Origin of the sequence: Puia sp. (genome assembly GCF_036500295.1) — a bacterium.
Taxonomy (GTDB): domain Bacteria; phylum Bacteroidota; class Bacteroidia; order Chitinophagales; family Chitinophagaceae; genus Puia.
The window spans coordinates 1-46,484 of the sequence record NZ_DASYCH010000123.1; the positions used below are offsets into that span (position 1 = coordinate 1).

At 55.9% G+C, this 46,484-nt stretch carries 37 protein-coding genes and 1 tRNA gene; 24 read left to right on the forward strand and 14 right to left on the reverse strand.

What is annotated here, in order from left to right:
• Positions 1–20 precede the first annotated feature (20 nt).
• The 3 genes from tnpA to VGM48_RS22575 all read right to left on the reverse strand — a co-directional run bounded on the left by tnpA (position 21) and on the right by VGM48_RS22575 (position 3,056).
• Positions 21–317: an IS66 family insertion sequence element accessory protein TnpA gene (tnpA, locus tag VGM48_RS22565; RefSeq protein WP_331582761.1), complete on the reverse strand. Its 297-nt coding sequence runs from the start codon at positions 315–317 to the stop codon at positions 21–23.
• A 158-nt stretch (positions 318–475) separates the two neighbouring features.
• Entirely contained in the window at positions 476–1,111 is a 636-nt protein-coding gene (locus VGM48_RS22570) for a response regulator transcription factor (protein ID WP_331582763.1), read from the reverse strand.
• Positions 1,098–3,056: a sensor histidine kinase gene (locus VGM48_RS22575; protein ID WP_331582765.1), complete on the reverse strand. Its 1,959-nt coding sequence runs from the start codon at positions 3,054–3,056 to the stop codon at positions 1,098–1,100. The genes VGM48_RS22570 and VGM48_RS22575 overlap by 14 nt, the downstream gene beginning before the upstream one ends.
• Before the next feature lie 138 nt (positions 3,057–3,194).
• Between VGM48_RS22575 and VGM48_RS22580 the strand changes: the two genes are divergently transcribed.
• Positions 3,195–3,656, forward strand: a complete 462-nt coding sequence (locus VGM48_RS22580; protein WP_331582767.1) for a hypothetical protein — start codon at positions 3,195–3,197, stop codon at positions 3,654–3,656.
• 195 nt (positions 3,657–3,851) lie between these two features.
• On the opposite strand, the gene VGM48_RS22585 is transcribed toward VGM48_RS22580, so the two are convergent.
• From VGM48_RS22585 to VGM48_RS22595, 3 genes are read right to left on the reverse strand one after another with little or no spacing between them, the layout of a single operon-like run.
• Positions 3,852–5,576 carry a gliding motility-associated C-terminal domain-containing protein gene (locus VGM48_RS22585; RefSeq protein ID WP_331582770.1) on the reverse strand — a complete coding sequence of 575 codons (1,725 nt, stop codon included), beginning with the start codon at positions 5,574–5,576 and terminating at the stop codon, positions 3,852–3,854.
• Positions 5,577–5,585: 9 nt separating this feature from the next.
• Positions 5,586–7,148: a DUF1501 domain-containing protein gene (locus VGM48_RS22590; RefSeq protein ID WP_331582772.1), complete on the reverse strand. Its 1,563-nt coding sequence runs from the start codon at positions 7,146–7,148 to the stop codon at positions 5,586–5,588.
• Positions 7,149–7,188: 40 nt separating this feature from the next.
• Positions 7,189–8,796: a DUF1800 domain-containing protein gene (locus VGM48_RS22595; RefSeq protein WP_331582774.1), complete on the reverse strand. Its 1,608-nt coding sequence runs from the start codon at positions 8,794–8,796 to the stop codon at positions 7,189–7,191.
• Between the two features lie 350 nt (positions 8,797–9,146).
• On the opposite strand from VGM48_RS22595, the gene VGM48_RS22600 reads away from it, so the two are divergent.
• The 10 genes from VGM48_RS22600 (at position 9,147) to VGM48_RS22645 (ending at position 23,287) form a co-directional block, all read left to right on the forward strand.
• A complete protein-coding gene (locus VGM48_RS22600) occupies positions 9,147–14,789 on the forward strand; it encodes an alpha-2-macroglobulin family protein (RefSeq protein ID WP_331582776.1) in 5,643 nt (1,880 codons plus the stop codon).
• Positions 14,790–14,854: 65 nt separating this feature from the next.
• Complete coding sequence (locus tag VGM48_RS22605; protein ID WP_331582779.1) at positions 14,855–15,691, forward strand: DUF6159 family protein; 837 nt, start codon at positions 14,855–14,857, stop codon at positions 15,689–15,691.
• 71 nt (positions 15,692–15,762) lie between these two features.
• Positions 15,763–17,184 carry a tRNA (N6-isopentenyl adenosine(37)-C2)-methylthiotransferase MiaB gene (gene miaB, locus VGM48_RS22610; protein ID WP_331582781.1) on the forward strand — a complete coding sequence of 474 codons (1,422 nt, stop codon included), beginning with the start codon at positions 15,763–15,765 and terminating at the stop codon, positions 17,182–17,184.
• A 6-nt stretch (positions 17,185–17,190) separates the two neighbouring features.
• The gene (locus tag VGM48_RS22615) at positions 17,191–18,441 is read left to right on the forward strand and encodes a sigma-54 dependent transcriptional regulator (RefSeq protein ID WP_331582783.1); all 1,251 of its coding nucleotides are present in this window, start codon (positions 17,191–17,193) and stop codon (positions 18,439–18,441) included.
• On the forward strand, positions 18,434–18,961 hold the full coding sequence (locus VGM48_RS22620; protein WP_331582785.1) for an LptE family protein: 528 nt from the start codon (positions 18,434–18,436) through the stop codon (positions 18,959–18,961). Before VGM48_RS22615 ends, VGM48_RS22620 begins: the two co-directional genes overlap by 8 nt.
• A gap of 10 nt (positions 18,962–18,971) precedes the next feature.
• The gene (locus VGM48_RS22625; RefSeq protein WP_331582787.1) at positions 18,972–20,168 is read left to right on the forward strand and encodes a hypothetical protein; all 1,197 of its coding nucleotides are present in this window, start codon (positions 18,972–18,974) and stop codon (positions 20,166–20,168) included.
• A gap of 1 nt (position 20,169) precedes the next feature.
• Complete coding sequence (gene secG / locus VGM48_RS22630) at positions 20,170–20,484, forward strand: preprotein translocase subunit SecG (protein ID WP_331582788.1); 315 nt, start codon at positions 20,170–20,172, stop codon at positions 20,482–20,484.
• 160 nt (positions 20,485–20,644) lie between these two features.
• Positions 20,645–21,688 carry an endolytic transglycosylase MltG gene (mltG, locus tag VGM48_RS22635; RefSeq protein WP_331582790.1) on the forward strand — a complete coding sequence of 348 codons (1,044 nt, stop codon included), beginning with the start codon at positions 20,645–20,647 and terminating at the stop codon, positions 21,686–21,688.
• Between the two features lie 5 nt (positions 21,689–21,693).
• Positions 21,694–22,644, forward strand: coding sequence for a YihY/virulence factor BrkB family protein (locus tag VGM48_RS22640; RefSeq protein WP_331582793.1), 951 nt, complete (start codon positions 21,694–21,696; stop codon positions 22,642–22,644).
• A 25-nt stretch (positions 22,645–22,669) separates the two neighbouring features.
• The gene (locus tag VGM48_RS22645) at positions 22,670–23,287 is read left to right on the forward strand and encodes a thioredoxin family protein (RefSeq protein ID WP_331582796.1); all 618 of its coding nucleotides are present in this window, start codon (positions 22,670–22,672) and stop codon (positions 23,285–23,287) included.
• Here VGM48_RS22645 and VGM48_RS22650 read toward each other — a convergent pair.
• Positions 23,271–23,771 (reverse strand): TlpA family protein disulfide reductase, encoded by a 501-nt coding sequence (locus VGM48_RS22650; RefSeq protein WP_331582798.1) that lies wholly within the window; start codon positions 23,769–23,771, stop codon positions 23,271–23,273. The two genes, VGM48_RS22645 and VGM48_RS22650, sit on opposite strands and share 17 nt — an antisense overlap.
• A gap of 6 nt (positions 23,772–23,777) precedes the next feature.
• Entirely contained in the window at positions 23,778–24,389 is a 612-nt protein-coding gene (locus VGM48_RS22655; protein WP_331582800.1) for an RNA methyltransferase, read from the reverse strand.
• 106 nt (positions 24,390–24,495) lie between these two features.
• Here VGM48_RS22655 and VGM48_RS22660 point away from each other — a divergent pair, with 106 nt between their 5' ends.
• The 4 genes from VGM48_RS22660 to VGM48_RS22675 all read left to right on the forward strand — a co-directional run bounded on the left by VGM48_RS22660 (position 24,496) and on the right by VGM48_RS22675 (position 26,881).
• Positions 24,496–24,807, forward strand: coding sequence for an ATP-dependent Clp protease adaptor ClpS (locus tag VGM48_RS22660; protein ID WP_331582803.1), 312 nt, complete (start codon positions 24,496–24,498; stop codon positions 24,805–24,807).
• Positions 24,808–24,815: 8 nt separating this feature from the next.
• Positions 24,816–25,463, forward strand: coding sequence for a leucyl/phenylalanyl-tRNA--protein transferase (gene aat / locus VGM48_RS22665; protein WP_331582805.1), 648 nt, complete (start codon positions 24,816–24,818; stop codon positions 25,461–25,463).
• A 79-nt stretch (positions 25,464–25,542) separates the two neighbouring features.
• Positions 25,543–26,172, forward strand: coding sequence for a hypothetical protein (locus tag VGM48_RS22670; protein WP_331582807.1), 630 nt, complete (start codon positions 25,543–25,545; stop codon positions 26,170–26,172).
• 100 nt (positions 26,173–26,272) lie between these two features.
• A complete protein-coding gene (locus VGM48_RS22675; RefSeq protein ID WP_331582810.1) occupies positions 26,273–26,881 on the forward strand; it encodes a hypothetical protein in 609 nt (202 codons plus the stop codon).
• Positions 26,882–26,937: 56 nt separating this feature from the next.
• Here VGM48_RS22675 and VGM48_RS22680 read toward each other — a convergent pair whose 3' ends face one another.
• Entirely contained in the window at positions 26,938–28,308 is a 1,371-nt protein-coding gene (locus VGM48_RS22680) for an exonuclease domain-containing protein (protein ID WP_331582812.1), read from the reverse strand.
• 181 nt (positions 28,309–28,489) lie between these two features.
• On the opposite strand from VGM48_RS22680, the gene VGM48_RS22685 reads away from it, so the two are divergent.
• Positions 28,490–28,618: a hypothetical protein gene (locus VGM48_RS22685; protein WP_331582814.1), complete on the forward strand. Its 129-nt coding sequence runs from the start codon at positions 28,490–28,492 to the stop codon at positions 28,616–28,618.
• A 513-nt stretch (positions 28,619–29,131) separates the two neighbouring features.
• Positions 29,132–31,795: a valine--tRNA ligase gene (locus VGM48_RS22690; protein ID WP_331582816.1), complete on the forward strand. Its 2,664-nt coding sequence runs from the start codon at positions 29,132–29,134 to the stop codon at positions 31,793–31,795.
• 23 nt (positions 31,796–31,818) lie between these two features.
• Here the strand turns inward: VGM48_RS22690 and VGM48_RS22695 are convergent, their stop codons facing one another.
• Positions 31,819–34,686 carry a hypothetical protein gene (locus tag VGM48_RS22695; RefSeq protein WP_331582818.1) on the reverse strand — a complete coding sequence of 956 codons (2,868 nt, stop codon included), beginning with the start codon at positions 34,684–34,686 and terminating at the stop codon, positions 31,819–31,821.
• 60 nt (positions 34,687–34,746) lie between these two features.
• Between VGM48_RS22695 and VGM48_RS22700 the strand changes: the two genes are divergently transcribed.
• The 3 genes from VGM48_RS22700 (at position 34,747) to VGM48_RS22710 (ending at position 37,623) form a co-directional block, all read left to right on the forward strand.
• Positions 34,747–36,285: a hypothetical protein gene (locus tag VGM48_RS22700; protein WP_331582821.1), complete on the forward strand. Its 1,539-nt coding sequence runs from the start codon at positions 34,747–34,749 to the stop codon at positions 36,283–36,285.
• Between the two features lie 107 nt (positions 36,286–36,392).
• Positions 36,393–37,121: a PrsW family intramembrane metalloprotease gene (locus VGM48_RS22705; protein ID WP_331582823.1), complete on the forward strand. Its 729-nt coding sequence runs from the start codon at positions 36,393–36,395 to the stop codon at positions 37,119–37,121.
• On the forward strand, positions 37,111–37,623 hold the full coding sequence (locus VGM48_RS22710) for a GNAT family N-acetyltransferase (protein ID WP_331582825.1): 513 nt from the start codon (positions 37,111–37,113) through the stop codon (positions 37,621–37,623). Before VGM48_RS22705 ends, VGM48_RS22710 begins: the two co-directional genes overlap by 11 nt.
• Here VGM48_RS22710 and VGM48_RS22715 read toward each other — a convergent pair.
• Together VGM48_RS22715 and VGM48_RS22720 are read right to left on the reverse strand one after the other, a co-directional pair.
• Complete coding sequence (locus VGM48_RS22715) at positions 37,593–38,390, reverse strand: queuosine precursor transporter (RefSeq protein WP_331582827.1); 798 nt, start codon at positions 38,388–38,390, stop codon at positions 37,593–37,595. The two genes, VGM48_RS22710 and VGM48_RS22715, sit on opposite strands and share 31 nt — an antisense overlap.
• Entirely contained in the window at positions 38,387–38,683 is a 297-nt protein-coding gene (locus VGM48_RS22720; RefSeq protein ID WP_331582830.1) for a hypothetical protein, read from the reverse strand. Before VGM48_RS22720 ends, VGM48_RS22715 begins: the two co-directional genes overlap by 4 nt.
• Positions 38,684–38,763: 80 nt before the next feature.
• Between VGM48_RS22720 and VGM48_RS22725 the strand changes: the two genes are divergently transcribed.
• Together VGM48_RS22725 and VGM48_RS22730 are read left to right on the forward strand one after the other, a co-directional pair.
• Positions 38,764–41,313, forward strand: coding sequence for a YfhO family protein (locus VGM48_RS22725; protein ID WP_331582832.1), 2,550 nt, complete (start codon positions 38,764–38,766; stop codon positions 41,311–41,313).
• Positions 41,310–42,233, forward strand: a complete 924-nt coding sequence (locus tag VGM48_RS22730) for a glycosyltransferase family 2 protein (RefSeq protein WP_331582834.1) — start codon at positions 41,310–41,312, stop codon at positions 42,231–42,233. The genes VGM48_RS22725 and VGM48_RS22730 overlap by 4 nt, the downstream gene beginning before the upstream one ends.
• Before the next feature lie 62 nt (positions 42,234–42,295).
• Here the strand turns inward: VGM48_RS22730 and VGM48_RS22735 are convergent, their stop codons facing one another.
• Together VGM48_RS22735 and VGM48_RS22740 are read right to left on the reverse strand one after the other, a co-directional pair.
• The gene (locus tag VGM48_RS22735) at positions 42,296–42,760 is read right to left on the reverse strand and encodes a DUF3276 family protein (protein ID WP_331582835.1); all 465 of its coding nucleotides are present in this window, start codon (positions 42,758–42,760) and stop codon (positions 42,296–42,298) included.
• A 149-nt stretch (positions 42,761–42,909) separates the two neighbouring features.
• The gene (locus tag VGM48_RS22740; RefSeq protein WP_331582837.1) at positions 42,910–44,853 is read right to left on the reverse strand and encodes an ABC transporter ATP-binding protein; all 1,944 of its coding nucleotides are present in this window, start codon (positions 44,851–44,853) and stop codon (positions 42,910–42,912) included.
• 249 nt (positions 44,854–45,102) lie between these two features.
• Between VGM48_RS22740 and VGM48_RS22745 the strand changes: the two genes are divergently transcribed.
• Together VGM48_RS22745 and VGM48_RS22750 are read left to right on the forward strand one after the other, a co-directional pair.
• Positions 45,103–45,187: transfer RNA gene (locus VGM48_RS22745), tRNA-Ser, on the forward strand.
• 199 nt (positions 45,188–45,386) lie between these two features.
• On the forward strand, positions 45,387–46,484 hold a 1,098-nt coding region (locus VGM48_RS22750), incomplete at its 3' end, for a site-specific integrase (RefSeq protein WP_331582839.1).

Genomic DNA, 46,484 nt, shown 5'->3' on the forward strand with positions numbered 1-46,484 from the left:
GCCGAAAGGTGCAGCACAGCCTAGAATAACAGGCTTTTCAGGTATTGCACAGCTACCGGCTCTCGGAAAATGATCTTTGTTCCATCCGTAAAGATCACTTCGCAGCAGGCATCCGCCGGTGCCGTAACGGCAAGGCGGACAAAACCATTATCGCCGGCAGGCGCCGGATTCTGCTCCCGGTATCGGCGGTACCAGTAATGGAAAATATGATAGGGTATACCCTGCTGCCTGCACCATTCCTTTTGCGAAAGCTCACTGGCCTGCCAAGAGCCAATACTGGTAAACATTCTCTCCCGAACAGATTCATCTTTGCTCATAGTTTTTGCTGCAAACATATCCCAGGCCTACTTGCCAAACAAGAGGTGGTTCACCGTGGGCTTACTCGTAAGCGATGCCTAAATTTAATAAATAGCTGAGAAACAGTCAACCCCCAATTTTGGTCAAGGTTCCGGTCAAAAGCCGGAACCTTTTTATTTTACAGAAATCCCTGCAGCATCCCCGTCCGGATCAATTCCGCCGTATTCTTTACCCCAAACTTTTGCATCAGGTTGCGCCGGTGGGTCTCAACCGTGAGGACGCTGAGCGACAGATGGGCCGCGATGCCTGCACTCGTCTTGCCTTCCGCCACGAGCCGCAGGATCTCCTTTTCGCGGCGGGTCAGCTGAGGCGGCCCCGCCAGTTCATTCCGCGACGGCCGGCTGATAATCTCCTTGACCTCCCGGCTAAAGGCGATCTCCCCGTGGAGGGCGTCATGGATGCCATCCCGCAGCTCCTCGAGGGAAGCATTCTTCAGCAGGTAGCCGCTGGCGCCGTTCTGTATGGCCTGCATGATCATACTGCGTTCGGAGTGGTTGCTAAAGATCAGCACGTTGATATCCGGAACCTTTTGTTTGATCTTCTGACAGAGGGCGATGCCGTTGATATCGGGCAACGCGATATCGAGGAGGATGATATCCGGCGCCTCAGGCAACAGCGCCGCCAGCAGGCTCTCACCCGTCACAAAGCAGCCGGCAACCTCGAGGTCGATGTTGTTCTGCAAAAGCACTTTCAGCCCCTCCATCAGGACGGGATGGTCGTCGACAAGAAAAACCCGGGTCTTATTGGCCGCCATAAGTATTCAGTTCGATATTGATCGTAGTTCCCTCCCCGGGGGCGGAAAGGATCTCCATTTTTCCATTCATATAGCTGACCCGGTCATGAACCGTGGTCAGCCCCATTCCTTTCTTTCCTTGTTGCGCCGGGTCGAAGCCCCTGCCGTTGTCTTCCACCGTGACCAGGAAAACGGGGCCGTTCTGGCTGCACTGCAGGATGATGTTGGTCGCCCCGGCGTGACGAACGGCATTGGACAGCAGTTCCTGCGCGATGCGATAGATATTCATCTGCCAGGGCAGCGACAGCGACCGATGGATGTCAAAGGGCTGAAACTCGATATGAACGTCCTCACCCATATAGAACTCACACAGATCTTTCAACGCCGTCTCCAATCCAAACTTCAGCAGGGTCTCCGGCATCATGTTGCGGGCGATATGCCGCAGCTCGCCCACCGAGCGATCCAGCTGATCGATGATGCGATAGAGTTCCGCATCACGCGGCTGCTCCGGTTTTCCGGCGGCCCAGCCGCTGAGGTTGATCTTGACACCCGCCAGCATCCCGCCCAGTCCGTCATGAAGATCCTGCGCAATCCGCTTCCGTTCGCGTTCTTCGCCGTCGAGCATCGCCCGCGCCAGTTTCAGCTGCGAGACCTTGCGCTGCGAACGGATAAAAGTGATGGAAAAAACCGCAGTCAACGCCAGCAGGATACAAACCGTGCCCAACAGCCAGTTAAACAGCCGGCTATTGCGGGCGGCCAGCTCGGCGCGGGTCTTCTCCGCCGCAAGCAAACCGATCTGCTTCTGGTCTTCGGCATTTTGAAAGCGGGCCTCCAGGCCGACGATCTTTTCCTTCAGCTGTACCTTTTGCAGGCTGTCACCGAGACGGCTGTACTCGGTCGACCAGCGATAAGCTTCCGCCATGTCGCCAAGCCGCCGGTTGACCTCGGCCAACTGGAAATAGATAGTCCGCCGGTTGTTCGTCTCGGCCATCAGGCTGCCTTCCTTCACCACACCCATCAGGAAGGTCTTCGCCTTCCGGTAGTCCTTTTCGTCGAAGAAGACCAGGTATTTGCGGACGACCATCGTTTGCAAAAGGAGCGTCTGATGGAACTGCCCCGCCAGTGCAATGCCCTTGTCGAGGCTGACGAGAGCTTCGGCATACTGCCCGGCGCCCTCGTAATAAAGTCCTTCGTTATAATAGTACAACGGGTAATTGATCGAGTTCGGATAAGGGGCGATCAACTCGCGTGCCTGGTCAAGAGATGCTTTTGCCTGGGGCAGCTTGTCATCGAAGACAAAGGTGCTGGTCGCAGACAGGTAGGCAAAAAACAAGGTGGTGGCACTGGGTCCGCGGGATCGAAGCAGGTCGATCGCCTTTTGATTATAGAGCTCCGCTTTCGCGAACTGGGCGTTGTTCATCAGCAAGGTGGCCAGCTGAACGTAAAAATGCCCAACCTTGTCCATATCGCCGGCCTTTTCCGCCAGCGGGATCGCCTTATTGAGAACGTTGGCGATGACGAAGCTATCCCCTTTCTCGTTGCGCATCATCAGGGCATAGTTGAACCACGAGACCGCCGCATACTGGATGGCTGCCGGCGTATGCAACGGGAGCAGAGCGGTCTTTGCTTCGTCAAAGGCCTGCGCCGCCTTTTTCGTGTCCGTATTGAAATAATACTGGCCCTCGTAAAAGTGATAGATGGCGACGAGGTAGGGGTAATTTTTCGCCAGCTGCCGGCCCTGCAGCAGATAGCTCCGGCTCTTTGCCGTATCCTTCGATCGCCAGAAGTCGGAGAGCAGATAGGCAGCCAGGGCCTTGCTGCTGTCGGACACCCCGGAATGCAACATGCGCGCAAGGCTATCGCCATAGGTCTGTTCGGCCAGGGGCAGCGCCTGCTGCGCTCTAACGGTTGCGCTAACGGTTGCGGATAGGGAGAGTAAAAAGAGGATGCGCCAGGATCTTTTCATAATTCGGGATACAGGCGCAAAGAAAGAATATAAATGCGATATGCCGACTACCAATAATCCGGTAGAAAAAATCCCTGCATTCCCGGTATTGTTCTTATGCCCCTGTTCCGGCAATTTTGCCATCGAAAATTTCCCTTTATGAAACGTATCTCCTTTTTTGTAACGGCGGCCCTCGTGCTCGCCTGCGCTTTGTCCTGTAAGAAAAGTAACAGCAATCCCGGCAACACCGGCACCATGACCGACAGTTCCAAAAGCGTCCTGGTCAAGATCACGCTGAACCCCGTACCCGCCGCCAACACAGGCAGTTTCGACGGCGCCATCAGCGGCCTGTTGCCCAACCTGAAAGATGCCACCTGGAAAGTGAACGGCGTAACCCGCTCCAACGAACCTACCATCACCTTTAAGCAGGACGACTTTCAAAACGGGCTGCTAACCCTGGAGGCAACGTCCAATGTCAACTTTACCACGTTTTCCTTTGGCGCCACGACTCTCTCGAACTATCCTTATACGATACATATCGAGCCCACCATCAACGGCAAGATCACCGACTCCACGACGATCAGGGTTACGTCGACTCTCACCCGCACCTGGAATTGGTAACGGGCTGCTATCCCGACCCTCTCTACTAAAACAGAATCATCTGTAGAATAGAGATCGCTAACTTGATTATCATCAGAATTTCGATGACGAAGCCCAGTGTTGAAGCACTGGGCTTTTTTATTCTAATCATAAGTAAAAAACCCAGCGGGACCTCAGGCCCCGAATCATCACAAGTGCGAGGTAAAAGCAAGAAAATTAGCGTATCAAAATAACCGTTCCCTTCCGGAACACCGGCTGCTTGCTAACCGGGTTGAAATATCTCGCCATCCACACATACGTCCCCGCCTGGGCCTTCGCCCCGCGGAAGCTCCCATCCCAGGCCTCATCGGGGTTGAACCCGCGGAAAACGAGGTCCCCAACGCGGTTGTAGATGCTCATCTCGAAATTGGTCATCTCGCAGGCATGCAAAGCCCGGAAGGTATCGTTGTGGCCGTCGCCATCAGGCGTAAAAGCATTGGGCAGCAAGAGCTGGCAGCTGCAGCTGGTGAAGTTGATATTGGCAGTCAGCGTATCCTTCCCGCAACCGTTCTGCGCGACGACGGTATAGATGCCCGGCTGGCTCGGATGATAGACCTCCCCATAGCTGCTGTCCTGCCAGGCATAGCTGTCGCCGTTGCCTTTCACCCGCAGCATAAAATCCTCGCCATAACAGAGCGTGGTGTCGGTGATCATCGTCACCCGGAGGCTGTCGTCGAATCGCACCGTTAGCGTGTCTGTATACACGCAATTCCCCACCTGGGCAAGAACCGCATATTTCCCCGGTTCATAAACAAAATAAGTGGACTGGCCCGTCTGGTTCTGGTCATCGCGCTGGGGCGGGATGCTGGTCCATTTATACATCCCCTGCCCGAAATCGGCATTCAGCACCAGCGTACTGCCCTTGCAGATGGCGGTGTCGTGGAAGTCCAGCGGCCGGTCCCCCCGGTAACTGACCAGCACACTGTCGGTGACCTGGCACTGGTTCTGATAGGTGACGAATACAAAGTAGTTGCCGGGACTGCTGATCGCGATCGTGCTGTCGCGCGAACCCGTGCTCCAGTCATAGGCCGTCGCACCGGGGATCGAAGCGTTGAGCGTAAAGATCTGCTTGGGACAAAGCAAAGTGTCCGGTCCCAGGTCGAAGGGCGGCCCCAGCGGCTGCACATAGGTGATGGAGACGGTGTCTTTAAAGACCCCGCATCCCGGAACCGTGACAACGGCGATATACGTTCCCCCCGGATAATGCGTGATCACCTGGCTTCCCGTCTCGGGCAACGGGTTGCCGTCGAGCAGCCAGGTATAGGTCCCATTCTGCGCCGCGGCAGTAAGCTGAAGGTTGGCGCTGTCGCACATGACGTGATCGCGCCCCAGGTCTATTTTAGGCGTATCGCTGGCAAAGACGCCGATGCTGTCGGTTATCGCACAGCCGTTGACGGCGACAGTAAAGATACCCGACTCTTTGATCCGGATGGTGTCGGTGTGGGTCGTGTCGGCATCGTTCCAGGTATAGGTGGCGCCGGCAAGGACCGGACCCTGGATCAGGGTGTCGGGTGTCTTGCCGCACACATAGATATCCGGGCCAAGATAATAGTTCAACGGCGTCACGACGGTAAGGGTGTCCCTGATCTTTATCGTATCACTGCCCTTGTACCAGACATCCAGCTCTATCGGATAGTCCCCGGTCGCCGCAAAGACATGCCGGGGTCGGTCGGCGCCGGAACTGTCGTTGTAACCCGAGGCCGCATCGCCGAAATGCCAGCGGATATAGTCCGGACGGAAAAAGGTATCCAGTAAGGGCGAGGCAAAAACAATGATCGAGTTGACACAGGTCGAACTATAGCTGATCGTATCGGTCCCCCGCTGTTGAGCAGAGACAGCCGGCGACGCGAGGAGCGCCGACAGAAAAAGCAAAACGCCGATGATGATCGAACCTCTGAACATGAGCCGGGTTTAATGATGGACTTTTAACAGCGTGCGCACCTGCTGCACCGATTGATTCTGGAACCGGGCGTAATACACCCCATCCGCCATAAAGCTGGTGTCCACCGTCACCGACCAGGTTCCCTGTACATAGTCCTGGTCGACAGGAACCATGATCAGCCGGCCGACGGCATCGAATAGCTGCACCAGCGTGTGGCCGCCGTTGGTCTTGAAAGTGATGACCGTGCTGGTGGTAAAAGGATTGGGCGAATTGGAGATCAGCCGGTCCCCCAGATTATTAAGATCGGTATAAGTATTATTACAGGCCGTGTTCTTGATAAACGGCAGGTATTGATAGTTCTTCAGCAGCATGCTCGATACATCATCGGGGGAAACGCAGAACCAGTCGCGCAGGATCGAAGAGTAGACGGAACGGAAGTCGTACTGCATATACAGGTTACTCTGCGAATTGAGCCCCGACAGGTCCTGGTTGATCCCGAGAACGCCGGTCTGGGCGGAATCGCCAAAGACGAACACCGCCTGCGCCGCGCCATGGTCCGTCCCGACGCTGCCGTTGGAAGCGATCCTCCGGCCAAACTCGGAGAAGGTCATGCCCATTATCTGTTTGTTGATCCCCAGGAATTTACAGTCGTTCATAAAAGCCGAGATGGAGTCGCCAAGTGCTGCCAGCAGTTTCGCGTGACCACCCGAGGCCGTATCGCCCGGGTTCACCTGGCCGCCATGCGTATCGAAGAACCCGTCCGCGGTGACGAAATACACTTTTGTCTTTAGTCCCCCTGCGACAAGCCGGGCCACGGTCTTTAGCTGCGCACCGAGACTGGTATCGGGATACGGTTGCTGCTGAGTGATCTTCGAAGCCGCATTCTCGATAGCCGCGGCATATTTATTCGTCTGCCGCGCGATCGCCCGCAGATAGGTAAGCTCGTTACCCATGGGCGTGTCGGGTGCGGGGGTGGTAATGCCGTTGATCAGGTCGTAAAACGCCGTATCGGCCGGCACGGCCATCCCGGTGGACCCTACCGTGGCCTGGAATGCGGTCGAGACCACCGAGCCTATCTGGATACCCAGCGGGTCCGGCATGTCCGCATTGGGATAGCCCGCCGGGAAATTGGAATAGGAAGTGGACAGGAAACGGCCGACCCAGCCTGTCGTGAGGTATTGATCCTGATCGGCGCCCTCGAGCCATACGTCCGTCGCCCGGAAATGCGAGCCGTCGGCATCGGGATAGCCCACCGACTGGAGAATGGCCAGCTGATCGTTGTTATACATGCCCTGCAAGCCCTTCAGCGCGGGATGCAGGCCGGTCTTCAGGTTGTTGGTGAGCGGAAGCACCTTGCCTTGCGGGATCGCGATATTGGCCCGCGCGGCCGCATAATCGCCATAGTGCTCCAGCGGGATCACCGTGTTGAGGCTGTCGTTGCCGCCGATCAACTGCACCAGGACGAGCACATGGTCGTTGTCGATGGCGCCCTGCAACGCCCCCATAAACGGTAGTTGGGCCAGAGCGTCGATCCTGAACCCGCCCAGCATCGTCACCGGCGCCACTGCTTTTAAAAAATCTCTTCTGCGCATATCGGGATATTGTTAATGTTTTTAACCGGTCTCGGTCCGGTTAGGATAGTTGATATTCGGGCAGATCCATCAGGTATTTGAACAGCGCCCGCAGCCGGCTGTCGATCGTCGCAAAAGCCGCCATGTCCGTGGGCGCGGCCTGATAGGCGATCCAGGCATTTGTCCAGTAGATATCGGTCGTTCCCCCACCCAGCAGGATCGTCTGTTTCAGCAGGGTGACATCACTGTCGGCCAGCGGTGGCCGGAGCAGAACGGTCAGCGCATCGGCGATGAGCCGGTTGGGGTCCTGCGGCGCGGGCAGGAGGTTGGCAAACGCCACCGCGTCGATCCGCAGCATCGTGCCGTTGCGCATATTGCCGGTGCCGATAAGCAGATCGGTGATAAAGTTCCTTTCCGAATACGTGACGGAATTGATCCACAGCTCGTGGTATTGCGGGGCCTGGTAATAGGCCGCCCATCCGGCAACGACGGGGATACAGAGGATCTCCTGCTGAAGATCGGAAGCATTTTGCGCAAGCATGGTCCACGCATCATACTGTCCCTTGGCATCCGCAGGGATCGCCACGGGGTATTCGCGGCAAAGCCCGACCAGCAGGTCGAGCGGGCTTTTGATCACGCAGGCGCCGGAGTTGACCAGGTCGTAAAAATGCTGGCTCTTGAAAAGCACCGCCAGGACGGCGCTGATATTGTACCCGCTCTGCCGGAGGACATTGGCCAGCGGGGCGATGATATTCGCCTCGACGGTGTCGTCGATGACATAATACAAAAAGAAGTTATAGAGTTTGCGGCAAAGGAATTTGGCGGATTCGACGTTGGAGAAGAGCAGCGATAGCAGGGTATCCAGTTCGCCCGCGCCACCCGCGCCGGAGTAACCGGTGATCACCTGGTTACCGTAAAAAGCAGAGAGCGTCTTGTTGGTATCGTCGTGGTTGCCCGCCTGGAACTGGTAGTTATAATTCAGATCGAGCGTATGTCCCGTCAACACCCGGGCCGCGGCCGTCACGTCACCCTGGGTATATCCTGAACCCGTTCCTTCCGGGCCTTTTCCGATGCAATATAATTCCTGCAACTCCCGCCCGAAATTCTCATTCGGTGACATCTTCGTATTGGTGCTGCCGTTGAGCATCAGCAGCATGGCCGGGTCGAGGGCGATCGCCTTCATCAGCTGCGGGAAATTCCCGAGGGCATATTTGCGTAGCGTGAGATACTGGTTATACCAAAGCTCGCAGGGGATGCTGATGTTGGGAAGAGCGTTGGGCGCAAAATGATTGTGCCAGAACAGCGTCATCTTTTCATGGATGGACCGGCTGCCGCCCAGCAGCTGCCCGATCCACCAGGCCTGAAGGGAGCGAAGCCGGCCGGTATTCATGGCATCGTCGACATAAGTGAGATCGCTGCCGATCCACGTTGCGTACGGAGCAATGCCGGTGGGATCGGAACCATAATTATTCAGCGGTTTCGTGGCTGGAACCCCCGTAGGCTGCAGCAGCTGATCCACGGCCTGCGACATCGAAAGCCCCTTGAAATAGTTGATGTCGGCCACCGTAGCGCCGAAAAGGGCCCTTTTCAGCAGGTGAACCACCTCGGGAGTATCCCAGACACCGGTATACTGATCGAGCCCCAGCGGGCTACCCGGAAGCTTTTCCATGGTATTGAATTATAGCATTGGCGGTCCTTCGACGGCCGGTTTATTTTTGAAAAATGGCGATGATGCTGCCGTTTGAATAAGAGAATCGTTGGCACTAAAAGAGAGGGCGGAGGCCTGGACGGCCGGAATAGCCGTACCATGGCTGCTTTTTCCACAGGCAGCCAGGAGAAGTGATAGGACGACAAAGGATTGTAGCGGGGGGCCGTTCTTCATAGCGTTGTTTTGGTCTTTCGGGTCCCTCCCGGAATTGCAATTTTCAGGCCAATTAGCCGGCCGGGAAAATTGTGTGGAAAGATAATTGAGCCTTATGTAATTATCCCGGGGACGGCATCCTGAAGAAAACGACTCACATGAGAAGCCTGCTATTCCCTACCCTGCTTTTGCTGCCCTTTTGGACGGTCGCCCAGCATGATCTTTCCACCAGCCCACAGCACAGCGCCGCCGTCTATGCCTACCGGCTGACCGATGTCCAGGCCCGAAAGTTGTATACCACCGATCTGGCCGGCTGGAAGAAGATCCCGCTCCCGCCACCTGCCGATTCCTTTCCTTTCGAACAACAGGAAGAACCTCCGTTGTCACCCGGCGACTATCTTTTTATCCAAACGGTAGAGAACCAACTACAGGTCACGCTGCGAACCATCGGTTCATTGCACTGTTCCCTGCTGGCTAACGGTGATCAGGCAGCGCTGGTCCTGCATGACGCCGCCGGCCGGCCCGTCACCGACGCCACGGTTACTGTCCGGGGACATGCCGTACACTGGGACCCGGCGGCAGGTTGCTACTTTCCGGGCCGATGGAGCAAGACCCGGATCGCGCGGGTAAGTTACCGGGGAACGATCTATTTCTTCCCCGTCGATCATCAATCCCGTCGTTTCGCTGCGAATCGTTTTGCCTGGTGGCGGCGGTTCTGGGATCCCCAGCGATATCCGGCCTACCACCCGCGGCCGGCCAGTCTGTTCCGCACCCGATACAAAAGCTTCTTTGTACTCAGCAAACCCAAATACAAACCCGGCGATACGGTCTCGGGCAAGGCCTTTATCTTCGACCGGAAAGGCCGGCCCTTCCAGGCCCTTACCGCCCTGCGGCTTAGCGGCCGCGGCGACCGCAAAGACACCATCCTCACCTGGCTGAACGCCTACCGCCCCGGCGCCTATACTTTCTCGTTTGTGCTGACCGACAGCTTAAAATTGCAGCTCGATGACCAATATACGCTTAGCCTGGAGATCAAACGCAAAGCAAAGGACAAGGACGATGATGATGACGACGCCGACGACCGAAAAGTGCTGAGCGAATGCACGTTCAAATATGAAGAATACGATCTCACCTCCATCCGGCTCGAAGGCCGTGCCGACCGGCGGGAGCAATACCCGGGTCAGCCGCTATCCGTCTATCTCCGCGCACTGGATGAAAACGATCTGCCCATTCCCGACGGCCGCATAGAGGTGACCGTCACCTCCGATCGGATCACCGGCTTTCACGATCCGGCCGTCTTCGTGCCCTATACGCTTTGGCATTGGACCCAAACCCTCGACCCCATCGGCGAGACGCGGATCATCCTGCCCGACTCGATCTATCCCGCCGCTTCTTTCGGCTATCGCATCGAATGCCTGCTGCTCAACAGCGATAACGAGGTCTTTGAAAAGGATTTTAACGTCACCTATTATGGCGAACCGGCCAGGATCGTCTTTCACCCGCATGGCGACAGCCTCGACATCGGCTATCACACCCGCCGGCAGTCCGTCCCGGCGACGGGTATAGTCACCACTTTCGATTGGAAGGCTCAGCGGCTCACGACCCTTCCGGTCTCTTTGCCCACGACCCTCCGCGTCAACCCGATGGCCGTCAGCTACGAGGTCACCGCCATCAATGGACAGGACAGCGTAAAGGGCGAATATAGCCTCACCGGCATCGCCGCGGAGATCCCGGTCCACTCGAAAAGGACAAAGGATACGGTGGAATTTATCACCGACGACTCCCTGCATCTTCCCTTCTGGTATGCCATCACGATGGGCGAGAGGCTGATCCGCCGGGGATATGGCGACCGGCTCGACTTTAGACAACGACCCGAAGGCCCCGCGCCTTACCGCCTCCGGCTCCAATACCTGTGGAAGGGCATCCTGCAAACCCGCACGGTAAACCTACCCATCTTCGAACGACGACTGAACATCGACGTTAGACAGCCCAAGTATGTCTATCCCGGCGAGCAGGTCGACATCGCCGTCGCCGTCACCGACGTCAGCGGCCGGCCGGTAGCCGATGCCGATCTTACAGCCTGGTCCTGGACCGCCAAATTCAGGAACGCCCCCCTACCCTCCGTCCCCTATTTTGGCAAACAATATCGCTATAAGCCTATCGGCAGCTATTCCCCGGTAGCGGCAATCGAACAGAAACGGCAGTCCCAGCCCCTCAAAGAATCGCGATGGAAGGCGCTTTTCCGGCTCGATACGCTGGAATACTACAAATTCCTCGATCCCCGGACCATTTACGTCAACCGGCAGCCATCGCCCGACAACATCACCCAGATCGCCCCCTTTGTCAGCCGGCAGGGCCAGCCGGAACCCGTGTACCTGATCTATCTCGACGAACGCCTTATCTTTTTCGATCGCGCCGAGCAATGGCGATCCTACAGTTTCCCCGCCGGCCCCGGCTGGCATACGCTGCGCCTACGGGTAAGCGACAGGGAGATAAAGATCGACAGCTTCCTTCTGACGCCGGGGATGAAGACGACCATCGGCATCAATGACGACACAGCCAACCCCGCCATCCATATCCGGCCGATGCCCGATAGCCTTACCGACTGGGAACGGCAACTGCTGCACCAGTCCCTGATCACCGTCCAGAGTTCCTTTCTCCCGCATTTTGCCACGATAACCCAGGGGGGCGATCATCTCTACCTGCTGGCGCCGCCCAATTCCACCAGCACACCAAACAGTTTCCTCGCGGGCCCTTTCAGCGGCGGCAACGCCACACTGGAAGTAAAGGACCGGTTCCGGCAGTTCTTCGAGCCGGAAGGCGGCTACCAATTTATCATCCGCCCGGGCCTGATCAAAGAAAAACAATGGCCTTATGACTACCCCTTCGGGGAGAAGCTGTCCCCGACCCGTATCTTGACCGGTCTCGGCGACCGCGCCCTCACCCCGGCCATCACGGATAGCCTCTGGCAGGACTGGCTCGACAACCGCAGCGCCACCCAGGATCTCTATCTCAACGAACACATCTGGCGCTCCGGCGGCGGGGACCTGCAGATCGGAATTCCCACCGACTCCCTGGGCAAACCCGTCTTTGTAAAAAAGGTGTTCGTCTTCCGGTATACCGATGCCGACTACCTGCATATATTCAAGGGGCAGACAACCATGCTGGGCAGATATGAACCTGGCCTCTATCGCATCCTCCTCCTGTTGAAAGGTGACCGGTACTTGCTGCACGACAGCGTCGTCGTCCGGCCCAATGGATACAACTATTTCGGATTCGACCGGCTCCCCGTGAAAGCACCAGACACCTTCAGCCGCCGGATCGCCGGGATCCTGCGCCGGATCGAAGATCAATGGGTCGACCCGTATAGCCCCGGCATGGATTCCCTGCATTTCTTCTTTAACGACCGCTTCATGGAATATACCGTCTTCGATCAGGAAGCGACCGGCATCGTCACCGACGACGCCGGAACACCTCTCCAGGGCGTAACGGTACAGGTGAAGTCTACGCGGCACGCCGTACCGACCGACAACAAAGGTCAGTTCCACCTGCGCATCCCGGCCCGGGGTACGATCGTCTTCACCTGCGTGGGCTTCGAATCCATCACGCGGGCTTTCTCCCGGCCGGAATATTATCGGATAAAGTTGAATCCCCTCTCCATGGCGCTGAATGACGTGGTCGTCATCGGCTATGGGGCGACAAAAAGGATGGACATGACAGGATCGGTTTCCCTGTCCGAAGTGACGCTGTCGGGAAAGGTGGCCGGTGTCTCGGTTAATTCCACCGGGGAGGCCCAGGACCAGTCGCTCCCGCAGGCCCTGGTGCAGATACCGCCGATGCCCGGGCTGGATACCGTCCGCAGCATCCGCCGGCGTTTTAAAGACGATGCCTTCTGGCTGCCACGGTTGCACACCGATGCCCGGGGCATGGCTTCCTTCAAGGTCACCTATCCCGATGATATCACCAGTTGGAACACCTTCTTCGTGGCCGTAGCCGATCACCGGCAGACCGGGGCCGCCGCGGCAGGCGTCCGCAGTCTCAAGCCACTCAGCGCGCGGCTAAGCAACCCCAATTTCCTGATCGCCGGCGACTCGGCCTTCGTCATCGGCAAGTTGCTGAACTATGGTCCGGACACGGTGACGGTCAGACGCCGGTTCAACATCGGCGACGCGAATATCGCCGATGACCCCGTACATTTCCGCATTGCCCGGATCGACACCTTCCTGCTTCATCCCGCCGGAACGATGGGTCCCGCCGTGGGTCCAGCCGGAGCGATCCCCCACCCCGACTCCATCCGCTTCTCCTATACCCTGCAACGCGCCGACGGCTACTTCGACGGCGAAGAACGCAGCATCCCCGTCCTGACCACAGGCGTAAAAGAGACCCGCGGTACCTTTGCGCCGCTGGAAGGCGACACCAGCCTGCGACTGCAGTTCGACAGCACCCGCGGACCGGTGCACATCTATGCCTCGGCCGACCTCTTACCGGTGATGCTGGATGAAATAGAGCGGATCCGCCAATATGAATATCTCTGTAACGAGCAACTGGCTTCCAAACTGCTTGCCCTCCTGCAGAAGAAAAGGATCTATGCCCTCGAACAAAAAGAGTTCAAAGAAGAGAAGAACATCGGCGAGCTGATCGGCAAATTGATGCAGGGCCGCCGCGGCAAGGCACTATGGGGTTGGTGGGAAGAAGGCACCCCCGTCTCCTGGATCTCGCTGCATGTCACCGAAGCGCTGCTGTCCGCGGAAAAAGCCGGCTATACGACCGGACTCGACAAACAGCCGCTGATCGATTTCCTGGTTTATAACTATGAGCGGGGCACCTCTCTCGACAGGCTGCTCGACCTGCGGATGCTCCAGGATCTGGATGCGCGTGTCGACTACCGCCGCTATACCGATACCGCCGCCAAATATCTCCTCCGGCGAAGTCTGTACCAGACCCTGCGCCTCGAAGAGATTCGCCAAACCGCGGGACTGCCCACCGGGCTGGACACCATGGCCGCCAAACGGCAGTATACGGCCCTCGGGAATTGCTATTGGGGCGAGGACGGAGCGCTGTTCTTCGACAACTCCATCCAGATCACCCTGCTGATGTACCGCCTGCTAAGAAAAGCCGGCGGCTATGACCCCATACTGCGGAAGACCCGCAACTGGCTCCTGGAAAAACGCGGAAGGGGATACTGGCGCAATACCTATGAGTCGAGCCTGATCCTCGAAACCCTGCTGCCCGATCTGCTTGCCGGCGGCCGGCCCGCACAGGCGCCGTCGCTGACCCTCAACGGCAATCGCGTAACGGCGTTCCCTTACGAAAACCACTTGCCGGCGGGTGCGGCTATCGATATCCGCAAGTCGGGCACCCTGCCGGTGTATTTCACCGCCTTCCAGCAGTACCTCAACCCCGCACCCGAAAAGGTCGTTGGGGCGTTTGCCGTGCAAACCTGGTTCGAACAGGATGGCAAGATCGTTCAACGGCTAAAGGCCGGCCAACCCGCCGTCCTGATGGTGGAAGTCGACGTGAAAGGGGAGGCCGACTACGTCCTCGTCGAGGCGCCGATCCCGGCCGGCTGCACCTATTCGGAAAAAGGCCAATGGTTTGGAGATCAGTCAATTCACAGTGAATACTTCAAATACAAGTTGAGTATCTTTTGCCAATCCATGCGCAAGGGAAAACAGGTTTTCAGCATCCGGCTGATGCCCCGCTGGACAGGCTATTACCGGCTAAATCCCGCACGCGCGGAACTGCAGTATTTCCCGGTCCTGTTCGGGCGGGAGGGCATGAAGCGAACCGTGATCGAATAGCACCGCCTAATAGGACAATCCCTTTATTATGCCTATTTTAGACAACTAAAACCAAACCTCTTTTTATGAACATTTTCACCCGTATGTCGAATGGCTGGAACATCGCAAGCAACAGCTGGGCCGTGCTGATGGAAAATCGCCGGTTGATCCTCTTCCCCATCCTTTCGGCAATTGCCCTTATCCTGGTAATCCTTTCCTTCGTGTTGGTTGCCCTCGCTTCAGTGGGCTGGGATATCGACGGCTTGCGCGATATCCGGGAGCAGTCCACAGCCGTCAACTACCTCTTCGTTTTTATCTATTACCTGATCAATTACTTTATCATCGTATTCTTCAATACGGCGCTGATCCATTGCACTCATCTGTACTTCAACGGCGAGCAGCCGACCATCCGCAAGGGCCTGCGGTTCAGCCTGAGCCGGATCGGGGTCTTGCTGTCCTGGGCCGCATTTGCCGCGACGGTAGGTACCATCCTGCGCATCCTGCAGGATAATCTGGGCTCGATCGGCAAATTCGTTACGGGGCTGATCGGCATCGTCTGGAGTGTCGCCACCTTTTTTGTGGTCCCGGTGATCGCCTATGAGAACCTGGGGCCGCTGGCAGCCTTCAAGCGCAGCACAAGCCTGATGCGGGAAAAATGGGGCGAAAGCCTTGGCGCCGGCTTCAGTTTTGGGCTCATCCAGCTGCTGGGCATTTTGCTGTCGGCAGCGGTAGGCGGCCTGCTGGGCTGGGCCATCCATCCCCTCGTCGGGATCGCGGTGTTCGTTCTGGGAGTATTCGCCGTAATGGTGCTGGTCAGCGCCGTGCGGACGATCTTCATCAGCGCGGTGTACCACAACCTCAACGGCGATCCCGTAAAGCATTTCAATCAACAGTTTGCCGATCAGCTCTTCGTCCAAAAGTAACCGTCTCTCTGCCAACTTGTCATTACTAAATTGTTTCTACTTATCTTTGCGGTCTAAATCAAGAAAGACCAATGCTTGGATCGTTGAGCAGCAAGATTCACGATGAGGAGCGGCAGGGGGAGGCTTACCAACCCGGGGTTGCCGGAAAAAAGGAATTCCGTAAGAAGTTCTATATAGAAAGTTATGGCTGTCAGATGAATTTCTCCGACAGCGAGATCGTGGCCTCGATCCTTAACGAGAACGGGTTTGGCGCCACCGCCAACTATACCGAGGCCGACCTCGTCCTGCTGAACACCTGCTCCATCCGCGAAAAGGCGGAGCAGACGGTTCGCAACCGGCTCCATATCTTCCGCCAGGTGAAAGTGAGCCGGCCGGGGATGCTCATCGGAGTGCTGGGCTGTATGGCCGAACGCCTGAAAGAGAAGTTCCTGGAAGAAGAAAAACTGGTGGATCTCGTGGTAGGCCCGGATGCCTACCGGACCCTCCCCGGCCTGGTCGAAGAGGCCGAAAGCGGCCAGAAGGCCGTCAACGTCCTGCTGAGCCGCGATGAGACCTACGCGGACATTTCTCCCGTTCGCCTGGACAGTAACGGCGTAACGGCCTTCGTCAGCATCATGCGCGGCTGTAATAATATGTGCAGCTTCTGTGTGGTGCCGTTTACGCGGGGCCGCGAGCGTAGCCGCGATGCCGGGTCCATCGTCCGGGAATGTATCGATCTCTTTGAACGGGGCTACCGCGAAGTCACCCTCCTGGGCCAGAATGTCGACAGTTATTATTGGATGGACGAAACAGCCGGCCAGGTGGTCACCTTCGCCCTGCTGCTGGAAAAAGTGGCCCTGATCGACCCCCTGCTCCGGGTACGGTTCTCCACCTCACATCCCAAGGACATCACCGATGAAGTGCTGCTGACGATGCAGCGCTACGAGAATATCTGCCGGTATATCCATCTGCCGGTACAGAGCGGCAGCACGCGTATCCTGCAGCTGATGAACCGCACCTACACCCGGGAATGGTACCGCGCAAAGGTGGACCGCATCCTTTCGGTCCTGCCCGATTGCGGCCTGAGTACCGACATCATCACCGGTTTCTGCACAGAGACGGAGGAAGACCATCAGGATACAATGAGCCTGATGCAGTATGCCCGCTATGACATGAGCTATATGTTCTTCTATAGTGAACGGCCCGGTACGCTGGCGGCCCGCCGGTATGCGGACGACGTTCCCGAAGAGGTGAAGAAGCGGCGGCTGGACGAGGTCGTGCGGCTGCAAAACCGCCTCTCGCTCGAGAAGAATAAGGAAGATGTGGGCAAGACCTTCGTCGTACTGATCGAAGGGGATTCTAAGAAAAGCGCCGCCGACTGGCGCGGTCGCAGCACCCAGAACAAGGTGATCGTATTCCCCAAGACAGGGTCAACACGCCAGAAAGGCGATTATGTACCCGTAAAGATCGAAGATTGTACCGGCGCGACCCTGCTCGGCCGGATAGTAGAATAAAAAGTTATGGAAATTCAATCAATAAAAAACCGGTTTGGCATCATCGGTAATTCACCGGGGCTGAACTTTGCGTTGCAGGTAGCGGTACAGGTGGCAGCCACCGATCTGACGGTGCTCATCGCCGGAGAGAGCGGAACGGGGAAGGAAGCATTCTCGATGATCATTCATGCCTTATCAGGCCGAAAGCATAATCCATTCATCGCCGTCAACTGCGGGGCCATCCCCGAGGGAACCATCGACTCCGAGTTGTTCGGTCATGAGAAGGGTTCCTTCACGGGTGCGGTGGATTCGCGCAAAGGCTATTTCGAGACGGTGAACGGCGGGACCATCTTCCTGGACGAGATCGGCGAGATGCCCCTCGGCACCCAGGCCCGGCTTTTACGCGTCCTCGAGGCCGGCGAATTCATCCGGGTGGGCTCCTCCAAAGTACAAAAGACCGATGTCCGCGTGATCGCCGCCACCAATAAAGATCTGCTCGAACTAACGGAGAAAAACAAGTTTCGCGAGGACCTTTATTACCGGCTGAGCACGGTCCCCATCCGGGTACCCTCGCTCCGGGATCGGAAAGAGGATATTCCGCTGCTATTCCGTAAGTTCGCCGTAGACTTTGCCGAACGGTACAAGACGGCGCCCGTGCAGCTGGATGAGGACGCGAAAAATCTGTTAATTAACTATTTCTGGCCCGGTAATGTCCGGGAATTGAAAAATATTGCAGAGCAGGTGTCCGTTCTTTCGGAAGACAAGCATGTCACCGCGCCGGCCCTTCGGCGGTTTATCCCCGAAACGGGATCGAGACTGCCGATGGTGATGCCCACCAACGGGGTCAGCGCCGGGAACGGAACGCCGGAATTTGCCAATGAGCGGGAGATTCTGTATAAGCTGTTCTTCGATATGAAAAAGGACGTGACCGAACTGAAGAAGATGTTTCTCGAGATCGTCCAGAATCCGTCGATGGCCTCATCCCAGCATGCCGCCTTTCTGAATGACCTGAAAGAGTTGAAGCCGGCCGAGATGTACCAGCCCCCGGCCATTGCAACGGCGCAATCCGTGGTCATCCACAACAGCGTCAACGGCCATGAGGACATCCATCATCACGAGGAAGTGGAAGAGTCGCTGAACATCATGGACAAGGAAAAAGAACTGATCGTAAAGGCGCTGAAAAAACACAAGGGAAAGCGCAAGGACGCCGCCTCCGATCTGGGCATCAGTGAACGAACCCTGTATCGTAAATTAAAGGAATACGACATTAATGAATAAGATCATCTCAGTCGCTGTCATCATCGCTCTTTGTCTGGGCTTCTCCTCCTGTAAGATCTATTCTTTCAAGGATGTGTCGATCCCGGCCGAGGTGAAGAGCATCCATATCTCCTATATCGAGAACCGGGCCCCGCTGGTGAATCCCCAGCTGGCGCCACAGCTGAACGATGCTCTGCGCCAGAAGATCAACAACCAGGCGTCGCGGCTCGCGCAGATCCAGACTTCGGACGCCGACTATGAGGTGAGCGGATGGGTGGCCGGTTACAGCTATTCCACATCCGGTGTCTCCAACCAGCAGGCCTCCACGAACCGGCTCACCGTTACCGTGCATATCGTATTCAAGAACCATCTCGATCCAACGGGAAAGAAGGTGGCACCCGCGGATTTCGAAACCGATGTGACGCGGAACTTTGACTTCTCCGCGCAGACGACCATCACCGATGCGGAGCCGCAGCTGATGCCGACGATCGTAAGCAATCTGACCGACGAGATTTTTAACAAGCTTTTCTCCAACTGGTAGAACCGACACTATGCAGCAACCCATGCAGCCTATTCTCCAGCATCTTTTCCAGGCTTCGTCCCTGGATGATATCAGCCGGCAGCAGCTCGAAGCCTTTGTAGAGGAATATCCCTCCTTCGGTATCGGGCATTATTTGTTGTCGCGCAAGTTGAAGGCGGAAGATGCCGACCGATTTGCTACGGAGACCCAAAAGACCAGCCTGTATTTCACGAATCCGTTCTGGCTGCAGTGGCAGCTGGATCATGTCGTCTTCGCAAGCGGCGGCGTCGGGCATCATGCGGTCGTCGAAGAACCGGTGGCAGCCGTCGAAGAACCGGTGGCGGTGGCCGAAGAACCGGTGGCAGCCGCCGAAGAACCTGTGGCGGTCGCCGAAGAACCTGTCGCTGCCGCCGAAGAACCCGTGGCCTTCGTCGAGGAACCGGTCGCTGCAACCGATGCGCCCATCGATGAAGCAAAAACCATGACCGCCGGCGAAGGGGAATCCATCGGCGGTGAATCTTCGGCAGCCGACCAACTGCTGCACAGTATCCAGGAAGCAAAGGGCCTGCGCCTGACGCTGGATAAAATAAATACCGACTTCGGCACCGAGCCCTCCATCGCCGGCGAAACCCTGCCCGCCGAGGCGCCCATCCATGACGAAGAACCTCCATTCGTGCTCGATGAATCAGCCCAGGTGCCGCCGCCGACCGAACCGATCCACGACGAAGAACCCCCATTCGTCCTCGAAGAACCCGAACAGCCGATAGCCGTATCGGAACCCGTCGTAGCGGAACCGGTGTCCGCAGCCGAACCCGTCGCACCGCCGCAAACCCAGCCGGAACCGGCGAGCGCACCCGACCTGGTCTTCGAACCCTACCATACCATCGACTATTTCGCCTCGCAGGGGATCAAGCTGACCCTCGACGATAACCCCAGCGACCAGCTCGGCAAACAGCTGAAGAGCTTTACCGAATGGCTCAAGGGCATGCGCCGCCTGCCGCGCAAAGACCGGGAAGTCATCCCCGACCGGGTCGCAGAAGAAGCGATACAGTCCATCGCCGCCCATTCCATCGAGTCAAAAGACATCCTCACCGAGACGATGGCCGAGGTGCTGGTCAAGCAGGGAATGCGCGAACGGGCCAAGGCCGTTTACGAGAAATTAAGTTTGCTCAATCCCGGGAAAAGGGCTTATTTTGCAGCCAAAATCGAACAATTAAACATTCTCTGATATGATTCTCTTCGTGATCCTGATTATCCTTGCCTGTGTGATCCTCGGACTGATCATTCTCGTGCAGAACCCCAAGGGGGGCGGACTGGCAGGTAATGTGGGTGGATTCAGCAACCAGCTGATGGGGGTTAAACAAACCACGGACGTTCTGGAAAAAGGGACCTGGGCGCTTGCCATCGTCGTCGGACTGCTTTGCCTCTTCTCCGCCGTCTTCGTTCCCAAAGCCTCCGGCAGCAGCCAGCGCATCCCGGAAAAAGTAAACGCAACCGCACCTATCTCCGCACCGACGCCTGCGCCTGTGACACCCGCCAAATAGTCTTTAAAAATCTTTGTAAGCGGCCTTCTCAACCCCCCCGGTAAGCATAGCTTACCGGACATGATAAAAAGAGATGGCCGTTTATTTTTTTTGGTTAAACGGCCAACTCTTTTCCAGAGATGGCCGCTTTTATATATATTAGCCGCCAATCGATTTACCTATGAAGAAATTCATTTTTGGCATCGTCCTGATCCTGCTCGTGGCAGGCGTTTTCGTTTTGTTCAGGTTCTTCGGACCTGCAACCGCTTTTGAAGGCGATAGCTATTTTCTGTATGTCCGCACGGGGATCAACTACGAACAACTGGTCGATACCCTCAAGCAGAACAATGTCCTGAGAAGCCCGGCCTTTTTCAACTGGGTGGCAGGCAGGATGGACTATCCGCAGAATCTGCGGGCAGGGAAATACGAGATCAAAAAAGGAATGAGCATGAGCACCATCGTCCGGATGCTGAAGAACGGGCGGCAGGTGCCGGTGAAGATCGTGATCACCAAATTCCGCACCCTGCAAGGACTGGCCGGCGCCATCGGGAAAAAGCTGGAAGCCGATTCGGCCGTACTTGGCAGTTACCTTCACAACGACGATTCACTGCGGGCCTTTGGCGTCGACTCCAATACGGTGATGGCGATCGTCGTCCCCAATACGTATACCTATTTCTGGAATGCGCCCCCTTCGGCGGTGTTCAAAAAGATGTACGCCGCCTATAAGGCCTGGTGGACCCCGCAGCGGGTACAGGCCGCCCGGGCAAGAAACCTTACGCCGGTGACCGCAACGATCCTCGCATCCATCGTCGAGGAAGAGACAAACGCACAATCCGACAAAGGCAGGATCGCCAGCGTCTATCTCAACCGGCTGGCCAAAAACATGCGCCTCGATGCCGACCCCACCCTCAAATTTGCCGAACGGGATTTCGAGGCCAAGCATCTTTATAACAACGACAAGACGGTGGAGTCGCCTTACAATACCTACCGCCATGAAGGACTGCCGCCGGGTCCGATCTGTACCCCTTCGGAAGCCACACTCGAAGCCGTGCTGGGATCGCCGGCCACGGACTACCTGTTCTTTTCAGCAAAGCCCGATTTTTCGGGCTATTCGAATTTCGCCGCTACCTATAAGGAACACCAGGCCTTCGCAAAAGCCTACCAGGAAGAACTGCGCCGCCAGGAAGCCATCAAGGCGCATCATACCGACAGCACCAAGAAGTAAGGCCCATGCTCAAACTGGAACGAAAGATATACGATAGCCTCCCTTTCCGCTTCCTCGAAGCCCGGAGCAAGAAGATCATCTTACCCGGTTTCCGGGGTAAGCCCCTGTTCGACGTCATCACCTTCTTCTTCAGCCAGATCAAAAAAGTGGGTCTCAACGACAGGGCCCGGTCCATCGCCTTCAGCTTCCTGACAGCCATCCCCGCCGCGACGATCTTTATCTGCACCGTGATCCCCTATCTGCCGGTCTCCCAGCAGATCGAACGCCAGATGCTCCTCCTTACCCGGGACATCACCCCCAATCAGAATACCTACGTGCTCGTCAGCCGGTTTCTCCAGGACTTCCTCGAAAAACCACGCGCCGGACTGCTCTCCTTCGGCTTCGTACTCGCCCTGTTCTATTCGTCCAATGCCATGATCGGGATCATGCGCTCTTTTAACAAGTCCCTCATCTATAATACCCGGCGCAACGCCATCCAGACCCGCTGGATGGCCATAAAACTCACCGCCCTCGTATTGTTCATCATCATCGGAAGCGTCATCATCCTGGTCACCACGGGCAACCTGCTGAAGGCCTTTCATATCAGCTATTCCAATCATAGTGTCCGCTGGCTGTTCCGCACCATCCGCTGGTTCGTCATCATCCCGCTCTTCTATTTTACGATCGCCTGTATCTACAAATACGGCCCGGCCGTTCAGGAACGATGGTCCCTTTTCTCGCCCGGGACCCTGCTGGCCACCTTCCTCACCATCCTGACAACCATGGGGTTCTCTTACTGGGTCAACCGGTTCGGCTCCTATAACAAGGTCTACGGGTCCATCGGTACCGTCATGATCCTCATGCTGCTGGTGTACTTCAACTCGCTGGTCCTGCTGATCGGCTATGAATTGAACGTCAGTATCCACCATGTGAAAGTTACCGGCGGCAGCCATGCAAACGCCGGCGAAAAGGAGTAACTTTACCCGACAAAAACCTGGGATTATGAAGAAGCTATTTTTCATGGGCGCCTTGCTCCCCGCGTTGCTGTTGCTCTCTTTCTATCCCGATCGCCTCGCAGCGGACAGCCTGCCGATCGGCGCACCGCTTCCCAAAGGCGAGGTGGTGGTCAAAGACGTCTCCGGCAGGAACATCAGCCTGGCCCAGACAAAAAAAGCCAACGGGTTACTCGTCATGTTCAGCTGCAATACCTGCCCCTACGTGATCCGCAACCAACAGCGGACAAAAGAGGTCTGCGCCTATGCCGGCGGCCGGCAGATCGGCGTCGTACTGCTGAATTCGAATGAGGGTGACCGTAATGGCGGCAATTCCTTCGAAGAGATGCAGGCCTATGCAAAAGATCAGGGCTATGGCTGGTATTATGCGCTGGATGATAAGAACGTGCTTGCCGATGCCTTCGGCGCCAGCCGGACACCGGAATGCTATCTCTTCGACAAGAATGGCATCCTGGTCTATCATGGCGCTATCGATGATTCGCCGGGGGACCAGAACCAGGTGAAACGGCATCATTTGCAGGCGGCGATCGATGAGCTGGTGGCCGGTAAAGCGGTGACCATAAAAGAAACCCGTTCGGTCGGTTGCTCCATCAACCGGGGTTCGTAAGCATCTTCTTTATTTCCGGCTCGACCTGGGCCTCGGTGAGCTGCCGGTCAAAAAAGCGGCGGTAATGCGTTTTGTTGTTCATGAATAAAGAACAGGGGATCCCACCAGACCAGCGCGCATCCACCTTCGGGCAGAAATAGTCGGCATCGGTCTCGTTGAGCCAGACGATCCGGGCATTGTAGTCATGGCTTTTGACGAAGGACGCGATCTTTTCGGGAAAGTAGTCCGGCAGATCGAGGCTTACCAGTACAAGCTCCACCCGCTGATCGCCATAACGGGCGACGGTCGATTGAAAATACGGGATCTCTTTATTGCAGGGCGCACAGAAGGTAGCCCAGAAATTAATGACCAGGGGATGATCGCTATGGGCGATCAGGTTCTCCAGATCGGTGATCTTCATCTTTTGAACAGTCGGCGCAGGCGGCAAAGACCCATAGCCGCCCGGGAGCCCGCAAAGCATCGCCAGAAATAGCAGGATTCGCATGTAAAATTATTTTAAGTGATCTTGTGTAGCACTCAACTGTCCCCTACTCCACTCCTTAAGCAATTCATCATATCGTCCCGGACTCAAACCCGGCTGGTCGTACTGGCCGGCCGCCTGCTTTTGGCGGTAGGCCTCATAAAGCGTAACCGCACAGGCTACCGAGATATTCAACGATTGGATGATCCCGACCTGCGGGATGATAAAATTGCCGTCCGCAAACGTCCGGATCTCCTCGCTGACCCCCGAATGCTCATTGCCGAAGACCAGCGCGATCCGCCCGGTAAGCTCCATCTCATAGAGGGATACGGCATCGCTGCTGAGATGGGTCGCAAAAACCCGATCCACCCGTTTGCGCAGCTGGGAAAAACACTCCTCCGCATTGTCGTATTGATGCACGGTCAGCCATTGCGCCGCACTGCTGCTGCTCTTCGCCCCCCATTTTTTGTGCCGGGGGATGCGGGTATTCAACACAAAAATATCCTGTACGCCAACGGCATCGCAGGTGCGCATGACGGCCGAGATATTGTGCGGGTCAAAGACGTTCTCGAGCACAATGATGAGATTCTCCTGTCTTTTGACCAGTACACCGGTGATTCTTTGTTCTCTTTCGGGGGTCATAATCAAGGTTATGTATCCGCTTCGGGCAGATTTCAAACACGTAAAGTTAGGCCAAAGGCTTGTACGAGCACCCGAAATATGTAATTTTGCTGAAAGACAACGACCCATGCCCTATTCATTGAATAATCCGCGGACGTTCGAAGTGGAAGACGCCGATGTGGATGTGCTTACCAGCACCGAAAATCCATACAGCCTCATCGTCTGGAACGATGAGGTAAACACCTTCGAGTGGGTGATCGAGACGTTGATGGAGGTCTGCGGGCAGTCCCAGGAACAGGCCGAGCAATGCGCGATGATCATTCACTCCAAGGGAAAATATGCGGTGAAGCGCGGGTCCTACGAAGAGCTGAAGCCACAATGCGATGCCATCACCGAACGCGGCATCGGCGCCACGATCGAGATCCTCTCGGAGTCTTAACGGCCGGCATGTCCCTTTTCATCTTAAATAACGAACTTCTATTCCCACCCGTGCACCTGGCAGAGCCGGATGGGATGCTTGCCGTCGGCGGCGATCTTTCGACCGAACGCCTGCTGCTCGCCTACCGGCTGGGGATCTTCCCCTGGTATGAAGGTCAGCATATCCTCTGGTGGAGCCCCGACCCGCGGTTCGTGCTCTTTCCCGAAGAACTGAAGGAAAGCAAGAGCATGAAACAGCTGGACCGCCGCCAGGCCTTCGATTTCCGGACCAACACGGCATTCCGGGAAGTGATCACCAACTGCAAGACCATCGCCCGCCCCGGCCAGGAAAGCACCTGGATCACCGACGAGGTGCGCTCCGCCTATACCCGGATGCACGAGCTCGGCTATGCGCACAGCGCCGAAGCCTGGCAGGACGGAGAACTGGTGGGCGGACTCTATGGGATCCGCCTCGGAAAGGTCTTCTTTGGCGAGAGTATGTTCAGCAAGGTCAGCAACGCAAGCAAATACGCTTTTATCCACTATGTCCGGCAGTTACAGGGCGAAGGCGTCAGGCTCGTCGACTGCCAGGTCTATACCCCCCACCTCGAAAGCCTGGGCGCCCAAATGATCCCCAGAGCAGATTTCGTCAGCTTTCTCGATGAGTTCATCCCCTGAATGGCTACCTGTTAAAAAAATGATATATGCAATATTTGATTTATAATAAAAATCAAATATACTTGTAAAAACCAATATCATGAAAAAGCTCCTAATCGCAGCTCTCGCACTCTTTTGCTTTACCACCGTAGTTAACGCGCAATCTTTCAAACCTTTTCGGGTAGACGTCATGACGGCCTGGGCCATCCCCCAGGGTGACGGCGCCAAAGGCGGGGTAGCCTTCTCACTCGAACCCCGGTATTCCATCATCGATCAGTTGTCCGTCGGCCTTCGCCTCGAAGCGGCCATCACCGCCCGCGGTTGGGTCGCCAGCGACGGATCTTCGGCAAGCGCCAAGATAGCGGCCAGCGGCTCCTATCTCGCGACAGGCGATTTCTATTACAGTAAAAAAATCTTCCGGCCGTTCACCGGCGTAGGTACGGGGGTGTATAGCCTCGCCAGCGCTTCATTCGACGCCAGCATGCAGAACGGCGACGTGGGCCTCGGCGCATCGACGAAGTTCGGCGGCATGATCCGCTCCGGTTTCGAACTAAGCCATTTCCGTTTTGCCGTCGAATACAATTTCATCGGCAAGACCACACAGACCGTTACTGACGGTAATGGGAATACTCTTGGAACGGCGACGGCGAAGAACAGTTATTGCGCGATCAAGATCGGCTTCTTCCTCGGCGGCGGCAGAAAACATAACACCATCAACGCGAAGTTTTGATTCGTTTGCCCATCTACGTAATTACACTTATTTGATGAATGAGCTTTCTCCTCTATACTTGTGGCTGTTAAATTCAATAACCCATAAAAACACACGCAAGATGAAGAAACTCTTTGTCGTAGGTATCGCTCTGTTCAGTATGACCACTCTGGTAAACGCTCAAACTTTCAATCCCTTTAAAGTAGACATCTCCACCGGCGCAGCCATCCCCTCGGGTACCGGCTCAAAAGGCGGCGTATTGTTCGCTGTGGAACCCAAGTACGCAGTGATGGACCAGATCTCTGTGGGTCTTCGGCTCGAAGCGGCCATTACAGCCCGCGGCGCCGTTGCCGACGACGGTTCATCGGCAAGCGGCAAGGTAGCAGCCAGCAGCAGCTATGTAGCCACCGGCGACTACTACTTTAATAACAACACCTTCCGTCCTTTCGCCGGCATCGGTGCGGGGATCTACAGCCTCGCCAGCGCATCATTCGACACGAATGACCAGGGCGGGGATGTATCCGGGATCGCGTCGGCGACAAAATTCGGCGGGCTGATCCGTGCAGGTTTCGAACTCAAGCATTTCCGGCTTGGCGTCGAGTATAACCTCATCGGCAGCAGCAAAGAAGCGATCACCGACGACCAGGGCAACACACTGGCAACCATCACCACCAAGAACAGCTACCTTGGCATCAAGGTCGGCTTCTGCATCGGTGGTGGGAAGAAATAGAAATAATTCCAACAAATAAAAGGACCTGCCTCAGCGCAGGTCTTTTTTTATGACCCTCACGGCAGGTCTTTTCTTTTTACGGGCCACCGCTCGGCATGCGCATAGATAAGCCCGCGCATATAATCGTTCTCGGGATAACGCGTGAGATAGCTCTTGAGATCGGCAGCATCATAGACCGCCGCGTCGGCAGGGAGATAGCCCATGCCATAAAGCCTTCCCTGCTCGATAAGGATACAGCTTTTCTCTTCCGCATGACGGCCCCGGTCCACCAGGGTAAAGCTCGGCAGCCGCTTCAGCAGCGTTTCAATGGCTTCTTCCACCCGCCGGTTATAGCTCTCCGAAGACTCCTGCCCTTCGCAGGCGCCCTTGCAATATCCCTGGCCGATGCCCTCGCATTGATCCTCGCCCCTCTGGATAAAGCAAAGCCGGGGACAGAGATCAAATTCCCGGATCATCTTCCGCAGGAGGTTCTGCCCTTCCAGCAGCATGGAAAAAGTATACACCGGCTGCAATTGTTTCTTTCGCTTCTCCAGGATAAGCCGGGAATACCCGTTGCGGTCCTCGTAGGTGTAAAGCCCGTAAGAAGGTTCAAACCGTTTCAGACTTCGGTTATACGCGGGCCACAGCCTCTTGATCTCGATACATTCCAGAAGAAAAGCCATCAGTTCCGTACCGGTGGGCTCATGCGAGATGGAATAGATGTTTCGCAGGAATTCCTGCTTTTGCCGGCCGGTCTTGTTATTGGAAAAATGGCTGCTCACCCGCTGCCGCAGGTTGTTGGCCTTACCGACATAGATGACCTTACCCTTCTGATCGTGGAAATAATAGACCCCCGGTGTCTGGGGCAACCGGTCCAGCTGTTCGGCAGGCAGGTTGATCGGCAGGTACTGCTCCTTGTTCCGGCCCTTCAGCATCCCCCGGATCACCTCGAGCCCACCCGCCTGCAGGATCCGCTCGAAAAGCAGGACGGTGGCGTTGGCATCCCCGCCGGCCCGATGCCGGTTCGGGATCGAGATGCCCAGGTGCTGGCAGATATTCCCAAGACTATAGCTCGGCGCACCCGGAAAGACCTTCCGACTGAGTCTAACGGTGCACAGCTTCCTGCTGTCCAACTCAAATCCGCAATCTTTTAACTGGCTATGAAGAAAAGAATAGTCGAAATTGACATTATGCGCCACAAAGACCGCGTCTTTGAGCCACTCATAGACGGTCGGCGCGATCGCTTCGAAACCCGGGGCAGTTGCCACCATCTCGTCGTCGATACCCGTCAGGGCCTGGACATACCGGGGGATCGAAATCCCCGGCCGGACAAGGGTCTCATACCGCTTCACCTCCCGGTTCCCATCATGCAACACAATAGCAACTTCCGTTATGGCGTTATTAGCTGCATAACCGCCGGTAGTTTCTATATCGACTATCGCGTACATTCTATCTATCCTTCAGACCCTATTGCAAAGGTGGGTTTGTAAAGGTAGATAGAAACTTCGGTTAGACCCGATCCGCCCCCTCCGAAAATTCGTTCAACTTATTTGTTCCGTACCCTACCCATCATGGCCGCCCGGGATATTCCCTGACGCAAGCCGATTTTTAACCTAAATCCAAATCTGTATGGAACAACTGGACACTATCCTGCCAAAAGAAAGCGCCGCAAGAGAAAGCACCGTTATGGTCTTTATCACTGCGTTCCTTTACTTCGCCGCCATTATGTCTTTTGCGTACCTCTTTACCATGTCTTAATGCAACAACGTTAACCCCCAAAGGGTTCAGGAACAAGAACTTAATCATGGTCAAGAAATGCCGCAAAAAGAATTTTCAGATCTCAGAAATTATATTATTTTTGTATGGAACTGCTAATTCTTCGACCTTTAGGCTGGCAACCTCTTCGCCAACTTCATCTGAGAAACCATTATCGTTCGATTTCCGATCCCCTTTGAAACCCATTTATTTTAATCATTTGGTTTCACCCTAAAAAATTTCTTTTATGAAAAAGGTCTTTCAATCGATCCACATCGGAGAAACAGCGAAAACATTCTTACTGGCCATCGGTTTTATCGGCCTCGTGATGTTCCTGTCTTACCTTTACTGGTTTGCATAGGTTTATAGTAATAAATTGCGCCTTGCAGATCAATAAGTAGGGCAGGTCTATATACGCATAAAATATTCAAAGCAATTCCCCATTTTTGGGGAATTTTTTTTTCACCCCCCGCCCAACGGGCGGATTCTTTTATCTGATTCGTACATTTGCGCTCCATGGAACTGAGTAAGAACTATATACCGGCCGCTACAGAGGAAAAATGGTCAGATCACTGGCTGAGCAAACGTTATTTCCATAGCCGGCCCGACGGCCGCCCCGCCTATAGCGTCGTTATCCCCCCACCAAACGTCACCGGCGTCTTGCATATGGGTCATACCCTCAACGAGACCGTCCAGGATATCCTCGTCCGCAAGGCCCGGATGAGCGGCTTCAACGCCTGCTGGGTGCCCGGCAGCGACCACGCATCCATCGCTACCGAGGCCAAGGTCGTGGGAATGCTCAAAGAACGGGGGATCGACAAGAACCAGCTCACCCGCCCGGAATTCATGAAATATGCCTACGAATGGAAGGACAAGTACGGCGGCATCATCTATGAACAGATCCGCCGGCTGGGTTGCAGCGTGGACTGGGACCGGGTATCCTTTACCATGGATACCGACTACTATTCCTCCGTTATCGGGGTGTTTATCGATCTCTATAAAAAGGGCCTCATCTATCGCGGTGCGCGGATGATCAACTGGGACCCCCAGGCCAGGACCGCCCTCAGCGACGAGGAAGTCGACTACAAGGACGGCGAGGGTAAGCTGTATTATGTCAACTATGCGCTTGTCGACGCCGCGGGTTCGCCCCTCGGCCGGAGCGTTACCATCGCCACCCAGCGGCCCGAGACCATCATGGGGGATACCGCTATCTGTGTCAACCCGAATGACCCCCGCTATGCCGGCCTCCGGGGCATGTTTGCGATCGTTCCGCTCGTGAACCGCCGCGTTCCCATCATCTTCGACGAATATGTCGATCCGGCATTTGGCACCGGCGCCCTCAAGGTGACGCCCGCCCACGATATCAATGACTATAACCTGGGCCTGAAGCACTCCCTGCCCATCGTCGACACCCTCAACGAGGACGGAACCCTCAGCGCCGCGGCCGAAGTGTTTGTCGGCATGGAGCGGTTTGCCGCGCGTAAGGCGGTGGTCAACCAGCTCAGGACCGAAGGGCTGATCGTCAAAGAAGAGGTTCATATGACGCGGCTGGGGTATTCCCAGCGCACCAATGCCGTCGTCGAACCGCGCATCTCCACTCAATGGTTCGTCCGCATGAAGGAGATGGCAGGGCCCGCGCTAAAGGCCGTGACCGAAGGCCATATCCGGATCCATCCCGGCGACAAGTTCCTGGCCACGTATAAATATTGGATGGAGAACGTCCGCGACTGGTGTATCTCCCGCCAGCTTTGGTGGGGCCAGCAGATCCCCGCGTGGTATGCGCCGGACGGCAGCTTCCAGGTAGCCGCAACCCGGGAACAGGCTTATGCGCTGTTCGTCGCCGCGGGCAAGCCGGCCTTTGCCGCCTCCGACCTGACCCAGGACGCAGACGTGCTGGATACCTGGTTCTCTTCCTGGCTCTGGCCCATCGAGGTCTTCAAGGGCGTCAGCAACCCCGGCAACGCCGATATCCGCTACTACTACCCTACTTCCGTTCTGGTCACCGGCCAGGACATCATCTTCTTTTGGGTAGCGCGGATGATCATGGCCGGACTCTACTATTTCCCCGAGAGCCTCCCCATGGAACAGCGCGTTCCCTTTCGCGACGTCTACTTCACCGGGATGGTCCGCGACAATCAGGGCCGCAAGATGAGCAAGAGCCTCGGCAATTCCCCCGATCTGCTGGCCCTCATCGACAAGTATGGCGCCGATGCCGTTCGCTTCGGCATCATGATCGCCTCCCCCGCCGGCAACGACCTGCTGTTCGACGAAGCAGCGCTCGAACAGGGCCGCAACTTCAATAACAAGTTGTGGAATGCCCTGAAGCTGGTAAAAGGCTGGGAAGGCAGGCTGACCCCCACCACCTGGAACGGCAATACGCCCTTCGCCATCCAATGGCTGGATAACCGGCTCCACGACGTCCGGGAGACGATCGAACAATTGTTCCGCGAATTCCGGCTCAGCGAAGCGCTGAAGACATTGTATTCCCTCATCTGGGATGATTTCTGCAGCTGGTATCTGGAATGGGTAAAACCAGGCTTCGAACAGCCGATGGATGCGGAAGTTTACCGCCACACCGTACGTTTCTTCGAGCAGCTGATGCAGTTGCTTCATCCCTACATGCCGTTTATCACCGAAGAGCTCTACCACCTGCTGGCCGGCCGGGCGGAAGGCGATGATCTCTGCGTGCTGCAATTTGCCGCGACAACCCCCGCAAACGAAAGCGTTCTCGCCGAAGGCACACTGCTGAAAGACGCGATCACCGCGTTGCGTGACGCCCGCAACAAAGCGCAGATAAAACCAAAGGAGCCCATCAAGCTGCATATCCATTCGGCCTCCGAAGCCATATTCCGGTCACTGGCCCCGATCCTTTCGCGCCAGGTCAATGCTGAAAGCATCGACTTCACACAGGAGGCCATCCCCGGCTCACTGGCCGTTGTTTCCGGGAAGGATAAATACTATATCGTCACCGAGCAAGCCCTCGACAAGGGCAGTCAGAAAGAAGATCTGCTGAAGGAGTTGACCTACCTGAAAGGATTTCTGGCTTCCGTCAACAAAAAACTCGAGAACCAACGCTTTGTTCAGAACGCCAAACCCGAGGTCGTAGACCTCGAACGTCAGAAAAAGGCAGATGCGGAGATCAAGATAAAAACCCTGGAAGAAAGTCTTAGCACCCAATAGTCTTGCTGCGTTCGAACCCGGGCCTAATCCACCGGCTTCACCGCATGTCCGCTATATCCCTGCGACAGCAGGTTCAACGGCAGGATCAGCTCCCACTGATTCGGCCCGCGGCCCTCGAAGTCGGGATCCAGCAGATGACTATATCGAATGCCAAAACTCACCGCCAGCTGGTTCCACCATTTCGTATCGAAATAAACCTCGGAGCCAAAGGAGCGGAAGTTCCCGTTAAAGACCTGCCCATTGGTATAGAAATCCATGGCCCGCGTATAGTCGTAGTAGAGGTTGGCCCGCACCCGCAGGAAGTAGACCATATTCCCGAAGCCCCAGTCGGGATAGAAAAGCGGCAACTGATAGTTGCCCGACACCCGCCACATCCGGTGGAAATTCTCGGCTGTATATCCCCGTGAAAATGGGAAGCTGTTGGAAAACCGGGCATTACCCAGGGTATCCCGTTGCTGGAAGGCCGCCGCCAGCAGCAGGCTGTGCGTATACGCGACCCCGGGCAGGTAAAGGAACCCCGACGCGAGAAATTGATGAGCCGTAAAGGCGCTGACGGCGCTACTGTAGGAAAGGTTCAGCACCTGCGCAAACCGGGGAGCGATCTGTTGCTGCGCCTGCTGGGATTGATGGACAAAGCTGATATACGGGTCGATATAGGCAAACCCGCGGCTGTTGAAGGAATCCTTATAGACGCCGGAATAATAGCGTTGATTATAGATGATATCCGACCCGAATTGCAGACTGGTATAGTTCAGATGGCTGGCCCAACTGAGCGGGATGCTGAAGCCGGCGCGGGTCTCACTCTCGTTCCAGAATACCTTTTGACTGCGGTAGAACGCATTCCGGTCAAAGGTATAATCCCAGCCCGCGTCGAGAAAGGGATAGAGACCGCCATAGGTCGCTTCCACCCCCACCTGCTTATAGTGTTCGTCGCGGTTATAGGCGGCATAGATCTGCGTCTCGAAGGTATTGAGGATATTGTCGCTGATAAGCGACAGCTGATAGTCGGGGTCGTTGATATAAGGCCGCCAGCTGTGGAAGTTGAACAGATGCGAAGCCAGGGGATACTTTGTCGCGGGATAGTTGCCGGCCGTGATCCGGTCCAACAGTCGCGAAGGCCCCTTTTCCAGCGAGTCTATCCCCTGTACAGGCAGGTCCCGCACCCATTCGCTCAGGGCCATAGGTTCGTAACGGAGTTCTGCCTTTCCTGCCCCATCCATCAGGAAGCCCACAGCAGTAAAGGTATTCCAGGTCGCCCGCCCATCGGGACCCGCCGTAAACTGATATTGCCCGGTGCCGGGGTCGCCATGCGGCAGCCACACCCGGAAAAGCTGGCCCCCGGCAAGCCCGTAGACCCGGTTCTGTCCCTCGCGGGAGGCGGTGAACCAGACAGTGTCGCCGCTGACCGATGGGAAGCCGATCGTCTGATAGCTAAAAGGAAGAAGATACCTTGCCTTGCCGCCAGTATCGACAAGCGCCAGCGACATCTGCCCGCTGCGGTTACGGACGGCCGTTACGATGCCGCCGTTGGCCATAAATTTCGGATAGGTGTAGAACAGCCCGTCGGGATTGGGCAGGCGACGGATAAGCGTTCCCTCCGTGTCCATCAGGTGGAGCTCGCAGCCCCCGTCGGCCGCTTCCTGTACGGCCACGATGGTCCGGCCGTCCTCGCTGATATCGGGGGAAAAATACCGGCTGCGCCGGGTCAGCCTTCTGTCCGTCTTCGCGTCGACGTCGATCAGGCGGAGGACCCCATAGTCCCGCCAGCCCCAGCGGGGGTCCGTTTCGTACGCGGAGTAGACGACACGGCCGTTTCGATACGAGAAATAGTTGTCCTGCGAGATCCCCCGATTGACAAGCCGGGTGGCCTCGCCGGTATGCCAATCCTGTACGACAAAAGCTGGGATGCGTTTGTAGCTGCTACGCATATAGAGGAGGTTGCCGCCCGGGGTAAACTGGGGGAACTCCTCGTTCGCGACAAAATGCTTATTGGTTCGGGCAACGGAATCGGCGGACGCCACCGGACTCCCCCCGGACGTCTGCTGCGAACGCCGGAAATACTCAAGGGCACTCGTGCGAAACTGGGGAAATGTAGTCCCGGCATACCGTTTGATTCCCCTTTGCAACGGATAAAAGATCCCGTGGAAGGCCGCGGCATCCCGGCCCACCTTTCGCCAGAAGTCGTCACCGTAGCGTTCGCGGCCATAGGCGATCAGCATATACCCAAGCGGATAGTGGTCGGGGACATAGTCACGGAGTGAGCCGTTGCGCAGCTTCATCCACGAGTAGGGTTTGTTCCCGGCCCATAGCGACCGGTAGCTGTCGAAGAACCAGGGAAGCCGCCCCCTGCCCTGGTCGCTGACGAGGGTCTCCTGGTAGACGGCATCGCCCTCCCAGAACCAGTTGGGCACCGCCAGGCTGTTGGCAAAGGCCTGACCGCCTTCGCCGAAGAGGTAGTAGAAGACGCCGGAAAGGCCGACGCGGAAATTATTGTACTGCTGAACGTGGCGGTATTCATGGATGGCCAGCGTCCGGGCCCAGGGCAGGCTGCCCAGATCGAAGCTGTTCTGTTCGGGCGTAAGCTGGAATTCACTGCGAAAAGGGGCGAGCTGGACATACCCGTTGGCGATAGTCGTCTGATTCTGCAGGACAATGTCGATCTTGCGCTGCCGGGGGCCGATGGTCGGCCGGGTCGTTTGGGCAAGCCGGTGGACGATGGCCGCAACGGTCTGCGCCTGCGAGTCGAGTCCCACGGGGAAAATGATCCGCGCCGTGTCGGTGTTGAGCTGACGCCATTTCAGGGAAGGGGGGTTACCGCCAAAGATCTGGGCGGAGCTTCCTGTTGACAAGAAAAGAACTCCAAACAACAAAGGCAAACAGAAACGATGCATGTAATTGGTTCACTTTTTGGTTTACAGGTGGCTCAAATTAAGGTATTTTCGCATTAATCTATGAAGCTCAACGGTCGATCCTTATTGTTATCCGGCGACTATGATGCCTTGCCGGTGGCCATCGCCGGATTTATCCTCGTCCAGGCCCTCTGCGCATATGGGGGCATCGGGGTCTCGCCGGATTCGATAGTCTATATCAGCACTGCCCGGAACATCCATGATCATGGGGTGATCAACGATTTTACCAATATGCCGGTGATGGACTTCCCGGCCTTCTATCCCATGTTCCTCAGCGGCGCCCTCTTTCTCACGGGCGCCAGGGTGCTCAGCTTTGGGCCGGTCCTGGATGGACTGCTCTTTGCCACGCTGATCGGACTCTGCGGCTGGATCATGAACCGGTTTACCGCGGTCACCCGGACCTACAAATTCCTCCTGCTGGTGATCATCGTGCTAAGCCCCTGTCTGCTGGAGATCTATTCCATGATCTGGAGCGAGACCCTCTTTCTGCTCTGGTCGATTCTCTTTATCATCGCCGCTTACGGCTACTTTCAAACGCGGTCGGTCCACCGGCTGCTGGTCATGGCGCTGATCGCCGGGGTGGCCTGTGTCACCCGTTATGCAGGGGTCAGCCTCGTGGCGCTGGGCGGGCTGCTGCTGCTTTGCGACAGCGCGTTGCGCTGGGGACCAAAAAAGCTCGGTCACCTGGCCCTCTACGGCGTGGTGTCCGTTTCGCTGTTAGCCCTGAACCTATACCGGAACCTGCAGCTGACACAGACCCTGACCGGCTACCGCGAGCCGGGGATAACGCCGTTTACCGACAACCTCCACGACTTCGGCAGCGTACTCTGTGACTGGCTGCCCTTCTTTAACCAACGCTACCAGACCGCCTCGGTCGTCGCGGTGCTTTTTATCCTTCTGATTACGGGCATCTTTGTGTACCGGTTGGTCCGGCGGAACAATTTTTTTTCGATCGACACCCTCGCGATGAGCTATTTTGTGGTCTATGGGGGCTTTATCCTTTGGACCGCGACGGTTTCCCGGTTTCAGCAACTGGACAGCCGCCTGCTGTCGCCGCTATTCATCCCCTGGCTCTGGGGCAGCACCAACTGGATCCCCGCGCTCCTGCGGCGTTGTCCGCCCCGCTGGAAGAAGTGGGCCGTGACCGCCGCTCTCGCCGCCGCCGGCTGTTTTATTTACGGCGAGCTCCACGATTTCCGCGAGAACTGGGAAGGCATCCACTATGCCGGCATCCCGGGCTACACCGAGAACAGCTGGAAGCAGTCGGAGACGATGGCCTATGTCCGCGCGCACCGGGACTCGCTGGAAAAGGCGGGCCCGCTCTATTCGGACGCCTTCGAAGGGCTGTGGTTCCTAGCCGGCGTGGAGTCCGATCTCCTCCCTCATAAAGATAACCCCGAAGACATCCGGTATATGATGAAGCAGGATCATTTCACCGTCATCTGGTTCGATGATGCCATCAACTACGATCTGATCGATGTCGAATTCATGCGCAATCAAAAAGAGCTGGTCGAAGAGCTGCATTTTAAAGACGGGGCGATTTATTTCTTCAAGACCGCGCCGGCCGCACCACCACATTGACTGGACGGCCCGGAGGGCCGTCGGCCGAAGGCCAGACTTTAGCGCTAAACAGGAGATGCGCTATTTTTCCAGCAGCGCATCTCCCGTTTTTCTTTTATTTTTAAGGGATGTTTTTATTTGCATTGGCGGTAGCGCCGGGTCTCGCGGTCTGTCTTTTTATCTATTCCCTCAACAAGTTCGGGAAAGGGTCGATGCGCTACCTGGTGATCTCCTTCATCCTGGGGATGGCGGCCACCGTTCCGGCGCTGCTGGTACAGCTGATGGCGGAAGACGTGCGTACGGAGCCCTGGCGTCATTCGATCGCCTCCTATCTCTGGTATGCCTTTGCGGTTGTCGCCCTCAGCGAAGAAGGAAGCAAATTCCTGGTCCTGCGCCTCTATGCCTACCCCAAAAAGGTCTTTCGCGAGCCGTTCGACGGCGTCATCTACGGCGTGATGATCGGGATGGGGTTCGCCACGGTGGAGAATATCGAGTATGTCCACAAATTCGGCCTGGAAACGGGCGTCTCACGTTTTTTCCTGGCGATCCCCGCACATGCTGCCTTTGCCGTCCTGATGGGTTTTCCCGTCGGGCGAGCGAAGTTTGAACGGAGCCGGTCGTTCGGGTTATTGCTAAAGGGACTGCTCGTGGCCGTTTTATTCCACGGCAGCTTTGACTTTTTTCTTTTTGTGCAGCAAAACAGGGAGATCACACAAAAACTTTCCACGGGATTGCTTTCCTTTGGGGCGTTTGCCACCTTCTACATCGCGGTGCGGCTGGCCATGAGAGCGCTGCGGATGCATCAGGCACGCGAACACCCGCCCTATCACCAAAACCATTCTGAACATGATGGATGACTCACTTTCAATACGACCCGGAGACCTCGATGATATCAACGCCATCGGTTTTCTCGCCCAGCAGATCTGGCCGGAGACCTATGGGGATACCCTACCGGCGGAGCAACTGAACTATATGCTCAATCTCTTCTACAATCCCGCTTCGCTTCGCAAGCAGATGCTGGACGACAAGCACCAGTTCCTGCTGGTGGAAGAGGAGGAAGAGCCCATAGGCTTTGCCTCCTGGGGCGCCATGGACGAGCCGGGCGTCTTTAAGCTTCACAAGTTGTATGTCCTGCCCGGCCAGCAGGGAAAAGGACTGGGCCGGTCGATGCTGCAGTTCATTTTCCAGTCGATCCGCCCCCTCGGCGCAAAAACGCTGCGGCTCAATGTTAACCGGTATAACAAGGCGCGCCGGTTTTACGAGCGGATGGGCTTTGCCGTGACAAAAGAAGAGGATGTGCCGATCGGCAATGGGTATTTTATGAACGATTATGTGATGGAGGTCGCGGTCCCGTCCTGACCCATCGCGGCCAGTTTCATTTGGTTAGCCGTTTCGTGACCGAGATACACCTCGATCCGTTTTTCCACCAGGTAGATCAGTGGGGTAAGGACGATGGCCATCGTCGCTTTATAGGCATAGTTCACCAGGCAGATGGCGAGTACCTGTTGCATACTCCAGTTGTTGCCGAGGCGAAAGGCGATGAACAGCACGACAAAGCTGTCCACCAGCTGCGAGACGATCGTGGAGCCCGTTGCGCGCAGCCAGACATGCTTGTTACCCGTGATCTTTTTTATCCGGTGGAAGACGGTGACATCGACGATCTGGCTGACCAGAAAGGCCGTCAGACTGCCGAGAATGATCCACATGCCCTGACCGAAGATCCCGTTGAAGGCATCCTGCATATTGGGAATATTGCTGCCTGTTTTGGTGCCGATCCAGAAATCGGCGGGCGGGATATGGATCGCGGCATAGAACATCAGAAACGCATAGGAGATAAGCGCGATCGCGATATAGGAGATGCGTCTCACGGCCTTCGGCCCGAAATATTCATTCACGATATCGGTCATCACGAATTCCAGGGGCCATAGCAGCACACCACAGGTAAGATTGAAGGCCAGCCCCTTTTGACCAAAGAGCGTGAAAGAAGCCGGGTGCAGGCCGAATAGTTTTTCCAGCGAGAAGATCTTCCCCCCGATACATTCGGCGATCAGCGCATTGGCGACGAAGAAGGCCGTAAAGAAGAGGAACAATTTCGTCGGCCGGTCTTTTAATAGTGCGTGGATCATTTGAGGTTACGATTGAGTATAAGAATAATTACCTGGGCGGCAAAGAACAGAAAGTTGACGACGATCAGCCAAACCGGTATGCCGGTCCTCCGCAGTCGGCGGACAAAGAACAGCACGATCAGGATCAGGTTCAGGAAGATGTTGACCGCGATCGAAACCAGCCAGCCCAGCACGATCACATCGGACGTCAACGCATTATCCGGGAATTGCGGCAGCCATTGAGAAAAGGACACCAGGAGAAAACAAATATTGCAGATGAACGCGACCCTGGAAAGAATTCGTATCACTCCCATGTTTAGCTAATAGTTGGATTTGCGGGGCAAAATACCATTAAAAAACCATTATTTTGCCGGTAACACTGATAAAGTAAGCCATGAACTCTCCGGTACTGAAAAAAGCGCTTCCCCATCTGATCGCTGTCGCCGTTTTTCTCCTTGTGGCCGTCGTCTATTGCCGGCCGGCATTGCAGGGAAAGGTGGTTTTTCAATCGGACATGCTGCATTGGAAGGGAATGGCGCAACAGTCCATGGAATTCAAGGAAAAGCACGGTCATTTTCCTTTATGGACGGAGAGCGCTTTCGGTGGCATGCCGGCTTATACCATCGCGATGGAAGGGCGGTGGAAATTCAGCTTCACCTCGCTGGGCAATATCCTCTCGCTGGGCCTCCCTCAACCCATCAATTTTTTCTTTCTGGCCTGCATTTGTTTTTATATTCTATGCGCCGTCCTGCGGATAAATCCATGGATAGGCATCCTCGCCTCGCTGGCCTATGCGTACAGTTCTTACGACCCGGTGATCATCGTCACCGGCCATGTCACCAAGATGTGGGCCATCGCCTATGCGCCGGGGGCGATCGCGGGTCTGCTGCTGCTCTTCCGGCGACAATACCTGGCCGGGACGGCCCTGCTGACCCTGTTCCTTGCCTTGCAGCTCAGCAGCCAGCATTTGCAGATCGTCTACTATACCCTGCTGAGCATGGGGCTGCTGACCCTGTTCTATACCGTGGAGGCTATCCGCCGGAAACAGGCAAAAGCGCTGTTCCTCTCTCTCGGCCTGGCGCTGGTGGCCGGGGGTATCGCATTTGCCAGCAGTACGATCGGAACTCTGCCCGTAAAAGAATACACCTCGGAGACGATGCGCGGCGGGCGTACCGAGCTGACCAACGGCGTCAGCAAGATGGAGAGCCACGACGGCCTGAGCAAGGACTATGCCTTCGAATGGAGTTATGGCATCGGCGAGACGCTGACGTTGGCTGTGCCGGACATCTATGGGGGCGGTAGCAGCGGCAAGGAGATTGGCGACGATTCGAAGTTTGCCGGCCGGCTGACGCAGGAGTTCTCCGTTCCGCAGGAACAAGGTCTGCAATATGCCAACGGTTCGGCCTACTGGGGCGGCCAACTCTTTACCTCAGGTCCCGTCTATCTGGGCGCCGTCATCTGTTTCCTTTTTCTCTTCGGGCTGGTCTACTGCAAAGGCTGGCCGAAATGGTGGCTGTTGAGTGTCGCCCTCGCCGGGATCGTCCTGGCCTGGGGAAAGAACTTTGCCGCCTTTAACTATTTCCTCTTCGACTACTTGCCCTTATACAACAAGTTCCGGGCCCCGTCCACGGCGCTGGTCATGCCTCAGCTGGCCTTTCCCCTGCTGGCCGCCCTCGGGCTGAACGAGCTGCTGACCCGCGGGGAATCCCGGGAAGTGCTCTGGAAAAAATTCAAAACCGCCGGCATCGCCACCGGCGCCTTGTTGCTGGTGCTGGTTGGATTTTATTTCACGGCGGACTATCAGGGGATACATGACGGTGATCTGAAAGAACGTTTTGTCCAGGGCAAGATGCAGCAGCTGTCGCAGGGCCGTCAGGCGGCTGGCGGCGATGTGCAACAGCAGGCGATGGCCACGGGTAATGCGTTGTTGAAGGCCCTGCAGGCCGATCGCCAGGCCATCTATGGCAGTGACCTCCTCCGAACGGTTCTGTTGATCGCAGCGGCCACGACGTTGCTGGGGCTGTTCATCCGAAACAGGATAAAACCGATGGTCCTGCTGGCCGGCCTGATCGTCCTCAGCACCTATGACCTCGTTGCCGTCGGCGCCCGTTATCTCAATACCGACAGCTATGTGGACGAGGCGGATTTCGAGTCCAACCTGAGTCCCACCGCGGTCGACCAGCAGATCAGCAACGACCCTGATAAGAACTTCCGGGTCTTTGACGAATCATCGCAGAGTCCTTTTATGGATGAACGCGCCTCCATCTTTCATAATTCCCTGGGGGGCTATTCACCGGCCAAGTTGGGCCTGTACCAGGATCTCATCGAGAACCAGCTCTCGAAAGGCAACCGCCAGGTGTACGATATGTTGAACACAAAGTATTTTATCGTTCGCGATCCGCGCAGCGGACAGACCTCGGCGCAGGTAAACGCCGGGGCTTTCGGTCCTTGCTGGCTGGTGAAGGCGATTCATTATGTGAAGGATGGCAACGAGGAGATGAAGGCGTTGGACAGTGTGGGCGTCCGGGATACCGCGATCATCCAACAACGTTTTGCCCGCCTGGTAAAGAGCCAGCCCGTTCCCGACAGTTCGGCAAGTATCCGGCTGGAGAAGAATGGGAACGATCAGCTGGTCTATCGCTACTCCGCCAAAACTGATCAATTCGCCGTCTTCAGCGAGATCTATTACGACAAGGGCTGGAATGCCTTTATCGATGGAAAAAAGGCCGATTATTGCCGGGTAGACTATGTCCTGCGGGGCATGGCCATTCCGGCGGGGGATCACACGATCGAGTTCCGTTTCGAGCCCCACAGCTATGCCGTCGGGTCGGTATTGGCGGTTTGGTCCAGTGTCCTTATTTATCTTTTAGTGATCGCCGCCGCCATCGGTCTGTGGAAGCAGGCCGGAGCGGGTCGTAAAAAAGCCACAGGAGGTAACCTATGAAGCCGCTCAGTCTGGTGATCATCACCTATAATCGGCCGGATGACGCGCTGGACCTCGCCCGGAATATCCAGCAGTTGAATGGGCTGGAGGAATGGGTCGAGGAAGTGATCATCGTCAACAATCGCAGCACGGTCTCCTATCAGGCGCTGGAAGACTTTATCGCCGCCCACCCTGCTGTTCCGTTTCGTTATTCGGTGGCACCCGAAAACCTCGGCGTTTCCCGCGGGCGCAACTATGCCATCGGCCTTAGCCGGGCGCGTTACCTGGTATTCCTGGATGACGATGCGGTGTTCCGGGATCCGGAGGTGCTGCGATCGATCGTGCCCATCTTCGAAGAAAAGGACAGTGAAGATCCCGGCCGGATCGTCGGCATTGCCGCCTTCAAAGTATACTATTACGCCACCGGCGAGATGCAGGAAAACGCCTTTCCGCATAAACGCTTTACCCAACGCCGGAACTGGCCGCAATTCGACACCGCCTACTTTTCCGGCTGCGCGCATGCCATTCGTCGAAGCGTCTTTGACGCCGTCGGCGTATACCCTGAGAACTTCTTTTACGGAATGGAGGAGTATGACCTCAGTTACCGCGCGGTTCAGGCCGGATTTGCCATCCGTTATGATGACCGGGTCGTGATCCGGCATAAAGAATCACCGGCGGGCAGGCTGACACCCCGGGATAAACTGCGGGGGATGTGGGTCAACAAGAGTAAGGTGGCATGGAAGTACCTCCCTTTACGTTTTTTTTACACGACAGCATTTCTATGGAGTCTGGAATACCTGAAAAAAAGCGGCTGGCATCTCGGCGGATTCTTCAAAGGCTGGGGCGAAGTATTCGGGATACCCCGGATAGAGCGTCGCCGGCCCGTCGGTGCCGCCGCCCGGAATTACTTGCGCCGCGTGAAGGCGAGACTAACCTATTAATAAAAAAGCCCCTACAAAGTAGGAGCCTTTTTTAGTATCGTTACCGGTTACCGGTGGGGTCATTACCATTTGTCAACCTCTTCTCCTGTGGCAGCTGCCGGGGAAGAAGAATGTGGAACGGGTGCGGCCGTATGGCGTACTTCCGGCGCAGGACGTACATCATCTTCGACACTGTCTTCTACTGCTGTTTCCTGATAGGTGGTTTCACCGTTGTAGTTGTTCTCACCGTTCTCGACATTGTCATGGTTGTAGGCGTCGAAGTCGAAATCCGGCATCAGGTCGGTTTTGACATAATCGATGGCCTCCGTCAACGCCTTCAGGAACTTGTTGAAGTCTTCCTTGTACAGGAAGATCTTGTGCCTGTCGTAACCATCCTCATTGAATTTCTTACGGCTTTCGGTGATCGTCAGATAATAGTCGTTACTACGGGTTGCCCTCACATCGAAGAAATACGTTCTGCGTTTGCCAGCGCGAATCCTTTTGCTGTAGACGCTTTCCATTCTTTTGTCGTTGTTTTCGTACGCCACAATTTTTTGTTTTAATTTCTAATAAAGCAGTTACAAATATAGGATTGTTTTCGAATTAGCAAAATTTGGCAAAATAATAATAGCACCTAATTGAGGCCAAATTATGCGTCGAAACCTTCACCCTAATAAATGTGTATCAACACCGAACACTATGCGGGGTTATTTTCAGCCTGCTGCTGCTCATAGAGATAGGTATAATAGCCGTTAAGCGCCAGCAATTCCTGGTGGGTGCCCGTCTCGACGATGCGCCCCTCTTCCAGGACGACGATCCGATCGAAATCGAAAAGGGAAAAGATGCGATGGGTAATTATAATGGCGGTCTTGTGTTGCAGATATTGATATAAATTACCAAGTATTTCCTTTTCAGTCTTAGCATCGACAGCGGACAGACAATCGTCAAAGACAATGACTTCGGGGTCTTTTATCAGGCCGCGGGCGATGGATATCCGTTGTTTTTGACCGCCGCTGAGGGTGACGCCCCGTTCGCCGATGACGGTGTCGTAGCGCTCGGCAAACCCTTCTATTTCCTTATCGACGCTGGCATAACGGGCAGCTACCCTTACCTTTTCCTCATCGGCACGGTCGAGCCCGAACTGGATGTTCCCGGATACGGTGTCGCTGAAGAGGAAGACGTCCTGGGGAACATAGCTGATCTGGCGGCGAACGTCCTGGAGGTTCAGATGGCGCAAATCGGCGCCGTCGACCAGGATCCTGCCCTTGTCCGGATCGTACATGCGGAGCAGGAGTTGCGCGATGGTGGTTTTGCCGCTGCCCGTCCGGCCGATGATGACGACTTTCTCTCCTTTGCGGATCTCGAGATTAAAATCGGCCAGTGCGTGAATACCCGTATTGGGATAGGTAAAATCCACCCCCTGGAAGTGGATATTTCCCTGTAGGGGCATGGCGGTGGCGTCGGGGGCGTTGCGGATGACGGGGGTCGTGTCGAGAAACTCGTTCAGCCGTTTTTGCGACGCCGACGCCCGTTGGACCATGCTGGCCACCCAGCCGATGGCGCTGACGGGGAAGGTGAGCATGGTGATATAGATCACGAATTCCGTGATGGTGCCGATGTCGGTGTTGTGTTTGCCATAGATCACATAGAGGCCGCCGATCATGATGGCCAGCAGGGTGCTCAGGCCGATCATCAGGCCCATGGCGGGAAAATAGATGGCTTCCACCTTGGCGAGGTTGACGGCATTCTTGCGATATTCTTCGCTGTTGTGGTTAAAGAACTGGAGCATGGCTTTTTCCTGCACGAAGGATTTGATCACCCGGATCCCGCTGTAGGATTCCTGGGCGTTGGTGGTGAGGTTGCTCAGCAGCGCCTGGATATGTTCGCTCCTTTTGTGGATGATGGTGTTGACATAATAGATGGTGATGGCCAGGATGGGCAGCGGCGTCAGCACGTAGAGGCTGAGCAGCGCGTCTTTGCGCAGCATGAAGAAGAGGCTGAAGCCGATGGTCACCAGCAGGTTGGCGAGGTACATCGTCGCCGGACCTGTATACATCCTTACGCGGCTGACGTCTTCGGCCATCCGGCTCATCAGGTCGCCGGTGCTGTGGGTCTTATAGAAGTTGGTGTCCAGCTGCTGGTAGTGGGCATAGATCTCGTTCTTCTGATCGAATTCGATATGCCGGCTCATGACGATGATGGTCTGCCGCATGAGGAAGAGGAACCCGCCGCTGATCAGCGCCAGCACCAGCAGCGTGATGCCACAGATGGCCACCTTCCGCGGGAACGACGCATGATGCGCGTCCATGACCCTTATGAATTTGCGCACCAGTATATCGTAGTTGGCAGTGTCCTTGGCATCCGTCGCCGCAGCTTTCGCGGCATTCGCGGTGGTGGGTTGCCCCGGCGCGGTCACTCGCCCGGGCGTAGCCCCTTGCGGGCTCGATGCCTCCTGCGCGGTATCCGCCGCCGGGTTGCCGCCATTATTTCGCAGCAGGACCTCAACGGAATTGACCACGTAACCCGTCACCTGCGGGGTCAGGATGCGGAAATAGTTCGACAGGATGATGAACAGGAGGCCCAGGAGCAAGCGCCAGCGATATTTCCAGAAATATTTATTTACAGCCTTTAGATGCTTCAATCCAGGATTTTGGGGCAAAATTACGAAAATGTGCGGGACCGAGGCCACCGTTGGTGTAGTCGGCCGGGGCCTGCCCCGGCGGCCACCTCGATCCGGCCCTGCCGCCCCCGGCCCGTCCCCGATCCGGGGCTGCCGCTACTGACCATATCCGCCGATGACTTCAGCTCCGGCGCCGCCGCCCAGGGCCCGCCCCGGCAGCCTTTCCCAAAAATATTTGGAGGTTTACCCGTAGACCCTAATTTTGCGCCCGGAGAGATGGCAGAGCGGTCGATTGCGGCGGTCTTGAAAACCGTTGAAGGTAAAACTTCCGGGGGTTCGAATCCCTCTCTCTCCGCAAACGCCTTAATCAAAAAGCATCAAAAGCCCGCAAATTCAGCAGTAGCGGGCTTTTTCATTTTTGCCCACCACCAGAAAAACTCAAAAAAGGTCATACTTGGAGTGAGTGATTCGGTGAGTGGCAAAATTCAACAAAAAAATCACTCACTGGAATCTCGTAAAGCAATGGTAATCAACCTGTACCAAAGCTAAACATCTTGTCTCGCAAGCTGCGCAGTTCTACCTTTACCAACCGCGCAAAACAGCGCATCAAAATGAGTGATTCGGTGATGGAAAAAAGTCTTGGAATTCTATTCTTCCTACGCAAGCCCAGCCCAATGCGCCCGGGCCCCAGGCTCGTGTTTCTTCGGATAACCGTTGACGGTATTCCAAAGGAATTGTCGTTAAAAAGAACGTGGGATAAAAATAAATGGCAACCAAACCCAGGGCGAACAACAGGAACAGCAGCCGACGCAAAGGCCTTGAACGCCTTTCTTGACATCATCCGCGCCAAAGTCTACGAAGCGAGACGAATCCTTATCGAAACCGGAAAAGCCATCTCCGCCGTAGCGATCCGTGACATTGTATCCGGCGCCGCTGAACGAAACCGGATGCTATTCAAAGTCTACCAAGGTCACAACGACACCGTCAAAGCACTGATCGGGCTGGAATGCAGCGACGACCTTTGGGAAAAACATGAACGGGTTCTAAATTATCTGAAAGAATTTGTTACACTCAAATACAAACTCACCGACATAAGCATTTATTCCGTCGATCATGAATTTGGCCAAAGTTTCTACACCTGGCTAAGAACCGTTAGAAAATGCAGCCACAATACCGCGTCCGCCTATATCGGCTTTTTCAAGAAGATCATTCTTTCCTGCATAGATAATGGCTGGCTCCAGGCCGATCCCTTCGCCAAACTAAATCTAACACTCGATGAAGTCGAACCTGTTTTTCTTACCGAGGTGGAACTAGAACTTATCGCCGAAAAAGAAATCAAGAACGAAAGGCTTTCCATCATCCGGGACATTTTCATCTTTAGTTGTCTGACCTCGCTCGCCTATATTGACGTAAAACAACTAAAAAAATCGGAAGTCACCATAGGCCATGACGGCAATTTGTGGATAGACAAGAAACGTCAAAAATCAAAAGTTCCATCCCGAGTTCCTCTTCTTCCTCTCACCCGGAGGATCCTCGACAAATATCGCAACAACCCCCGATGTGTTGCCGAAGACCGTTTACTTCCGGTTATCAGTAACGCGAAATATAATGAATACCTAAAGGAAATAGCGGCCATCTGCGGAGTGGAAAAG

Excerpts from the sequence above, each read along its gene's own strand:
- VGM48_RS22605 (WP_331582779.1), top strand. The coding sequence starts at position 14,855 with ATGAACATTTTCACCCGTATGTCGAATGGCTGGAACATCGCAAGCAAC.
- VGM48_RS22720 (WP_331582830.1), bottom strand. The coding sequence starts at position 38,683 with ATGGGAGTGATACGAATTCTTTCCAGGGTCGCGTTCATCTGCAATATT.
- VGM48_RS22680 (WP_331582812.1), bottom strand. The coding sequence starts at position 28,308 with ATGTACGCGATAGTCGATATAGAAACTACCGGCGGTTATGCAGCTAAT.
- mltG (WP_331582790.1), top strand. The coding sequence starts at position 20,645 with ATGAAGAAATTCATTTTTGGCATCGTCCTGATCCTGCTCGTGGCAGGC.
- VGM48_RS22615 (WP_331582783.1), top strand. The coding sequence starts at position 17,191 with ATGGAAATTCAATCAATAAAAAACCGGTTTGGCATCATCGGTAATTCA.
- VGM48_RS22655 (WP_331582800.1), bottom strand. The coding sequence starts at position 24,389 with ATGACCCCCGAAAGAGAACAAAGAATCACCGGTGTACTGGTCAAAAGA.
- VGM48_RS22650 (WP_331582798.1), bottom strand. The coding sequence starts at position 23,771 with ATGCGAATCCTGCTATTTCTGGCGATGCTTTGCGGGCTCCCGGGCGGC.
- aat (WP_331582805.1), top strand. The coding sequence starts at position 24,816 with ATGTCCCTTTTCATCTTAAATAACGAACTTCTATTCCCACCCGTGCAC.
- VGM48_RS22690 (WP_331582816.1), top strand. The coding sequence starts at position 29,132 with ATGGAACTGAGTAAGAACTATATACCGGCCGCTACAGAGGAAAAATGG.
- VGM48_RS22645 (WP_331582796.1), top strand. The coding sequence starts at position 22,670 with ATGAAGAAGCTATTTTTCATGGGCGCCTTGCTCCCCGCGTTGCTGTTG.
- VGM48_RS22660 (WP_331582803.1), top strand. The coding sequence starts at position 24,496 with ATGCCCTATTCATTGAATAATCCGCGGACGTTCGAAGTGGAAGACGCC.
- VGM48_RS22580 (WP_331582767.1), top strand. The coding sequence starts at position 3,195 with ATGAAACGTATCTCCTTTTTTGTAACGGCGGCCCTCGTGCTCGCCTGC.
- VGM48_RS22640 (WP_331582793.1), top strand. The coding sequence starts at position 21,694 with ATGCTCAAACTGGAACGAAAGATATACGATAGCCTCCCTTTCCGCTTC.
- VGM48_RS22710 (WP_331582825.1), top strand. The coding sequence starts at position 37,111 with ATGATGGATGACTCACTTTCAATACGACCCGGAGACCTCGATGATATC.
- VGM48_RS22620 (WP_331582785.1), top strand. The coding sequence starts at position 18,434 with ATGAATAAGATCATCTCAGTCGCTGTCATCATCGCTCTTTGTCTGGGC.
- tnpA (WP_331582761.1), bottom strand. The coding sequence starts at position 317 with ATGAGCAAAGATGAATCTGTTCGGGAGAGAATGTTTACCAGTATTGGC.
- VGM48_RS22670 (WP_331582807.1), top strand. The coding sequence starts at position 25,543 with ATGAAAAAGCTCCTAATCGCAGCTCTCGCACTCTTTTGCTTTACCACC.
- VGM48_RS22695 (WP_331582818.1), bottom strand. The coding sequence starts at position 34,686 with ATGCATCGTTTCTGTTTGCCTTTGTTGTTTGGAGTTCTTTTCTTGTCA.
- VGM48_RS22685 (WP_331582814.1), top strand. The coding sequence starts at position 28,490 with ATGGAACAACTGGACACTATCCTGCCAAAAGAAAGCGCCGCAAGAGAA.
- VGM48_RS22725 (WP_331582832.1), top strand. The coding sequence starts at position 38,764 with ATGAACTCTCCGGTACTGAAAAAAGCGCTTCCCCATCTGATCGCTGTC.
- VGM48_RS22705 (WP_331582823.1), top strand. The coding sequence starts at position 36,393 with ATGTTTTTATTTGCATTGGCGGTAGCGCCGGGTCTCGCGGTCTGTCTT.
- VGM48_RS22625 (WP_331582787.1), top strand. The coding sequence starts at position 18,972 with ATGCAGCAACCCATGCAGCCTATTCTCCAGCATCTTTTCCAGGCTTCG.
- VGM48_RS22570 (WP_331582763.1), bottom strand. The coding sequence starts at position 1,111 with ATGGCGGCCAATAAGACCCGGGTTTTTCTTGTCGACGACCATCCCGTC.
- VGM48_RS22600 (WP_331582776.1), top strand. The coding sequence starts at position 9,147 with ATGAGAAGCCTGCTATTCCCTACCCTGCTTTTGCTGCCCTTTTGGACG.
- VGM48_RS22715 (WP_331582827.1), bottom strand. The coding sequence starts at position 38,390 with ATGATCCACGCACTATTAAAAGACCGGCCGACGAAATTGTTCCTCTTC.
- VGM48_RS22590 (WP_331582772.1), bottom strand. The coding sequence starts at position 7,148 with ATGCGCAGAAGAGATTTTTTAAAAGCAGTGGCGCCGGTGACGATGCTG.
- VGM48_RS22730 (WP_331582834.1), top strand. The coding sequence starts at position 41,310 with ATGAAGCCGCTCAGTCTGGTGATCATCACCTATAATCGGCCGGATGAC.
- VGM48_RS22575 (WP_331582765.1), bottom strand. The coding sequence starts at position 3,056 with ATGAAAAGATCCTGGCGCATCCTCTTTTTACTCTCCCTATCCGCAACC.
- VGM48_RS22585 (WP_331582770.1), bottom strand. The coding sequence starts at position 5,576 with ATGTTCAGAGGTTCGATCATCATCGGCGTTTTGCTTTTTCTGTCGGCG.
- VGM48_RS22595 (WP_331582774.1), bottom strand. The coding sequence starts at position 8,796 with ATGGAAAAGCTTCCGGGTAGCCCGCTGGGGCTCGATCAGTATACCGGT.
- VGM48_RS22675 (WP_331582810.1), top strand. The coding sequence starts at position 26,273 with ATGAAGAAACTCTTTGTCGTAGGTATCGCTCTGTTCAGTATGACCACT.
- miaB (WP_331582781.1), top strand. The coding sequence starts at position 15,763 with ATGCTTGGATCGTTGAGCAGCAAGATTCACGATGAGGAGCGGCAGGGG.
- secG (WP_331582788.1), top strand. The coding sequence starts at position 20,170 with ATGATTCTCTTCGTGATCCTGATTATCCTTGCCTGTGTGATCCTCGGA.
- VGM48_RS22700 (WP_331582821.1), top strand. The coding sequence starts at position 34,747 with ATGAAGCTCAACGGTCGATCCTTATTGTTATCCGGCGACTATGATGCC.